This is a genomic window from Celeribacter indicus (assembly GCF_000819565.1).
GTDB lineage: Bacteria > Pseudomonadota > Alphaproteobacteria > Rhodobacterales > Rhodobacteraceae > Celeribacter > Celeribacter indicus.
Genome location: NZ_CP004393.1, coordinates 3,050,623 through 3,106,840, shown reverse-complemented (window position 1 = coordinate 3,106,840; position 56,218 = coordinate 3,050,623). Strand labels below are relative to the sequence as shown.

General features: G+C 67.3%; 53 protein-coding genes (2 of these 53 running past the window's edge). 32 read left to right on the top strand and 21 right to left on the bottom strand.

The annotated features are described in order from the left end of the window. The 3 genes in view from glgX to P73_RS15420 are tightly spaced (each overlapping or abutting the next) and all read left to right on the top strand, a layout consistent with a single transcriptional unit that may run on beyond the window. On the top strand, positions 1-1,693 hold the 3' portion of the coding sequence (gene glgX, locus P73_RS15430; RefSeq protein ID WP_043870262.1) for a glycogen debranching protein GlgX. 398 nt of this gene lie to the left of the window's left edge; the window shows 1,693 of its 2,091 coding nt (coding positions 399-2,091); the start codon falls outside the window, past its left edge; its stop codon occupies positions 1,691-1,693. Continuing rightward, positions 1,686-3,560, top strand: coding sequence for a 4-alpha-glucanotransferase (malQ, locus tag P73_RS15425; protein WP_043870261.1), 1,875 nt, complete (start codon positions 1,686-1,688; stop codon positions 3,558-3,560). Before glgX ends, malQ begins: the two co-directional genes overlap by 8 nt. After that, a complete protein-coding gene (locus P73_RS15420; RefSeq protein WP_043870260.1) occupies positions 3,557-5,188 on the top strand; it encodes an alpha-D-glucose phosphate-specific phosphoglucomutase in 1,632 nt (543 codons plus the stop codon). Before malQ ends, P73_RS15420 begins: the two co-directional genes overlap by 4 nt. A 122-nt stretch (positions 5,189-5,310) precedes the next feature. Here P73_RS15420 and P73_RS15415 read toward each other — a convergent pair whose 3' ends face one another. Then, on the bottom strand, positions 5,311-8,424 hold the full coding sequence (locus P73_RS15415) for an efflux RND transporter permease subunit (protein ID WP_043870259.1): 3,114 nt from the start codon (positions 8,422-8,424) through the stop codon (positions 5,311-5,313). Positions 8,425-8,454: 30 nt separating this feature from the next. After that, entirely contained in the window at positions 8,455-9,735 is a 1,281-nt protein-coding gene (locus tag P73_RS15410; protein ID WP_052453325.1) for an efflux RND transporter periplasmic adaptor subunit, read from the bottom strand. A gap of 226 nt (positions 9,736-9,961) precedes the next feature. On the opposite strand from P73_RS15410, the gene P73_RS15405 reads away from it, so the two are divergent. Both P73_RS15405 and P73_RS15400 read left to right on the top strand, forming a co-directional pair. After that, positions 9,962-10,639, top strand: coding sequence for a TetR/AcrR family transcriptional regulator (locus P73_RS15405; protein WP_139267052.1), 678 nt, complete (start codon positions 9,962-9,964; stop codon positions 10,637-10,639). 202 nt (positions 10,640-10,841) lie between these two features. After that, positions 10,842-11,105, top strand: coding sequence for a hypothetical protein (locus P73_RS15400; protein ID WP_043870258.1), 264 nt, complete (start codon positions 10,842-10,844; stop codon positions 11,103-11,105). 141 nt (positions 11,106-11,246) lie between these two features. On the opposite strand, the gene P73_RS15395 is transcribed toward P73_RS15400, so the two are convergent. The 9 genes from P73_RS15395 to P73_RS15355 form a co-directional block, all read right to left on the bottom strand. Next, complete coding sequence (locus P73_RS15395; protein WP_275451660.1) at positions 11,247-12,620, bottom strand: aminotransferase family protein; 1,374 nt, start codon at positions 12,618-12,620, stop codon at positions 11,247-11,249. Between the two features lie 161 nt (positions 12,621-12,781). Continuing rightward, positions 12,782-13,570 (bottom strand): creatininase family protein, encoded by a 789-nt coding sequence (locus P73_RS15390; protein WP_043870256.1) that lies wholly within the window; start codon positions 13,568-13,570, stop codon positions 12,782-12,784. Positions 13,571-13,582: 12 nt separating this feature from the next. Continuing rightward, positions 13,583-14,203, bottom strand: coding sequence for an NAD(P)H-dependent oxidoreductase (locus P73_RS15385; protein ID WP_043870255.1), 621 nt, complete (start codon positions 14,201-14,203; stop codon positions 13,583-13,585). After that, a complete protein-coding gene (locus P73_RS15380; RefSeq protein ID WP_043870254.1) occupies positions 14,203-14,799 on the bottom strand; it encodes an NAD(P)H-dependent oxidoreductase in 597 nt (198 codons plus the stop codon). The genes P73_RS15385 and P73_RS15380 overlap by 1 nt, the downstream gene beginning before the upstream one ends. After that, on the bottom strand, positions 14,796-16,214 hold the full coding sequence (locus tag P73_RS15375) for an FAD-binding oxidoreductase (protein ID WP_338032837.1): 1,419 nt from the start codon (positions 16,212-16,214) through the stop codon (positions 14,796-14,798). The genes P73_RS15380 and P73_RS15375 overlap by 4 nt, the downstream gene beginning before the upstream one ends. Then, the gene (locus P73_RS15370) at positions 16,211-17,488 is read right to left on the bottom strand and encodes a cytosine deaminase (RefSeq protein WP_043870253.1); all 1,278 of its coding nucleotides are present in this window, start codon (positions 17,486-17,488) and stop codon (positions 16,211-16,213) included. The genes P73_RS15375 and P73_RS15370 overlap by 4 nt, the downstream gene beginning before the upstream one ends. 9 nt (positions 17,489-17,497) lie before the next feature. Then, the gene (locus P73_RS15365) at positions 17,498-18,361 is read right to left on the bottom strand and encodes an ABC transporter permease (RefSeq protein ID WP_052453322.1); all 864 of its coding nucleotides are present in this window, start codon (positions 18,359-18,361) and stop codon (positions 17,498-17,500) included. Beyond that, the gene (locus P73_RS15360; protein ID WP_043870252.1) at positions 18,358-19,164 is read right to left on the bottom strand and encodes an ABC transporter ATP-binding protein; all 807 of its coding nucleotides are present in this window, start codon (positions 19,162-19,164) and stop codon (positions 18,358-18,360) included. Before P73_RS15360 ends, P73_RS15365 begins: the two co-directional genes overlap by 4 nt. Positions 19,165-19,241: 77 nt before the next feature. Further along, positions 19,242-20,252, bottom strand: coding sequence for an ABC transporter substrate-binding protein (locus tag P73_RS15355; protein WP_043870251.1), 1,011 nt, complete (start codon positions 20,250-20,252; stop codon positions 19,242-19,244). 253 nt (positions 20,253-20,505) lie between these two features. Here P73_RS15355 and P73_RS15350 point away from each other — a divergent pair, with 253 nt between their 5' ends. Then, complete coding sequence (locus tag P73_RS15350) at positions 20,506-20,898, top strand: RidA family protein (protein ID WP_043870250.1); 393 nt, start codon at positions 20,506-20,508, stop codon at positions 20,896-20,898. A 42-nt stretch (positions 20,899-20,940) separates the two neighbouring features. On the opposite strand, the gene P73_RS15345 is transcribed toward P73_RS15350, so the two are convergent. Together P73_RS15345 and P73_RS26195 are read right to left on the bottom strand one after the other, a co-directional pair. Further along, positions 20,941-21,564 carry a ParA family protein gene (locus tag P73_RS15345; RefSeq protein WP_043870249.1) on the bottom strand — a complete coding sequence of 208 codons (624 nt, stop codon included), beginning with the start codon at positions 21,562-21,564 and terminating at the stop codon, positions 20,941-20,943. Next, entirely contained in the window at positions 21,561-21,731 is a 171-nt protein-coding gene (locus P73_RS26195) for a hypothetical protein (RefSeq protein WP_169747683.1), read from the bottom strand. Before P73_RS26195 ends, P73_RS15345 begins: the two co-directional genes overlap by 4 nt. 299 nt (positions 21,732-22,030) lie before the next feature. On the opposite strand from P73_RS26195, the gene P73_RS15340 reads away from it, so the two are divergent. The 12 genes from P73_RS15340 to P73_RS15285 all read left to right on the top strand — a co-directional run bounded on the left by P73_RS15340 (position 22,031) and on the right by P73_RS15285 (position 32,955). Beyond that, positions 22,031-22,918: a 2-hydroxyacid dehydrogenase gene (locus P73_RS15340; RefSeq protein ID WP_420836139.1), complete on the top strand. Its 888-nt coding sequence runs from the start codon at positions 22,031-22,033 to the stop codon at positions 22,916-22,918. 272 nt (positions 22,919-23,190) lie between these two features. Next, complete coding sequence (locus tag P73_RS15335; protein ID WP_043870247.1) at positions 23,191-24,447, top strand: imelysin family protein; 1,257 nt, start codon at positions 23,191-23,193, stop codon at positions 24,445-24,447. A 77-nt stretch (positions 24,448-24,524) separates the two neighbouring features. Continuing rightward, positions 24,525-24,773, top strand: a complete 249-nt coding sequence (locus P73_RS15330; protein ID WP_043870246.1) for a (2Fe-2S)-binding protein — start codon at positions 24,525-24,527, stop codon at positions 24,771-24,773. Further along, the gene (bfr, locus tag P73_RS15325) at positions 24,770-25,255 is read left to right on the top strand and encodes a bacterioferritin (protein ID WP_043870245.1); all 486 of its coding nucleotides are present in this window, start codon (positions 24,770-24,772) and stop codon (positions 25,253-25,255) included. The genes P73_RS15330 and bfr overlap by 4 nt, the downstream gene beginning before the upstream one ends. Then, positions 25,215-26,807, top strand: coding sequence for a di-heme oxidoreductase family protein (locus P73_RS15320; protein WP_420836118.1), 1,593 nt, complete (start codon positions 25,215-25,217; stop codon positions 26,805-26,807). The genes bfr and P73_RS15320 overlap by 41 nt, the downstream gene beginning before the upstream one ends. A gap of 15 nt (positions 26,808-26,822) precedes the next feature. Continuing rightward, positions 26,823-27,836: an imelysin family protein gene (locus P73_RS15315; protein WP_043870244.1), complete on the top strand. Its 1,014-nt coding sequence runs from the start codon at positions 26,823-26,825 to the stop codon at positions 27,834-27,836. Between the two features lies 1 nt (position 27,837). Beyond that, positions 27,838-28,926, top strand: a complete 1,089-nt coding sequence (locus tag P73_RS15310) for a DUF1513 domain-containing protein (RefSeq protein WP_043870243.1) — start codon at positions 27,838-27,840, stop codon at positions 28,924-28,926. A 286-nt stretch (positions 28,927-29,212) separates the two neighbouring features. Then, positions 29,213-29,836 (top strand): ATP-dependent Clp protease proteolytic subunit, encoded by a 624-nt coding sequence (locus P73_RS15305; protein ID WP_043870242.1) that lies wholly within the window; start codon positions 29,213-29,215, stop codon positions 29,834-29,836. A gap of 262 nt (positions 29,837-30,098) precedes the next feature. Beyond that, positions 30,099-31,367, top strand: coding sequence for an ATP-dependent Clp protease ATP-binding subunit ClpX (gene clpX, locus P73_RS15300; RefSeq protein ID WP_043870241.1), 1,269 nt, complete (start codon positions 30,099-30,101; stop codon positions 31,365-31,367). A 192-nt stretch (positions 31,368-31,559) separates the two neighbouring features. Continuing rightward, positions 31,560-31,943 (top strand): NADH:ubiquinone oxidoreductase subunit NDUFA12, encoded by a 384-nt coding sequence (locus P73_RS15295; protein WP_043870240.1) that lies wholly within the window; start codon positions 31,560-31,562, stop codon positions 31,941-31,943. A gap of 11 nt (positions 31,944-31,954) precedes the next feature. Further along, the gene (gene mlaD, locus P73_RS15290; protein ID WP_043870239.1) at positions 31,955-32,422 is read left to right on the top strand and encodes an outer membrane lipid asymmetry maintenance protein MlaD; all 468 of its coding nucleotides are present in this window, start codon (positions 31,955-31,957) and stop codon (positions 32,420-32,422) included. Beyond that, on the top strand, positions 32,419-32,955 hold the full coding sequence (locus P73_RS15285; protein ID WP_245629181.1) for a DUF2155 domain-containing protein: 537 nt from the start codon (positions 32,419-32,421) through the stop codon (positions 32,953-32,955). The genes mlaD and P73_RS15285 overlap by 4 nt, the downstream gene beginning before the upstream one ends. On the opposite strand, the gene aat is transcribed toward P73_RS15285, so the two are convergent. The 3 genes from aat to accB form a co-directional block, all read right to left on the bottom strand. Further along, positions 32,919-33,563, bottom strand: coding sequence for a leucyl/phenylalanyl-tRNA--protein transferase (aat, locus tag P73_RS15280; protein WP_043870238.1), 645 nt, complete (start codon positions 33,561-33,563; stop codon positions 32,919-32,921). The two genes, P73_RS15285 and aat, sit on opposite strands and share 37 nt — an antisense overlap. Before the next feature lie 76 nt (positions 33,564-33,639). Further along, the gene (gene accC / locus P73_RS15275; protein WP_043870237.1) at positions 33,640-34,986 is read right to left on the bottom strand and encodes an acetyl-CoA carboxylase biotin carboxylase subunit; all 1,347 of its coding nucleotides are present in this window, start codon (positions 34,984-34,986) and stop codon (positions 33,640-33,642) included. Between the two features lie 11 nt (positions 34,987-34,997). Next, complete coding sequence (gene accB / locus P73_RS15270; protein ID WP_043870236.1) at positions 34,998-35,489, bottom strand: acetyl-CoA carboxylase biotin carboxyl carrier protein; 492 nt, start codon at positions 35,487-35,489, stop codon at positions 34,998-35,000. Between the two features lie 277 nt (positions 35,490-35,766). On the opposite strand from accB, the gene P73_RS15265 reads away from it, so the two are divergent. Together P73_RS15265 and preA are read left to right on the top strand one after the other, a co-directional pair. Further along, on the top strand, positions 35,767-37,104 hold the full coding sequence (locus P73_RS15265) for an NAD(P)-dependent oxidoreductase (protein ID WP_043870235.1): 1,338 nt from the start codon (positions 35,767-35,769) through the stop codon (positions 37,102-37,104). Between the two features lie 3 nt (positions 37,105-37,107). Continuing rightward, positions 37,108-38,409 carry an NAD-dependent dihydropyrimidine dehydrogenase subunit PreA gene (gene preA / locus P73_RS15260; RefSeq protein ID WP_043870234.1) on the top strand — a complete coding sequence of 434 codons (1,302 nt, stop codon included), beginning with the start codon at positions 37,108-37,110 and terminating at the stop codon, positions 38,407-38,409. Positions 38,410-38,522: 113 nt separating this feature from the next. Here preA and P73_RS15255 read toward each other — a convergent pair whose 3' ends face one another. Beyond that, on the bottom strand, positions 38,523-39,134 hold the full coding sequence (locus tag P73_RS15255) for a hypothetical protein (RefSeq protein ID WP_043870233.1): 612 nt from the start codon (positions 39,132-39,134) through the stop codon (positions 38,523-38,525). A gap of 114 nt (positions 39,135-39,248) precedes the next feature. Then, positions 39,249-39,881: a TetR family transcriptional regulator C-terminal domain-containing protein gene (locus P73_RS15250; protein ID WP_082033257.1), complete on the bottom strand. Its 633-nt coding sequence runs from the start codon at positions 39,879-39,881 to the stop codon at positions 39,249-39,251. Positions 39,882-40,128: 247 nt separating this feature from the next. Between P73_RS15250 and P73_RS15245 the strand changes: the two genes are divergently transcribed. The 7 genes from P73_RS15245 to P73_RS15215 all read left to right on the top strand — a co-directional run bounded on the left by P73_RS15245 (position 40,129) and on the right by P73_RS15215 (position 47,033). Next, positions 40,129-41,391, top strand: coding sequence for a Zn-dependent hydrolase (locus tag P73_RS15245; RefSeq protein WP_043870232.1), 1,263 nt, complete (start codon positions 40,129-40,131; stop codon positions 41,389-41,391). Between the two features lie 105 nt (positions 41,392-41,496). Further along, complete coding sequence (gene hydA / locus P73_RS15240; protein ID WP_043870231.1) at positions 41,497-42,948, top strand: dihydropyrimidinase; 1,452 nt, start codon at positions 41,497-41,499, stop codon at positions 42,946-42,948. Position 42,949: 1 nt separating this feature from the next. After that, positions 42,950-43,387, top strand: a complete 438-nt coding sequence (locus P73_RS15235) for a VOC family protein (RefSeq protein WP_043870230.1) — start codon at positions 42,950-42,952, stop codon at positions 43,385-43,387. After that, a complete protein-coding gene (locus P73_RS15230) occupies positions 43,384-44,163 on the top strand; it encodes an ABC transporter ATP-binding protein (protein WP_043870229.1) in 780 nt (259 codons plus the stop codon). Before P73_RS15235 ends, P73_RS15230 begins: the two co-directional genes overlap by 4 nt. Positions 44,164-44,281: 118 nt before the next feature. After that, entirely contained in the window at positions 44,282-45,145 is an 864-nt protein-coding gene (locus P73_RS15225; RefSeq protein WP_043870228.1) for an ABC transporter permease, read from the top strand. Further along, positions 45,142-45,978, top strand: a complete 837-nt coding sequence (locus tag P73_RS15220; RefSeq protein WP_043870227.1) for an ABC transporter permease — start codon at positions 45,142-45,144, stop codon at positions 45,976-45,978. The genes P73_RS15225 and P73_RS15220 overlap by 4 nt, the downstream gene beginning before the upstream one ends. Positions 45,979-46,046: 68 nt before the next feature. Next, positions 46,047-47,033 carry an ABC transporter substrate-binding protein gene (locus P73_RS15215; RefSeq protein ID WP_043870226.1) on the top strand — a complete coding sequence of 329 codons (987 nt, stop codon included), beginning with the start codon at positions 46,047-46,049 and terminating at the stop codon, positions 47,031-47,033. Positions 47,034-47,133: 100 nt separating this feature from the next. Here the strand turns inward: P73_RS15215 and P73_RS15210 are convergent, their stop codons facing one another. From P73_RS15210 to acs, 3 genes are all read right to left on the bottom strand, one after another. After that, positions 47,134-47,757 (bottom strand): PRC-barrel domain-containing protein, encoded by a 624-nt coding sequence (locus P73_RS15210; protein WP_043870225.1) that lies wholly within the window; start codon positions 47,755-47,757, stop codon positions 47,134-47,136. A gap of 165 nt (positions 47,758-47,922) precedes the next feature. After that, positions 47,923-48,807 carry a GNAT family N-acetyltransferase gene (locus tag P73_RS24500; protein ID WP_139267051.1) on the bottom strand — a complete coding sequence of 295 codons (885 nt, stop codon included), beginning with the start codon at positions 48,805-48,807 and terminating at the stop codon, positions 47,923-47,925. A gap of 330 nt (positions 48,808-49,137) precedes the next feature. Next, complete coding sequence (gene acs / locus P73_RS15200; protein ID WP_043870224.1) at positions 49,138-51,093, bottom strand: acetate--CoA ligase; 1,956 nt, start codon at positions 51,091-51,093, stop codon at positions 49,138-49,140. A gap of 761 nt (positions 51,094-51,854) precedes the next feature. Here acs and P73_RS15195 point away from each other — a divergent pair. The 5 genes from P73_RS15195 to P73_RS15175 form a co-directional block, all read left to right on the top strand. Continuing rightward, complete coding sequence (locus P73_RS15195) at positions 51,855-53,204, top strand: helix-turn-helix transcriptional regulator (protein WP_043870223.1); 1,350 nt, start codon at positions 51,855-51,857, stop codon at positions 53,202-53,204. 197 nt (positions 53,205-53,401) lie between these two features. Next, positions 53,402-54,793, top strand: coding sequence for an SAM-dependent methyltransferase (locus P73_RS15190; RefSeq protein WP_074743027.1), 1,392 nt, complete (start codon positions 53,402-53,404; stop codon positions 54,791-54,793). Between the two features lie 534 nt (positions 54,794-55,327). Next, complete coding sequence (locus P73_RS15185) at positions 55,328-55,702, top strand: response regulator transcription factor (protein ID WP_043870222.1); 375 nt, start codon at positions 55,328-55,330, stop codon at positions 55,700-55,702. Next, positions 55,695-56,009 (top strand): hypothetical protein, encoded by a 315-nt coding sequence (locus P73_RS15180; protein WP_043870221.1) that lies wholly within the window; start codon positions 55,695-55,697, stop codon positions 56,007-56,009. Before P73_RS15185 ends, P73_RS15180 begins: the two co-directional genes overlap by 8 nt. Then, positions 56,006-56,218: the beginning of an ATP-binding protein gene (locus P73_RS15175; protein ID WP_139267040.1), read on the top strand. It continues 2,514 nt past the right edge of the window; only the first 213 of its 2,727 coding nucleotides appear in the window; its start codon is at positions 56,006-56,008; its stop codon lies off the right edge, out of view. Before P73_RS15180 ends, P73_RS15175 begins: the two co-directional genes overlap by 4 nt.

Sequence of the window (56,218 nt, the reverse complement as noted above, 5' to 3'; positions counted from 1 at the left end):
TGCCCGCTACATGCCGCGCTGCGTGGTGGAGGACGTGCTCTTCGCCTGGGGCCGGGACACGCCGCCGCGTGTGCCGCATGAGGAAACGGTGATCTACGAGGCGCATGTGAAGGGGCTGACCCAGCTTCATCCCGACGTCATCCGCAAGGGCAGGTTCCTCGGCCTCGCCTCCGACGCGGTGCTCGACCATCTCGTGCGCCTCGGCATCACCGCGATCGAGCTGCTGCCCTCCCAGGCCTTCCTCAACGACCGTTTCCTGATCGAGAAGGGGCTCGTCAACTACTGGGGCTACCAGACCATCGGCTTCTTCGCGCCCGAGCCGCGCTATCTCGAGAACGGGCAGATCGCGGAGTTTCAGCACATGGTCGCCCGGCTGCATGCCGCCGGGATCGAGGTCATCATGGATGTGGTCTACAACCACACGGGCGAGGGCAACGAGCTCGGCCCGACCCTCTCCTTCCGCGGGCTCGACAACCGCAGCTATTACCGCCTCCAGGAAAATCCGCGCTACTACATCAACGACACCGGCACCGGCAACACGATCAATATGGATCACCCGATGGTGCTGCGGATGGTGCTCGACAGCCTGCGCTACTGGGTCGAGGTGATGCATGTGGACGGCTTCCGCTTCGACCTCGCCGCGACGCTCGGGCGCACGCCGACCGGGTTCGACCGCAACGCCGCCTTCTTCCAGGCGATCCGCCAGGACCCGGTGCTCACCCAAGTGAAGCTGATCGCGGAGCCCTGGGACATCGGGCCGGGGGGCTACCGGGTCGGGGGCTTCCCGCCGCCGTTCCTCGAGTGGAACGACAAGTTCCGCGACGGCATCCGGCGGTTCTGGCGCGGCGATCCGGGGCATGTGCCGGTGCTGGCCGACCGCATCACCGGCTCTGCGCTCCAGTTCGACCATTCCGGGCGGCCCGCCACCTCCTCGGTCAATTTCGTCACCGCCCACGACGGCTTCACGCTGATGGATGTGGTGAGCTATTCGGCCAAGCACAACGAGGCCAATGGCGAAGGCAATCGCGACGGGCATAACGACAACGGCTCCGACAACATGGGCGTGGAGGGGCAGACCGACGATCCGGCGATCGTCGCGGCGCGGGCGCAGCGGCGGCGCAACCTGCTCGCGACGCTGCTGTTCTCGCAGGGCACGCCGATGATCGTGGCGGGCGACGAACTCGGCAATTCCCAGAGGGGCAACAACAACGCCTATTGCCAGGACAACGAGATCGGCTGGATCGACTGGCCGGAGGCGGACTGGGCCTTCTTCGACTTCGTGCGCCGGCTCATCGCCTTCCGCCGGGACCACCCGATCCTGCGGCAGAAACGCTTCCTGCACGCGCATGAACGGCTCATCGACGGGATCGAGGACCTGTTCTGGTGGCGCCCGGACGGCGTGCCGATGCAGGATGCCGACTGGAACGCGCCGGACCTGCGGACGCTCTGCGTGGAGATGCGGATCGCCTCGGGCACGCCGGCCTATGCGCAGCGCGAGGAGGCGGTGTTTCTCGTCTTCAACCGGGGCGAGGCGGTGACCGTCCACCTGCCGCCCTGCCCGGAAAACCGGCGCTGGCGGCTGTGGATCGACACCGGCCATCCCGATATCGACGGCGAGGTGGTCGACGGGGGCTTTCTGAAGGCGGGGCGGGAAACCGTTCTCGCACTCGAACTGGAGACTGTTCATGGCTGACGCGCGTCTGGATCTTGCCGAGCGGCTTGGCTTCCACCGCCGCTACCACGACCAGACCGGCGTCGCCCACGATCTCGGGGTCGAGAGCGCGGTCGCGCTGCTCGCCGCGCTGGGACAGCCCGCCGCGACCGAGGCGGAGGCGCGCGAGCGTCTCGCGGAGGGCGACGACGATCTGCCCTGGGACGTGGTCTTCGCGGCGGGCACGCGGCCCTGGGTCGACATCGGGGAGGTGCCCTGGGAACTGACCCGCGAGGACGGAGAACGGATCGAGGGGCGCGGCGCGGCGAGCCTTCCCGAACTGCCGCTCGGCATTCACCGGCTGGTGGCCGGGGGGCGCCGCGTCACGCTTCTGGCCGCCCCGCCGCGGCTTGCCCTGCCGGAGCGGGCATGGGGGCTGATCGCGCCGCTCTATGCGCTCTCGGAAAAGGGGATCGGCAGTTACGGCGATCTGGCACGGCTGGCGCGCGCGCTCGGCCCCAAGGACGCGGCCTTTCTCGGCATCAATCCGGTCCATGCCGGATTTCCCACGGTTCCCGAGCATTTCAGCCCCTATTCGCCCTCCCACCGCCGCCGGCTCAACGTGATCCACATCCCGACGCCGACCGGCCAGCCCGGCGCGCTCGTCGAATACCCGCGGGAGACGCCGGAGCGCCTGCACGCCTTGCGCCGGGCCTTCGAGGCGGATCGCGCGCCCCCGGCCTTCGAGGCGTTTCTCGAGGCCGAGGGCCCCGCGCTCCGCACCTTCGCCCTGCATCAGGCGCTGTCGCAGATCCACGGCGCCTTCTGGTGCGGCTGGCCCGAAGCCCTCAGATCGCCCGGCGGCACGGAGGCGGCGCGCGCGCGGGAGGAGCTCGGGGAGGAGATCCGGTTCCACGCCTGGATGCAGTGGCGCGCCCATGAGGCGCTGAGCGAGGCGCAGGCGGCGGCGAAGGCCGCGGGCATGGCGCACGGGCTCTACCTCGACCTCGCGGTCGGCACCCATCCGCACGGGGCGGAGACCTGGGAGGACCCGGAGCATTTCGCGCTCGACGTCTCGCTCGGCGCGCCGCCCGACGCCTTTGCCGCCGACGGGCAAACCTGGGGCCTTGCCCCCTTCAACCCGCGGGCGCTGCGGGAGAATTCCTATGCCGCCCTGGCGGAGACGCTCGCGCGGCAGTTCCGCTACGCCGGCATCCTGCGCATCGACCACATCCTCGGGTTCGAGCGCACCTTCTGGGTGCCGGACGGCGCCCCCGGCACCTATCTCACCATGCCGCGCGATCCGATGCTCGCCGTGGCGCGGATCGAGGCGGCGCGGGCCGGCGGCCTGGTGATCGGCGAGGATCTCGGCAATATTCCCGACGGGCTGCGCGAGGCGCTTGCGGCCTCCGGCATCCTCGGCTGCCGGGTGGCGATGTTCGAACGCTCCGACTGGCACGCCCCCGTCTTCAAGCCCGCCGCCGCCTATGACGAGGCGGCCATCGCCTCCTTTTCCACCCACGACCTGCCGACCTGGCGCGGCTGGCGCAAGGGCGCGGACATTACGGCGCGGATGACGGCGGACAACCTCGACGCCGCACAGGGCGAGGCCGCGCTGGCCAGCCGCACGCGCGAGGTAGCGGCCTTCGATGCCCTTTTGCCGGAAACGGATGAGGACGCGCTCCACGGATTTCTCGCCGCGACGCCGACCCGCCTCGTGGGGGTTCAGGCGGAGATCGTTCTGGAGATGGAAGACCAGCAGAACCTGCCGGGGACGACCACGGAATATCCCAACTGGCGGATCCGCTTGCCGCAGGGTGTCGAAACCATGTCAGATATGGGTAATATGGAGCGTGTGGCACAGATCATGCGCCGGAATGACAGAGTAGGAAGAGGACAGCAAGTATGACCCCCGAAGTGGTTGCAACCCACGCGATCGAAGGCCAGAAGCCGGGCACCTCCGGCCTGCGCAAGAAGACCCCGGTTTTCATGCAGCCACATTACCTGGAGAATTTCGTCCAGTCGATCTTCGACGGCACCGGCGGCGCGGCGGGCAGGACCTATGTGCTGGGCGGCGACGGGCGCTATTTCAACGATCGCGCGGCGCAGGTGATCCTGCGCATGGCCGCCGCCAACGGCGCGCGCAAGGTGATCGTCGGGCAGGATGCCCTCCTGTCGACGCCCGCCGCCTCCAACCTCATCCGCAAGCGCGGAACGGATGGCGGCATCATCATGTCCGCCTCGCACAATCCCGGCGGGCCCGAGGAGGATTTCGGCGTGAAGTTCAACACGCCGAACGGCGGCCCGGCGGCGGAGGGCGTCACCGCGAAGATCTTCGAGGCGACGCAGGCGATCACGGAATACAGGATCCTCGCGGCGCAGGACGTGGACCTGTCCACCCCCGGCACGGCGACGCTCGGCGAGATGGAGATCGAGGTGGTCGATCCGGTCGCGGATTACGCCGAGCTGATGGAGGAGCTCTTCGACTTCGACGCGATCCGCGGGCTCTTCGCGGGCGGGTTCCGCATCCGCTTCGATGCGATGCACGCGGTCACGGGGCCCTATGCCCGCGCGATCCTCGAGGACAGGCTGGGCGCGCCGGAGGGGAGCGTGGTGAATGCCGTGCCCTCGCCCGATTTCGGCGGCGGGCATCCGGACCCGAACCCGATCTGGGCCAAGGATCTCATGGACATCATGATGTCCATGAGGGCGCCCGATTTCGGTGCCGCCTCCGACGGCGATGGCGACCGCAACATGATCGTGGGCCGGAACGCCTATGTCACGCCCTCCGACAGCCTCGCCGTCCTCGCCGCCAACGCGACGCTGGTCAAGGGCTACAAGGACGGCCTGAAAGGCGTGGCGCGGTCCATGCCGACCTCCCGCGCGCTCGACCGGGTGGCCGCGAAGCTCGGGATCGACTGCTACGAGACGCCGACGGGCTGGAAGTTCTTCGGCAACCTGCTCGATGCCGGTCGCGCCACGCTCTGCGGAGAGGAAAGCGCCGGGACCGGCTCGGACCATGTGCGCGAGAAGGACGGGCTCTGGGCGGTGCTGTTCTGGCTCAACGTGCTGGCGGAGCGGCGGATGCCCGTGGCCGACATCCTGGCGGATCACTGGGCGAAATACGGCCGCAACTATTATTCACGCCATGATTACGAAGAGGTGGACGCGGATGCGGCGAACGCGCTGATGGAGGCGCTGCGGCGGCAGTTGCCGAACCTGAAAGGCCGGCTGATCGAGGGGATGCGGATCGAGAATGCCGACGAATTCGCCTATGACGATCCGGTGGACGGGTCGCGTTCGGAGGGGCAGGGCATAAGGATCCTCTTTGCCGATGGCAGCCGGATCGTTCTGCGCCTCTCGGGCACCGGCACGCAGGGTGCGACGCTGCGCGTTTATCTGGAAAAGCTGGAGACGAAGGCGGCCGCGCTTCAGGACAATCCGCAGAGCGCGCTGTCGGACATGGTGGCGGCGGCCGAGAGCCTGGCCCAGATCCGCGCCCGCACCGGCCGCAGCGCCCCGGATGTTGTCACCTGACAATTGTCACCTGACAATTTCCGCGAAGGGCAATGAAAAACCGGGCGCCGCGAGGCGCCCGGTCTGTTTCTGTCTGGTCTGTTTCTGTCCGGCTTTTTCCGACCTTGGGGAAGGCCGGGGGATCAGGCCGGTTTCGCCGCCATCCTGCGCCCGAAGACCTTCATCACCAGGACGAAGAAGAGCGGCACGAAGAGCACACCCAGCACGGTGCCCGTGATGGTCCCGCCGAGCACCGCCGCGCCGACCGCCTGCCGGCCGCCGGCCCCCGCACCCGTGGAGAGCACGAGCGGCACGACGCCGAGCGAGAAGGCCATGGAGGTCATCACGATCGGCCGGAACCGCTGGCGCGCGGCGATCAGCACCGCCTCCACCACGTCCTTGCCCGCATCGACCTGTTCGCGCGCGAACTCGACGATCAGGATCGCGTTCTTGCCCGTGAGGCCGATCACGGTCAGAAGCCCGACCTGAAAGAACACGCCGTTCTGGAAGCCGAAGAGATAGGCCGTCGCGAGCGTTCCCAGGACCCCCATCGGCATGGCGAGCATGACCGAGAAGGGGATCGCCCAGCTTTCGTAGAGCGCCGCGAGGCAGAAGAAGATCGCCGCGAGCGAGAGCGCGTAGAGCATCGGCGCCTGCGATCCGCTTTCGCGTTCCTCGAGCGACAGGCCGGTCCAGGCCACGGAATAGCCCGGCGGGAGTTCCCCGACGATCCGCTCGATCTCCGCCATCGCCTCGCCGGTGCTCACCCCGGCCGCGGGCGACCCCTGGATCTGCATCGAGGGTGTGCCGTTGTAGCGGTTGAGGCCCTGCGGACCGTAGACCCAGCGTTCGGTGGTGAAGTTCGAGAAGGGCACGAGCTCGCCCGAGGAGTTGCGCACCCGCCATCTCTGGAGATCTTCCGGGGTGGAGCGGGCATCCGCCTCGCCCTGGACATAGACACGCTTGGTGCGGCCCTGGTCGTTGAAGTCGTTGACATAGGTGCCGGCCATGGCGATGGCGAGCGTGTCGCCGACATCGGCCGGAGAGACCCCCATCGCGCCGGCGGCCCGCCAGTCGATGTCGAGCTTGAACTGGGTCGCATCCTCGAGACCGGAGGGGCGGACCGAGGTGAGCAGCGGGCTCTGGGCGGCCATGCCAAGCACCTGGTTGCGGGCCTCGAGCAGTTGCTCGTGGGTCTGTCCGCCCTGCGCCTGGAGGTAGAAGTCGAAGCCGGAGACGTTGCCGAGCTCGATCACCGCGGGCGGCACGACGGGGAAGGCATTGGCCTCCTGGATCGCCATCATCGCCGGGAAGGCGCGCGCCGCGACGGCCTGGACGGATTGCGACGCATCGGGGCGTTCCTCCCAGTCCTTCAGCCGGACGAAGGCGAGGCCGTTGTCCTGGCCCGCGCCGGAGAAGGAGAAGCCGACGACGGAGAAGACCGAGTCGACATTCTCGCTTTCGGCGCTGAGGAAGTAGTCGCGAAGCTGGTCGTTCGCGGCCTGGGTGTTCGAGGCGGTCGATCCCGACGGCCCCTGGACCAGCGCCATCATGATCCCCTGGTCCTCGTCCGGCAGGAAGCCCGTGGGCGTCTGCATGAAGAGCCAGGCGATCCCGCCGCCGATCAGCGCGTAGACGACGAGCATGCGCAGCGGGCGGCGCACGATATGGCCCACGGTCGAGCCGTAGCCGCCGGAGACACGGTCGAACCCGCGGTTGAACCAGCCGAACGGCCCGCGCTTGGTGTGATGGACGTCCTTGCCGCGCAGCAGCGTGGCGCAGAGCGCCGGCGTGAGCGTCAGGGCGACCACGACAGACAGCAGCATGGCGGAGACGATGGTGATCGAGAACTGGCGATAGATCACCCCGGTCGAGCCGCCGAAGAAGGCCATCGGCACGAACACCGCCGACAGCACGAGCGCGATGCCGACGAGCGCGCCCGTGATCTGTCCCATGGACTTGCGCGTCGCCTCGCGCGGCGGCAGTCCCTCTTCCTCCATGATCCGCTCGACGTTCTCCACCACGACGATGGCGTCGTCGACGAGCAGGCCGATGGCGAGCACCATCGCGAGCATGGTCAGCACGTTGATGGTGAAGCCGAAGAGGCCGAGGACCGCGAAGGTGCCGAGGATGACGACCGGGACGGCGAGCGTCGGGATGAGCGTCGCGCGGAGGTTCTGGAGGAAGAGCAGCATCACGAAGAAGACGAGCACGATCGCCTCGATCAGCGTTTTCTGCACCTCGTGGATCGAGATCTCGATGAAGGGCGTGGTGTCGTAGGGAATGACGTAGCTCATGTTGTCGGGGAAGTATTGGGCATATTCCTCGATCGCCTCGCGCACCCGTTCCGAGGTGTCGAGCGCGTTGGCGCCGGGCGCGAGCTGGATCGCCATGCCCGAGGACGGCTTGCCGTTGTATTCCGCGATGGTCATGTAGTTTTCCGCGCCGATCTCGACCCGCGCGACATCCTCGAGCAGGACGATGCCGCCGTTTTCCTCGGACCGCAGGATGATGTTGCGGAAATCCTCCGGCGTCTCGAGAAGCGATTGCGCCGTGATCGTCGCGGTGAAGGCCTGGCCTTCCGGCGCGGGCATGGACCCGAAGGACCCGGCCGAGATCTGCGCGTTATGCGTCGCCACCGCGTTGACCACGTCGGCGGGCGACATGTCGAAGGCCGCCAGCTTCGACGGGTCGAGCCAGATCCGCATCGCGTATTCCGCGCCGAAGACCTGGGTGCCGCCGACGCCCTCGATCCGGCTGAAGGCGTCCACGAGGTTGGAGTTGAGATAGTCGGAGAGGTCGGCCTGATCCATGCTGCCGTCGTCGGAGATCACGCCGAGCACCATGAGGAAGCCGGCGGAGGATTTCTCCACCGTCACGCCCTGGCGCTGCACCGCTTCGGGCAGCAGCGCCGTGGCCTGCGACAGCTTGTTCTGGACCTGCACCTGCGCGATGTCGGGGTCGGTCCCGGTCTCGAAGGTGAGGGTGAGCGTGGCGGAGCCGGCCGAGGTCGAGGAGGACGACATGTAGCGCATGCCGTCGAGCCCCGTCATCTGCTGCTCGATGATCTGGGTGACCGTGTTGGCGACGGTTTCCGCCGAGGCGCCCGGATAGGTCGCGCGGATCGACACCGAGGGCGGTGCGATCTGCGGATATTGTGCGACGGGCAGGGTGGTGATCGACAGGAGGCCGACCCCCATGATGAGGATCGAGATCACCCAGGCGAAAACGGGTCGGTCGATGAAAAAGCGGGCCATGAGGGCTCCTTATGCGCTGGACGTCTCGGGTCAGTTGGCGTCTTCGGCGGGGGCTTCGTCCGCCGGGGCGTCTTGGGCCGGGGCGTCCTCTGCGGGCGCCGCCTCGGCCGGCGCATCCTGCGCGTCTGCGGGGGCATCGCCGCCGGTCGCGGCCTCCTCGGCCTCTGCCGGGGTGCGCTCCTGCGGCGTGACGGTGGCACCCGGCGCGGTCTTCTGGAGACCGGCGACGATCACCCGCTCGCCCGGTGCGACGCCGTCGGTCACGATCCAGTTCGTGCCCTGGTCGCGCTCCACGGTGAGGGTGCGGCTTTCGACCACGTTCTCGTCATTGACGACGAAGACGGTGGGCACCCCGCGCCGGTCGCGGGACACGGCCTCCTGCGGGACGAGGATCGCGTCCTCGATCACGCCCTGCGGCATTTCCACCTGGACATACATCCCCGGCAGGAGGAACCCCTCCGGGTTGGGGAAGGACAGGCGCAGCAGCACGGTGCCGGTGTCCTCGCGCACATGCGGTTCGGCGGCGGAGAGCTTGCCGGTCTCCTCGTAGACCGAGCCGTCGGCGAGGGTCAGGCTGACATCGTACTCCTCGCCCTGGTCGAGCGTCGCCTCCGCGATGCTCAGCCGGCGCCAGCGCAGGATGTCGGCGGCGGACTGGGTGACGTCGACATAGACCGGGTCGAGCGCGCGGATCGTGGTCAGCGCGGTCTGCTGCCCGGAGGTGACGAGCGCACCCTGGGTGACGTCCGACAGGCCGGTGATCCCCGCGATCGGGGCGCGGATCGTGGTGCGGTCGAGGTCGATCTCCGCGGCCTGGAGGTTGGCCTCCGCGACCTTCACGCCGGCGGCGGCGGTGTCGCGTTCGGCGATGGCGGCGTCGAGGTTCTGCTGGGCGATGACGTTGCGCGTCCGCAGCTCCTCCTGGCGGTTATAGGCGATCTGGGCCGAGTTCAGCGTGGCGCGCGCCTGGGCGAGGCTCGCCTCGGCGGCGGCGCGTGCCGCCTCGTAGCTTGCCGCGTCGATCTGGTAGAGCGGGGCGTTCTCCTCCACATGGCTGCCCTCGTCGAACAGCCTTTCGCGGATGATGCCGTTGACCTGCGGCCGGACCTCGGCAACGGCGGAGGCCGCGACACGGCCCGGCAGCGGCGCCGTCAGCGTCACCGACTGGCTTTGCAGCGTCACGACCGTGACGGGCATCGGCGGCTGTTCCTCCTGGGCCTGCGCGCCGAGCGCCGCGGCAAGGACGACGGCGGCGGCGGCGGCGAACCGGCGGGGAAGGACGCTCAGAGGCGCGGGAAAGGCTGTTTGCATGATATGCTCCGGGAAAGGCGTCGGGCAGTCAGGTGTGCCCTTCAGGGAAATTGCAGTCTCTCAGTCTCGTTCTATTTGTCCGGCTCGGCAAGAGCATGCCGCGCCCTTGATGAACAGATGAGGGCGGCTCTTGATCCGCGATAATGAAACGCGGTAGTTTTGTAAAGCGTTCGGATCGGTCGTGTCTGTGCGCGCGTGCAGGGGAGGCTGTGAGGAGAAGCAAGTGGTGAAGAAACAGGCAGAGGCGGTGTGCAGCCTCGCGCCGCGGCGTCGCGGGCGGCCGGTGCAGATGAACGCGGCCGAGCGGGAGGCGGAAATCCTGCGCGTGACGGCCGATCTGCTGCTCACCCGGCCGCTGGATTCCCTTTCGACGGGGGAGATCGCGCGGGCGGTGGGGATGTCGAAGCGGACGCTCTACGAGCTGTTCGGCAGCCGCGAGGCGCTGATCGGGGCGACGATCGCACAGGTGAGCCGCACGATCTTCCGGCCGCTGGCGGCGCAGGAGCGCGCCCTGCCGCTCGCCGCGCGCCTTGCGATTCTCCTGACCCCGAACGATCCGCCGGCAAGCGACACCCACAAGTTCGAGCTTTTGCGGTCGATCATCGCCAAGGCAAAGACCTATCCCTCGCTCGCGCAGGACATGTGTTCGAGCGGGCGCGGCACGCTGGCGGGCTATCTGCGCGCGGAGCTGGCGGCGGCGGTGGCGGAGGGCGAGATCGCGCTCGCCCCCGAGGTGCAGGCGGAGGCGGCGGAGATGCTGATCGACATGGCCTTCCACGCGCCGATCCCGCGCCTGCTCGACCCGACGCTCCCGGTTCCGACCCCCGAGGCAACTCGCCTCAGGCGGGAGCTGGCGATTTCGCTTTTTCTCGGCGGCTGTCGCCGGGCTCTGCCCTCCGCCTGATCCTGCATGTGCCGAAACTTCAGGCAAAAGCGGGGGAATGCCCCCGGTTCGTCCGGCGAAAACCGGCTCATCGGCGCGATTTCCAGCGGGAGCGGCGTTTTGGCCTGCACGGGGACGCCGTTTTGCGCTATACCTAAAGGCGAGTTAGACACCCGTTCGGCTCCCTCGCAAGGGGGTCTTTGCCTTTGGAAAGGACCGACACATGCGTATTCTTGCCCTCTCCGCCGCGCTGGCCTTCGGCGTGACCGCGGGCGCCGTCCAGGCCCAGGACACCGCCGCGCCGGAACAGCCTGTCTCCCCGACCGGGGAAACGTTGAACCTGCCTCCTGCGGGAGATGCGACCAACCTCTTCGTCGCCGCAGCGCCCGCCGTGGCGGGCATTGGCGCCATCGCGGCGATGGCGGGCGGCGGCGGCGGGTCGTCCACGACCACCACGACCACGACGACGACCACCGGCACCAACTGATCCGTTGGGGGCGACGGAATGAAGGCGCGTCTTCGCGGGAAGATGCGCCTTTTTGCCGGAGGCCGGATCTGTCGTATCGCTGTTCCGCGAAGCGCGGGAACTTTCAAAAAGTTATGCGCATCAATTGGTTGAATGGCAGAGTTAAACCTCTGCCGCAACCTTTTCAAGGGCCGTGTCCACCGCGTCGAGGATCCGGTCGATGTCGCCTTCGTCAGCGATCAGCGCGGGCGAGAAACACAGCGTGTTGTTGAAGCCCGGCACGGAGCGGTTGGTCGCGCCGATGATCACGCCCTGCCGGTCGCAGTCCGCGACCACCGCGCCGACCAGCTTTTCGGAGAGCGGTTCCCTGGTCGCGCGGTCCGCCACCAGCTCCGCCCCGGCATAGAGCCCGAGCCCGCGCACGTCGCCGATCAGCGGGTGCTTGTCCATCAGCGCCTCCAGCCCGGATTTCAGCCGCGCGCCCATGGCCTTCGAATTGGCGAGCAGGCCCTCCTCCTCGATGATCGCGACATTCTCGATCGCCGCCGCCGGGCCGGCGGTGCAGCCGCCGAAGGTGGAGATGTCGCGGAAATAGCCGAGCGGATCCTCCGGCGCGTCGCGGAACATCGAAAACACCTCTTCGGTGGTGAGCATCACCGCGATGGCGGCATAGCCCGAGGCGACGCCCTTTGCCGTGGTCACGAAATCCGGCTCGATCCCGAAGTTCTGGTAGCCGAACCATTCGCCCGTCCGCCCCATGCCGCAGACCACCTCGTCGATATGCAGGAGTATGTCGTATGTGCGGCAGATCTCCTGCACCTTCTCCCAGTAGCCGGAGGGCGGCGTGATGACGCCGCCGCCCGCCGTGACCGGCTCGAGACAGAGCGCGCCGACCGTGTCCGGCCCTTCGCGCAGGATCACCTCCTCGATCGCTTCGGCGGCGCGCAGGCCGTAATTCTCCACATCCCATTGCTTGCGATATTCGAGGCAATGCGGCACCTCGACGAAATCGGGGGCGAAGGGACCGTAGTGTTCCGCGCGCTGCTTCTGGCCGCAGGCGGAGAGCGTGCCGATGGTCGTGCCGTGGTAGTCGCGTTCGCGGAACAGGATCTTCGTCTTCCGTCCGCCATAGCGCTGGTGAGCGATCTGTCGGATCATTTTGAAAGCCTTTTCGTTGGCTTCCGATCCGGAGTTGCAGTAATACATGCGCGTGAGGCCGGGCGTTTTCGACGTCAGGATCTCGGCAAAGCGCGCGCCGGGAACGGTGCCGGCGGAGCCTGCGAAATAGTTCATCTTCAGGATCTGGTCGCGCACCGCATTGGCGATGCGCTCGCGCCCGTAGCCGACATTGACCGTCCAGACCCCGCCGGAGACGGCGTCGAGAAACTCGCGCCCGTTCTGGTCCCAGACCAGCATGCCCTTGCCCTCCACGATGATGCGCGGATCGCGGGTGTCGAGGGCGGCGTGCTGGAACATGTGGTGCCAGACATGGGCGCGGTCGGCTTCGACGATGGCGGAAAGATCGTTGTCGTGCATGGGAAACTCCATAGGATGACATCCGCGCAGGGGCTTCTTCCGTGCCGGATTGTCCTCGATGTTAGCGGGCTTTTCGGCGATGAACAGGGGAAGTCGCGCGATTGCCGCTCCGGTCGCCGAAGATTGTCATGTCCTGTGCGGCCGGGCGGGCCGTCGCTGCCTCAGTCCGGGTTGGTGCGCGCATAGCCTTTCGTGGGCAGGTCGCGCAACGCCCGCATCATCTCGATGAATCCCGCCACCTGATGCGCGCAGGTCGCCGCGCCCTTTTCCGCGGTGGCGAGATGCGCCTCGCCCACCGTGCCCTTCGGATTGAGATCGGCCGACACCCAGGCGAGGTTGACGGGCCCCGTGGGCGGGATCGGCGCGTCCTCTGCCGCGGAGCGGAAATCCTCTGCCGCCGCCATGTCCACCAGATGCGGCTTGAAATGCAGCATGAGCGAGGTCTCCACATCGCCGCCGTGGATGCCGTAGGTGGTTTCCTGTGCGCTATACATGCCGTCCGGGCGCCCGAAATTGCCCCATTGGCATTTCACCACCATCATCCCCGCCTCGACGCGCAATTCGCGCCCGAGGATGGAGATGAGGTCGAGATTGCCGCCGTGGCTGTTGACGATCACCATCTTCCTCAGCCCCGCGCGCGCCACCGACAGCCCGATCTCGGTCCAGGCCGAGAGCGCCGTCTGCGCGGTGAGGGTGAGCGTGCCGTCGGCGTGGAGATGTTCGTTCGACTTGCCGACCGCCTGCACCGGGAGGATGAGGATGTCGAGGTCGTCGGGGCAGGTCTCGCGCAGCCGGGCGAGCATGCCCTCGTTGATATGGGTGTCGACCCCCACCGGAAGATGCGGCCCGTGCTGTTCGATGGCGGCGGTGGGCAGGATCGCGATGGTCTTCTCCGGGTCGAAGCCGGAAAACTCCGTGGTGCGATACTCGGCCCAGTCGAAACGTCTCATGCCATGTCCTTTCTAGCCCGCGAGCGGCGCGGGGGTCTCGATGAGTTTGCGCAGCCGCCGCCGGACCGTTCCGAGGTGCTTGCGGCGGCTGTCGGGGGTGGAACTGTCCATCAGGTAATGGGCGGCGAAGCTCGTCTTGCACTTGCGCGCGAGGATGAGGCGCAGCCCCCGCATCAGCGTCCGCCGGCCCGGCGCCCCGATGAAGCGGGTGAGCCACCAGGAGGCGCCGCAGGTGGTGTAGACGCCGAGCTTGGTGATATGGGTGAGGCCGGGCAGGATGTTCTCGCCGTCGGTGCGCGGCATGATGAAGGCCACGTCGGGCAGGAGGGTGCGGTCGAGCCAGCCCTTGAGCAGCGCCGGCAGGCCGTACCACCAGGTCGGATAGACGAAGATCAGGCTGTCGCACCACAGGATGTCGTCGCAGTCGCGCTGCACCGGCGCGCGGTTTTCGGGGATCTGGTAATATTGCGCGAGCTCGCGCGCGGACATCACGGGATCGAACCCGTCGGCATAGAGATCGCGGAGGCGATAGGCGATCCCCGCGCGGGACAGTTCCGCGACGACGAGGTCGCGGATGGCCGCGTTGAAAGACCCCTCCTGGGGGTGACAATAGACGACGAGCGCGCGCTCCATCAGAAGGCCTCCATCTCCCGCCGCACCCGCTCGAGATGGGCCTTGAGCTGCGGCTCCCGGTTGTTGTTCATGTCGTAGAGCGCAATGTATCGCTTTGCCGGCATCCCGCAAGCGTACCAGACGGCGCGGGTGACGCATTTGCGGGGCGGATCGCCGTTGAGCCAGGCCCGCATCCGCGTGCCGCCGTAGGTGGTGCAGGCATAGAGCTTGCGGATGTTCGTCAGGCCCGGCCGCACCCCGCCGCCCTCGAGCTTGAAGGAGACGTCGGGCAGGAAGACGCGGTCGAGGAAGCCCTTGAGGATCGCGGGATAGCCGAAATTCCACACCGGGAAGACCATGACGAGCGCATCCGCGGCGCGCAGCCGCTCGACATAGGGCTTCACCGGGTCGATGTTGTCGGGCACCTCGTGATAGGTCCGCCGCTCCTCCATCGTCAGCACGGGCTGGAAGCCCTCGGCATTGAGGTCGCAGTCGTCCACCTCCCAGCCCTTTGCGCCCAGCGTCTCCACCACCGTGCGGTGCACGGCGGCGTTGAAGCTTTCGGGCACGGGATGGGCGTAGAGGACGAGGACGCGGCCCTTCGCGGCGGCGCTCATTCGGCGGTCTCCGGTGCCGGGCGCATGCCCTTGTAGGCGTAGATCGCGGAATAGTCGAAATCGGGCTCGTCCCATGTGATCATCTTGCCGGGGTTCAGAAGCCCCTTGGGATCGGCCTCGCGCTTGAACTCGAGCTGTCGGCGGTCGGTCGACTGCCGCCCGCCTTCCTCGAGCGTGTAGCGATGCGGGTTGAAGATCATGCAGCCCATCTGCTCGTGCAGGCGCACGATCTCCTCGAGCCGTTCGTCCGTGGTGTACCTGACGATGGGCAGGCCGGCGAACATGACCTTGCCGCCCTCCTTCATCACCTCGAGATGCTGGAGCACCTCGGCGCCGAATTCCGCGCGCACCTTTTCGACGAGCTCGATATGGCGCGGATAGGAATAGCGCACCTGGAGATAGGTGAGGGACTTGTCGAACTTGAGCGCGCGCAGCGTGGTGTGGTTCCAGCCGTGTTCGAAGACGGGGCCGGGGTGGCGGTCCCATGTCACGTTGTCGGAGCGGTAGATGATCCTCGCGCCGGGCCAGCGGGCGGTGAAGGTCTCGAACCCGTCCATCGAATGCGGCGCGACCATGAGGCCGACGAGGCTGTCGTCCGCCTCCACATGGGGTTTGACGCGCTGGAAGTATTCCTTTGCAAGCGGGGCCTCGTAGAGGGAAACGAGCTTGAGAAGGATCCCCGCCTCGTTGGCGAGCGCCTCCGAATATTCCATGCTCTCGCGGAAGTCCTTGAACGACACGAACATGTCCACCCAGTCATAGGCCGGGGCGAGCGGCATCTCGAGTTCGGTGATGATGCCGTTGGTGCCGTAGGCGTGGGAGACGCGGTGCAGCTCCTCGCCGCGGAATTCGAGCACGCGCGGCTCCTCCTCCATCGTCACGACGCGCAGGCGGATGATGTTGCCGAGATCGCGCAGCGCGCCCCAGTGCACCGAGCCGATGCCGCCGGAGCCGCCCGCGACGAAGCCGCCGATCGTGGCCTGATGGGCGGTGGAGGGCATCATGCGCAATTCCTGGCCGCTGTCGGCCTTGCAGAAGGCGTCGAGGTCGCGGATCACGCAGCCGGGCTCGGCGATGACGCGGCCGGGGTGCACCTCCTTCACCTTGTTGAACCGCGCCATGTGGATGAGGCAGCCGCCCGCGAGCGGCATGGCCTGGCCGTAGTTGCCGGTTCCCGCGCCGCGCACGGTGACGGGGACATCGTGTGCGTAGCAGGTCCTCAGGATCTCGATCACCTCCGCCTCGGAGGCGGGGTTGACGACGAAATCGGCCTCGAGATGGTCGAGGCGCGCCTTCAGGATCGGCGAATACCAGAAGAAGTCACGCGACTTGGCGCGGATGGTGGCCGGTTTTTCATCCATCTGGATGTGGGAGAGGGCGGCCTTGGCGGCGGCGATATTCGGGGTCATGGTCATTGGCTCAGCAGTTCATCGAGGTCACTATAGGCGGGCAGGGTGCGGTCGATCGGATCGCCGTCCCGGAGCACGATCCGGTCGGACTGGGGGCGGGCGAAGAGCTCGGTCCAGTCGCGGGCGCCGGCGATCACCAGATCGGCGGGTGCGCCGGCGGTCAGGCGGGGGGTGTCGAACCCGCAGGCGCGGGCGGGATTGCCGAAGAAGGCATCGACCCAGGCGCCCTCGCAATGGTCGAGATGGCAGATCCGGGTCGCCTCGCGCATCACCTCCATCATGTCGAGGTCGCCATAGGCATAGAACGGGTCGCGGGTGTTGTCGGAGGCGAAGGAGACGTTCACGCCCGCCGCCTTCAGCTCATGCGCCATGGTGACGCCGCGCCAGCGCGGGGTGCGGCCCCTGTAGCGGTCCTGGAGATACTGGTTGCACATCGGCAGGGAGACGACGTTGAGCCCCGCCTGCGCCACGAGCGCGATGATCCCGTCCGCCGTCTCCTCGGGCATGACCGAGATCGAACAGCAATGGCCGACCGTGACGGGATTGGTGAAGCCGAGTTCGAGCACCGTCTCGGCAATCGTGCGCAGGGTGTCGGAGGTCGGATCGTCGGTCTCGTCCACATGGAAATCCACCTCGAGGTCGTGGAGCATCGCGAGGTGGAAGAAATCGAGGAGCCGCTCCTTCAGGTCGGGCACGGGATAGGTGACGGCGCCGAGGGTGTGGCCGCCCTCGGCCACGATCCTGGCGACGGCGGGAAAATCGCCGCGGTCGCGGAAGATCTTGTCGATCGCCACGAGGCAGGAGGCCTGGAGCGCGATCTTCCCGGCCCATTTCTCCTGCATCCTGGCGACGACGCCGAAGGAGGAGGCGGCGAGGCCGTCGAGGCTGTCGATATGGGTGCGGATCGCCTTCGTGCCATGGGCATAGGCCGCGCGCAGGGAAAACTCCATGCGCGCCTCCACGTCACCGGCCGACCAGCGCGCGTGATCCGCGCGCACCGTTTCGAGCGCGCCCATGAAGGTGCCGTCGGGATTGGCGGCGCGCGGCCAGATATGCCCCTTGTCGAGATGGGTGTGCATGTCGACGAAACAGGGGAAGGCCATCGCGCCCTTCATGTCGATCGCAGTTTCGGCTGAGGCGCCAGCGTCCGTTGATGCGATCTTTCCGTCTTCGATCGTGAGATCGGTTCTCGTGAGATCCCCCGGACGCCCGAGAAGGCTGGAGGGAACGGTGACATTTCTCAGTGTCTTCGCGCCGCTGGGCAGAACGCAAAAGCTCATGCAGGTCTCTCAGGACTCCCGTTTGATCGCACTTTCGTGCCATTTGTGCAGCAGCGCATGGCTCAGAAGCGAGGCTGCGGTGAAGATCACGACGCCGGTGGCCGCGATCAGCAGAAGCGCCGCGAACATGCGCGGGATGTTGAGACGATAGCCCGCCTCGAGGATGCGGAAAGCCAGTCCCGACCCGATGCCGCCCGTGCCCGCCACGTATTCGGCCACGACGGCGCCGATCAGCGACAGCCCGCCCGCGATGCGCAGCCCGCCGAGGAAATAGGGCAGGGCCGTGGGCAGTTGAAGGTAGCGCAGCCGCTGCCAGCGCGTCGCGCCGTAGATCTTGTAGAGATCGCGCAGGTTGTGATCGGTGGAGTTGAGCCCGAGCGTGGTGTTCGACAGGATCGGGAAGAAGGCCACGATCCAGGCGCAGAGCAGAAGCCCCGCAAGCCGGCTGTCCACATAGATGAAGATCAGGGGCGCGATGGCGACGACCGGCGTCACCTGGAGGATGACCGCGAAGGGATAGAAGGACATCTCGAAATAGCGCGACTGGGTGAAGAGGATGGCGAGGCCGACCCCGCCGATCACCGCGACCCCGAGGGCCATGAGCGTGATCTTCACCGTGACCCAGAGCGCGGAGGAGAGCATCGCCCAGTCCGCGATCAGCGTCTCGACCACGAGGCCGGGGCCGGGCAGGATGTAATGCGGGATCCCGTTCCAGACGACGACCCGGTCCCACAGGAAGATCGCGAGCGCGACCACGGCGACGGGAAGCAGCCATTTCGCGATCCTGTCGCGGCGCAGCGCGCGGGCATAGGCCTGTTCCTCCTCGTCGACGAGGGCGGCGGGGGGTGTGGTGTTCAGATCGGACACGCTCATGCGGAGATCCTTTCGCCATGCTGGTTCATCGCGCCGTGGAGCGCCTCGGAGGCCCTGCGGCACAGGTCCGCATAATGCGCGGAGGTGCGGAACGCCTCGGTCCGCGGATAGGGCGCCTCGACCGTGACTTCGGAGGAGACGCGCCCCGGACGGGCGGCCATGACCACGATGCGGTCGGAGAGGAAGACGCTCTCGAACACGGAATGGGTGACGAAGATCACCGTGCACTTGAGCTTGTCGCGCAGTTCGAGAAGGTCGTTGTTGAGCTTGTGCCGGGTGATCTCGTCGAGCGCGGCGAAGGGTTCGTCCATCAGGATCAGCCGCGGCTCGGTCACGAGCGCGCGGGCGATGGAGACCCGCATCTTCATCCCGCCCGACAGCTCGCGCGGATAGCTGCGCTGGAACTTCTCGAGCCCGACCATCTTCAGCGCCCAGGTGATCTCGTCGCGCACGTCCGACAGCGACTTGCCGCGCAGCCGGTGCGGCAGCCAGACATTCTGTTCGACGGTCGCCCAGGGCATGAGCGTCGGTTCCTGGAAGACGACGCCGAGATCGCCCTTCCGCATTCCGCCCTCCCAGAGGATCTGGCCGGAGGTGGGGCGCATGAGGCCGGAGATGAGGCGCAGCGCGGTGGATTTGCCGCAGCCCGACGGGCCGAGCAGGGAAATGAAGTCGCCCTGGTTGACGGTCAGCGTCATGTCCTTCAGCGCGACGACATCGCCGTTGAACACCTTGTCCACATGGGACATGTCCAGCAGCCTGTCGCGCTGGCCGAGCGGGGGGATGGTGAGGGGCGGGGTCATGTCGGTCTTTCGTGCGTGGTGGCGCGCGGGCGGCCGCTGTTCCGGTCGCCCGCGGTCCCGTGAGCCGTTGTGCCGGCTTATGGCTTGAGGTCCATGCCGACCTGCTGGTTCACGAACTCGGTCGTATAGGCGGCGGAATAGTCGAGATCCGCCTCGATCACGCCGGCTTCCACCATCTTGTCGTAAAAGTCCTTGATCTTCTCGTCGGTCATCGCGCCGATCCCCATCTCGAGCGCATCGCCACTGTCCACGATGCCCTCGGATTTCATCTTTTCGATGGCAAAGTCGATCTTGTCCTGCGTCATGTCGGGGTTCGCCTCGATGATCATCGCATCGGCGGCGGAATGATCGCCGTAGAGGTAGTTGTACCAGCCCTTCGCGGAGCCATCGACGAAGCATTTCACCTGTTCGGGCTTCTCCGCGATCGTGTCCGCCATCGTCTCGATCGTCGTGGCATAGGTCGAATAACCCGCATCCGCGATCAGGAAGACGTCCGGGGTGAAGCCGCCTTCGGTCTCGATCACATAGGGTTCGGAGGACAGGAAGCCCTGCATCGCCTTGTTCTCGTCCGCGAGGAAGGGGGCGGGGTTGAACGTGTAGGGTTCGCGCTGTTCGGCGGTGAAGCCATAGGCGGCGATCATCCACTGGTAATAGGAGGCGAAGCCGTTGTCGCCGATCAGCAGTGTCAGGTCCTTCAGATCCTCGAACGTCTCGGCCTTGCCGGGATGGGCGATGATGACCTGCGGGTGTTTCTGGAACGTGGCGGCGACGGCGACGACGGGGATGCCTTCCTTCGCGGCGTTGAACGCCTGCAACAGATCGCCCCCCATGTGATAGTCGATCCTGCCGGCGAGCATCAGCGCGCGGTTGTTCACCTGCGGCCCGCCCGGCACGATGGTCACGTCGAGACCGCATTCGGCATAGGTGCCGTCGGCCACCGACTGATAATATCCGCCGTGTTCGGCCTGCGCGAGCCAGTTCGTGCCGAAGGAGACGGGCGTGAGATCCTGCGCGGCGGCGCCGGTGAGCGCGGCGGTGGAGCCGGTCGCGGCAAGGCTCAGCCCCGCGAGAACGCGTTTCAAGGTCATGTAAAACTCTCCGTGGGTGAAGTTCCGCAGTCCACGTTAGCGAGCCGGTCCCGGTGGAAGGGTAGGGCCAGCACGCGCTCCGGCGGGGGCTGCGGCGAGAATGATGAAATCCGCGGCAGTTTTCTGGCCATATGGTCAAAAACATGGCGACAGGCGGGAGCGAGGGGCGTCCATGCGCCCGCAATCCGGGCGTTCGCGGCGCGCAGATGCCATGACATGATCGCAAAACGAATCTGAGGAGGTTCCCGGACCTATGAAGGCACTCGCCCCCGACAGCATCGCCGCGCCCTTCGGCGCCTATAACCACGGTATCGACAGCGGCCCGGCCGGGCGGGTGATCGTGACCTCCGGCCAGCTCGGCCTCGCGCCCGACGGCACCTGTCCCGAGGGGGTGACGGCGCAGGCGGAGCGGTGTTTCGCCAATCTGGACGCGATCCTCGCGGAGGCGGGCATCGGGCGCGGCGAGGTCGTCCGCATCTCGGCCTTCGTCACGCGGCGGGAGGATTTCGCGCCCTATATGGCGGTGCGCGACGCCTGGCTGCGCGACGTGGCGGTGAAGCCCGCCTCGACGCTCCTCATCGTCACCGGCTTCACCCGGCCCGAATTCCTCGTCGAGGTGGAGGTGACGGCGGTCGTGCCGCTCTAGCCTGGGGGCGGTCCGCGGCGGGCCGCCGCGCCGGCGCCCGGATCAGACGCCGAGCCGGTCGAGCACCGGCCGCCACTGGTCCTGGAGCCGGCGATAGGGCGCCTGCGTCCGGTCGAAGATCGAGAGCCCTTCGCGCGCGAGATCGACATAGGCGGCGCGGTCGGACACCAGCGTCACGAGCGCATGGCCGTTCGCCGCGAGAAACTCGCCCAGCAGCCGCGCATCCTTGCGCCGCAGGTCGATGCGCGAGCCGATGGGCAGGATCTCCACCTTTTCCTTGCGGATGCGCTTGAGCTCCTGGAGGTCGGACAGGAAGCCCTTGAGCGCCAGTTCGTCGAACATCGAGGCCATGATCGGCATGACGAGGACATCCGCCTCCCGGACGAAGGGTTTCGCACGCGCCGCGCCCAGTCCCGCGCCGCTGTCGATCACCAGCCAGTCGGTCTTTTTCGGCACGCTCGGGCGGGACTCCCCGGACCAGTCGAGCGTCTTGATATGCGGCGCATAGGCCGAGCGCCGCTTGCCCCAGGCGCGGGCGGACTGCTGCGGATCGGCATCGGCGAGCACAACGCTCGCGCCGGTGGCCTTCAGCGCGCAGGCCAGGGTGATCGCCGTCATCGTCTTGCCCGATCCGCCCTTGGAATTGGCCACGAGGAGGGTTTTCACGACGGCGGTCCTTTCTTTTTGTTTTTCTTCAGGAATTTGCGAATATGATTGCGCAGCTCGCGCGAGGCGGACGTGTCGAGTTCTTCGCAGAGCGCGACGAAGGCGTCCCTGTCCGTCTTCGGCAGGCGAATGATGAGACTGCTGTCTTTCTTGCTCGATGGCGACATGGCGCGCTCCGACCTCTCCGGTCTGAATTGTATATACGCGGCTGTATATACGCTGAAACATCCCGGTCAACCCGAACCCTCAGAGCTTACGAAAGAAAAGCGGATTCTTGAAGGGCGAAGAGCCACCGCGCCGCCGCGTGGTTTGCCGGACGCCCGCCGGGGCGCTTTCCTTCGCGCGCGGATTGATCTACGAGTGGGGCGAGCCCTTGCAAGTCCCGCAGACGAAAGGAAATCCGATGTCCGATCCCGTCATTCTGCTGTCCTCCGACGCGTTCACCGATGACGAGAGGGCGCGGGTCATGGCGCAGGGGCCGACCGTGGCCGCGGTGACGCCGGAGGCGCGGCAGGCCCTGCCGGAGGCGGTGCGGCAGGGCATCCGTGCGGTTGCGAACAAGGCGCATATGCCCTTCGACGGCCCGCAGATGGACCTGTTCCCCAATCTCGAGCTGATCGCGCATTTCGGGGTCGGCTATGACGCGATCGACGTGGCGGCGGCGAGCGCGCGCGGCATCCGCGTGACCAATACGCCCGACGTGCTCAACGAGGATGTGGCCGATCTCGCGGTCGCGATGATGCTGGCCTTCAGCCGCGACATCATCCGCGGCGACGCCTGGGTGCGCGAGGGGACGTGGGCCTCTGGCCGCGAGCTGCCGCTCAATCGCAAGATGTCGGGCGCCCGCGCCGGCATCGCGGGGATGGGCCGCATCGGCCGCGCCATCGCGGACCGTCTCGCGGCCTTCGGGATGGAGATCCATTATACCTCCCGCTCGGAAAAGCAGACGCCGGGCTGGCACTGGCACGGCAACGATGTCGTCTCCCTCGCCGGGGCCGTGGACTGGCTCGTGGTCGCGGTGGTCGGGGGCGAGGAGACGCGCGGCTATGTCTCGAAGGAGGCGCTGGCGGCGCTCGGCTCCGACGGTGTCGTCGTGAACATCGCCCGCGGCAGCTGCATCGACGAGGAGGCGCTCATCGCCGCGCTCGAGGCGCGGGAGATCGCGGGGGCGGCGCTCGACGTGTTCTACAACGAGCCGCATGTCGATGCCCGGCTCGTCGCGCTCGACACCGTGCTGCTCCAGCCGCACCAGGCCTCCGCCACGGTCGAGACCCGCCGCGACATGAGCGTGTTGCAATGCGACAATCTCGCGGCGCATCTGGCCGGGCGCGCGCTGCTGACGCCGGTCAACTGACCCGCCTCCGGTGCGGGCGGGGTGATCCCGGATCCCGTCCGGTCCTCTTCCGACGACCCGTTTCCGACGCCTCGGCGCCCCCGTGGATCGTGCGCTCCGCATGAGGATCGCGCGCCGGATCCGTGTATCCTATAGAATTTATCGGGATTGACATGTCCGACTAAAGAAGTCAGTTAATAGGGCGCAGTCCGAGGACCCGTGCCGAGGACCACGCCCGAGCGGAACCGGGTGTCGCAGGGGGTCCGGCCATGCCAGGGGAAGGGATATATTCGATGAACCGTATGATGACCGCCGCGATCGTCGCCATGCTGCCCGCAGCGCCGCTCCTTGCCGGGGAGGCGGAGGTGGTGCAGACCTATGCCGACATCGGTCACGCGACCTATGAGGACGCGCTGGTCAAGGCGCAGGATCTGAAAACCGCGATCGACGCATTTCTCGCGGAGCCCTCCGACGCCACGCTCGCGGCGGCGAAGACGGCCTGGATCGCGGCGCGCGTGCCCTATCAGCAATCCGAGGTCTTCCGCTTCGGCAATCCGATCGTGGACGACTGGGAGGGCAAGGTGAACGCCTGGCCGCTTGACGAGGGGCTGATCGACTATGTCGACGCTTCCTATGGCGGTGCGACCGACGAGAACGCCTATGCCGCGCTCAACGTGATCGCCAACCCGGCCTTCGAACTCTCGGGCGAGCAGATCGACGCCGCGGAGATCACGCCCGAGCTGATCGGCGAGACCCTGCACGAGGCCGACGAGGTCGAGGCGAACGTCGCCTCCGGCTATCATGCCATCGAATTCCTGCTCTGGGGCCAGGACCTGAACGGCACGGATCACGGGGCGGGCAACCGGCCCTATACCGATTACGTCACCGGAGAGGGCTGCACCAACGGCAATTGCGACCGCCGCGCGCAATATCTGACGGCGGCGACCGATCTGCTGATCTCGGATCTCGAATACATGGTCGGGCAATGGGCCGAGGGCGGCGAGGCGCGCGAGGCCGTCGTCTCCGATCCGGCGCAGGGCATCGTCGCGATGCTGACCGGCATGGGATCGCTGTCCTATGGCGAGCAGGCGGGCGAGCGGATGAAGCTCGGCCTCATGCTCAACGATCCCGAGGAGGAGCATGACTGTTTCTCCGACAACACCCACAACTCGCATTTCTACGACGGGCTCGGCATCGAGAACGTCTACAAGGGCGAATATGTCCGCGTGGACGGCACCGTGGTCACGGGCGAGAGCCTTCAGGATCTCCTTGCTGACGCCGATCCCGAGCTCGAGACCGAACTCACCGGCGCCATCGACCACACGCTCGCGGAACTCGCGCGGATCAAGGCGGCGGCCGAGGCCGGCTTTTCCTACGACCAGATGCTCGCGCGCGGCAACGAGGCGGGCGAGGCGCTGATCATGGCGGCGGTGGACGGGCTCGTCGCCCAGACCCGCTCCATCGAACGGGCGGTCACCGTCCTGACCGCCGGCGACATCGAGGTCGAGGGCTCCGACAGCCTCGACGACCCCGAGGCCGTCTTCCAGTAAGCAACCCGATCCGCGGGCCGCGCCGCTCCTGCGCGCGGCCCGTTTCTGCCCTCACAGAGGACCCGGAAAGACCTGTCATGATCGTCTGCTCCTGCAACGCCATCAGCGACACAGATATCCACGCCGCCATCGACTGGATGCGCGCCGCGGATCCCCGGACGATCATCACGCCGGGGAAAGTTTACCACGCGCTCGGGAAACGTCCCGACTGCGGGGGATGCATGCCGCTTTTCCTTTCCACCATGCGCAAAAATGATAACCTCGAGGTGCCTGCGGAACTGCGCGGGCTTCGCGAAACACTCAGGAAGAGGAAAAGCCACACATGAAAGGCGACGTAAAGGTCATCGAGTACCTCAACGCAGCTCTCCGTTCGGAACTCACAGCCATCTCTCAATACTGGGTCCATTACCGGATGCAGGACGACTGGGGCCTCAAGAAGATGGCGAAGAAATCGCGCGAGGAAAGCATCGAGGAGATGAACCACGCCGACAAGCTGATCGAACGGATCCTCTTTCTCGAAGGGCACCCGAATCTCCAGAAGCTCGACCCGTTGCGCATCGGGCAGACGCCGAAGGAAACGCTCGAAGCCGATCTCGCCGCCGAACATGACGCGCTGACGCTGTATCGCGAGGCGCGCGACCATTGCGACAGCGTGCGCGATTACGTGTCGAAGAACCTGTTCGAAGAGCTGATCGCGGACGAAGAAGGCCATGTCGATTTCCTCGAAACGCAGCTCGATCTCTACGAACGCCTCGGCGAGCAGAGCTTTGCGCTGCTCAACGCCGCGGCGATGGACGAGGCCGAGTAGTCCGGCGCTGGCGCTCGCGCTGTCCCTCGTTGCGGGGCAGGCGGGCGCCGTCGGGGGCCTGACGCCGGGCGAGCCGTCCGGCGCCATCGTTCCGCGCAGCGCCGCCGAACAGGCGCGGGTGGCGGCGGTGATCCGCCCGCCCGAGACATTCGCCGCGCCCGAGCCGTTCGAGGCCAGGCCCGGCGGCGCCGGCACGGTGGCGGACAGCGGCGATGCGCGCGCCTTCACCCTTCCTTCCGCCAATCTGGCCTTCGAGGAGACGCTCGATTTCGAGCTCGGGAACGCGCTTTTCGCAAAGCTCTGGGTCTCCGCGCCCTCCTCGACGAAAGCCTCGGACGGGCTCGGTCCGCTCTACAACGCGCGGTCCTGCCAGCGTTGTCACCTGAACGACGGGCGCGGCCATCCGCCGGAGGGGGAAAGCGACAGCCGCGTGTCGATGTTCCTGCGCCTGTCGGTGCCCGCGCCTGCGGATGCGGTGGCCACGGAGCTCGAGACCTATCTCGCCGCGCTCGACGGGGAGGGCGCGACGCCGCGCACCCGGCCGGAGCCGGTCTATGGCTGGCAGCTCCAGGATCATGCGGTGGCGGGTCATGCCCCCGAAGGCTGGCTCGACATCGCCTATGAGGAGGAGGAGATCGCGCTGTCGGACGGGGAACGGGTACGCCTGCGCCGCCCCGTCTATGCGATTGCGAAACCCGCCTACGGGGATCCGTCCCCCGCGCTCCAGATCTCCCCGCGCGTCGCCAACCCGATGATCGGCCTCGGCCTGCTCGAGGCGATCCCGGCGGAGGACATTCTTGCCCATGCCGATCCCGAGGATGCCGACGGCGACGGCATTTCGGGCCGCCCGAATGTCGTCTGGTCGCGCCGCGCGCAGGCGCCGGCGCTGGGCCGGTTCGGCTGGAAGGCGGGGGAGGCGTCGGTGGAGGAGCAGGCCGCGACCGCCTTCGCCTTCGACATGGGCATCTCCTCGCCGCTCGTCCCGCGGCCTGCGGGGGATTGCACCGGGATGCAGGGGCGGTGCCTGGATGCGCCCTCCGGTGCCGGGGACGTGCGCGGCGACGAGATCGACCAGGCGGGGCTGGACCTCGTGACCTTCTACGCGCGCAACCTCGCCGTGCCGGCGCGGCGCGACATCGGCGACCCGGAGGTGCTGCGCGGCAAGGCGGTGTTCCACGACACCGGCTGCGCCGCCTGCCATGTGCCGAAATACGTGACCCACCGGCTCACGGACCCGTCGCGCGCCGCGCAGTCGTTCCAGTTGATCTGGCCCTACAGCGACCTTCTGCTGCATGACATGGGGGAGGGGCTGGCCGACCACCGGCCGGAGCACCGCGCCACCGGGCGCGAATGGCGCACGCCGCCGCTCTGGGGGATCGGTTTGACGGCGCGGGTCTCCGGGCATAACACCTATCTCCATGACGGACGCGCGCGGTCGCTGCTCGAGGCGGTGCTCTGGCACGGCGGCGAGGCCGAGGCGGCCCGCGAGGCCGTGGCGACCCTGCCGAAGGCCGACCGCGCCGCGCTCGTCCGTTTTCTCGAAAGCCTCTGAAAGGAGCCGACCGCCATGCGCCGTTTCACCGCCCTTTGCGTCTCGCTTTCCCTCGCCGGACCGCTCGCGGCCGATCCCGTCGGAGAGGCGGTCACGCGCGCGGTCGACCGGCACGCGACCCCCGCGATCGAAACCTTTGCCGCCGCCGCCGAAGGGCTCGCCGAAGTCGCCGCGCAGGATTGCCGCGCCGAGGCGGTCAAGCCGGCCTATCATTCGGCCTTCGACGCCTGGATTCCGGTGCAGCAGCTCCATCTCGGCCCGATCGAGAAGGACGGGCGGATCCTCGCGATGTCCTTCTGGCCCGACAAGAAGGGCCTGACCCAGCGCACGCTTGCGGCCATCGTCGCGGACGAGGATCCCGTGGTGGACGATCCGGCGGAATTCGCCCATGCCTCGATCGCGGTGCGCGGATTCTTCGCGCTCGAGATGATGCTGTACGACGATCGGTTCGCGGGCTACGGGGCGGAGGAGTATGCCTGCCGTCTGGTGCGGGCGATCACCGGGGACATGGCGCGCATGGCGGGCGAGATCGACGCGGAATGGACCGGCGAGGACGGGTTCGCCGACACGCTGAAACAGGCCGGGGAGGCGGCGCAGGTGCTTTATCTGACGCCGACGGAGAGCCTTCAGGCGCTCTACACCCAGCTCACCGCGGCGCTGGAATTCGACCGCGACCAGCGCATCGCGCGCCCGCTCGGCTCCTTCGAGCGTCCGCGCCCCGAACGGGCGGAGGCGCGCCGTTCCGCGCGCTCCCGCCGCAACCTCGTGCTCTCGCTCGAGGCCGCCCGCGATCTGGCCCGCAGCCTCGCGCCCGCGGAGATCCCGGCGATCGAGGCGGGGTTCGAGGATGCGATCGGGCTGGCGCGGGATCTCGAGACCCAGGATTTCTCTGATGTCGAGGATCCGACGCAGCGGCTCGAACTGGAGATCGTCGGACAGCGGATCCAGACGATCCAGGGCGCCATCGCCAACGAGATCGGCGCGCCTCTGGGTATTTCCGCGGGTTTCAACGCAGGGGATGGAGACTGACATGACCGACCGACGCACCTTTCTCAAGGCGGCCTTTGCCACCGCCTTCGTGCCGCGCCTGAGCTGGGCGGATGCCGGATCTCCCGCCTATCTCGGCGCGGCGCGCGATGCCTCGGGCGATTACGCGCTCTACGGGCTCGACGCGGCGGCGCAGATCGTGTTCCGCGTGCCTCTGCCCGCCCGCGGCCATGCCGCCGCCGCCCATCCCGCGAAACCCGAGGCCGTGGCCTTCGCGCGCCGTCCCGGCACCTTCGCGCTGGTGGTGAACTGTGCGACGGGCGACGTCACCCACCGGCTCGACGCGCCGGAGGGACGGCATTTCATGGGGCATGGGCTGTTCGTGAATGGCGGCGATCTCCTGCTCACGCCGGAGAACCACTATGCCGCAAAGCGCGGCATCCTCGGCCTGTGGGACCGCACGAAGGGATACGCGCGCATCGGCGAGGTGCCGACCCATGGCATCGGCCCGCATGACGTCAAGCAGCTCTCCGACGGCACGCTCGTGGTGGCCAATGGCGGGATCTTCACCCATCCCGAGATCGGCGCGGGGCGCGAGAAGCTCAACCTCGACGGAATGAAACCGTCGCTGGCCTATCTGACGTCCGGTTACACGCTGGTCGAAAAGGTCGCGCTGGCCCCCGAGCTGCACCGGAACTCGATCCGGCACCTATCGGTCGGGCCCGGCGACCAGATCGCCTTCGCGATGCAATGGGAGGGCGACGAGACGGAGGTGGTGCCGCTCCTCGGCCTGCACCGGCGCGGCGAGGCGCCGGTTCTGGCGCAGGCGGAGCTGGGGGAACAGTTCGCGATGCGCGGCTATGCCGGCTCCGTGGCGCATTCGGGCGATGGCACGGAGGTCGCGATCACCTCGCCGCGCGGCGGGCGGCTGCACCGTTTCGCCCCCGACGGCCGCTTCCTCGGCGCCGTGCAGCGCGGCGACATCTGCGGGCTTGCGCCCTGTGCCGCGGGCTATCTCGGCTCAGACGGGTTCGGCGCGCTGGTCGAGCTGCGCGAGACGATGCGGCCGCTCAACGCCGTGCCGGGCCTTGCGTGGGACAACCACCTCGTCGCGCTGCCGCAGCTTCTGTGACCGCGAATGTCCGGAAAATCTGTGCGAAATTGGAGGCACCGCGGCCGCATCGGTGCGGAGAGCGGATCGCCGGCGTCTCCGTCGCGGGCGGGATGTGGCGGGAATCCGGCCGAAAATCGTGCAAAATCGCGTGAGAGCGGCGTGAGCCGTCCGCCGTTTTCGCCGCTTCCCCGCCGGTGCGGGGACGGACAGGGGCCGGGCGCTCTTGCAGCCCCCGACCTCCGCCACTAAGACTCATGTAACACTTACGCGCTACGACAGCGAAAGCAGCAACAGGCAGGGACCGATGAAAGACCCGATTGATACCTACATGAACACGCTCGTTCCGATGGTGGTCGAACAGACCAGCCGCGGCGAACGGGCCTACGACATCTTCTCGCGCCTGCTGAAAGAGCGGATCATCTTCCTGAACGGTCCGGTCCACGACGGCATGTCCTCGCTGATCTGCGCGCAGCTTCTCTTCCTCGAGGCGGAAAACCCGAAGAAGGAGATCGCGATGTATATCAACAGCCCCGGCGGTGTCGTGACCTCCGGCCTGTCGATCTACGACACGATGCAGTATATCCGTCCGAAGGTCTCGACCCTCGTGATGGGGCAGGCGGCCTCGATGGGCTCGCTCCTGCTGACGGCGGGGGAGCAGGGCATGCGCTTCTCGCTGCCGAATTCGCGCATCATGGTGCACCAGCCCTCCGGCGGCTATCAGGGCCAGGCGACGGATATCATGATCCACGCCCAGGAGACCCAGAAGCTGAAGGACCGGCTGAACAGCATCTACGTGAAGCACACCGGCAAGAAGATGAAGGAGATCGTCGACGCGCTCGAACGCGACAACTTCATGTCGCCCGAGGAGGCCAAGGATTTCGGCCTGATCGACGAGATCGTCGAAAGCCGCGTGGTGCCCGAGGCGTAAAGGCGTTGTCCCGCGGGACTTCGCCGGCACCGCGACAGCATATCCGGCGGCGGCGCGGGAAGGCGGGATTTTGGCATTGTGCCTGAAATTCGGCTGACCTAAACTCCTCGGGAAGGGCAAGCGGCCATCCCCGGTCACCGGGGGCGGCCAGACTGATGAAATCCGGCGGGTGCCGCGGATCGTGCGGCCGGGGCCGACGGGGCGTCGGTCCCTTGACCGGATTTCAGGCGAACAACGGCCCGGATGGGCCCAGGGGAATGTGATGAGCAATTCGTCCGGTGGAGACAGCAAGAATACGCTTTACTGCTCGTTCTGCGGGAAAAGCCAGCATGAGGTGCGCAAACTGATCGCGGGGCCGACCGTGTTCATCTGCGACGAATGCGTCGAGCTTTGCATGGACATCATTCGCGAGGAGACGAAATCCTCGGGGCTGAAATCCTCCGAAGGCGTGCCGTCGCCGAAGGACATCTGTGCCGTGCTCGACGACTACGTGATCGGCCAGGCGACGGCGAAGCGCGTGCTTTCCGTGGCCGTGCACAACCATTACAAGCGTCTGAACCATGCCGCGAAGGGCGCGGGCGACATCGAACTCGCCAAGTCGAACATCCTGCTGATCGGCCCCACCGGCTGCGGCAAGACGCTTCTGGCGCAGACGCTGGCGCGGATCCTCGACGTGCCCTTCACCATGGCCGACGCCACCACGCTGACCGAGGCGGGCTATGTGGGCGAGGATGTGGAGAACATCATCCTCAAACTCTTGCAGGCGTCCGAATACAACGTGGAACGCGCGCAGCGCGGCATCGTCTATATCGACGAGGTCGACAAGATCACGCGCAAGTCCGACAATCCTTCGATCACCCGCGACGTGTCGGGCGAGGGGGTGCAGCAGGCGCTCCTGAAGATCATGGAAGGCACCGTGGCCTCCGTGCCGCCGCAGGGCGGGCGCAAGCATCCGCAGCAGGAATTCCTGCAAGTGGACACCACGAACATCCTGTTCATCTGCGGCGGCGCCTTTGCCGGGCTCGACCGGATCATCGCGCAGCGCAACAAGGGCACGGCGATGGGCTTTGGCGCGGATGTCAAGAATGACGACGACCGCGGCGTGGGCGAGCTGTTCAAGGAGCTCGAGCCCGAGGACCTGCTGAAATTCGGCCTGATCCCGGAATTCGTCGGCCGGCTTCCGGTGCTCGCGACGCTCGAGGATCTCGACGAGGAGGCGCTGGTCACCATCCTGACCGAGCCGAAGAACGCGCTGGTGAAACAGTACCAGCGCCTGTTCGAGCTCGAGGATGTGAAGCTCTCCTTCACGGAGGAGGCGCTGGCCGCCATCGCCAAGCGCGCGATCGAGCGCAAGACCGGCGCGCGGGGCCTGCGTTCCATCCTCGAGGACATTCTGCTCGACACGATGTTCGAGCTTCCGGGCATGGACGACGTGACCGAAGTGGTGGTGAACGAGGAGGCGGTGGTCTCCCCCGCCAAGCCGCTGATGATCTATTCCGACGGCGAGGCGAAGGAGGCGAACGCCTCCTGACCCGGCCCGTCCGGCGGACGGACAGACAGACAGATAGACAGACAGGGGCCCCGCGGGAGAGATCCGGCGGGGCCTTGCCATGGTGGGGCCACGCTCCGCGAAAAGCCGCACCGCGCGGCGCGCTCCCCTCTGGACCTTGCTGCGTCGATGGTCCATAGATTGCCCAAGCGAACTTCGAAAGGTGACGGATCCATGGGTATCGTGAACACTCTCTTGCGCGCGCTCGTCTGGTGGAAGGACGGAACCATCGGGACACAGCTTTTCACCTGGCGCCACGGGATCAAGGTGGGCGAGGACGCCCAGGGCAACCGCTTCTACCGCAACGAGGCCGACACCCGCCGCTGGGTCGTCTATAACGGCGATATCGAGGCGTCGCGGGTCTCCCCGGAATGGCACGGCTGGCTGCATCACACCTTCGCGAACCATCCCGGCCACGAGGCGCTGGCGCATAAGGAATGGGAAATGCCGCATGTGGAGAACCTGACCGGCACCCCCGCCGCCTATGCTCCCGCCGGTTCCATCCGTCGTCCCAAACCGATCGTGCGTCAGGATTACGAAGCCTGGCAGCCCGAATAAGGCCGTTCGTCATGTCCGAGAATCCCACAGAAATCGCGGTGGGCGCCGGCGTCGTCGCGCTTGCCATCGGCTTCCTGGTCTATGCCGGGCAGCTCACCGGCTTTGCCACCGGTCCGCAGGACAGCTATCGGCTGACCGCCTCCTTCCGCTCCGCCGAGGGGATCTCCACCGGCACCGACGTGCGGCTTGCGGGGGTGAAGGTCGGCACCGTCACCGGGCTCGGTCTCGACCGGGAGACCTTTCGCGCCGAGGCGCAGCTCACGCTCGACGGCAATGTCCTCCTGCCCGACGACACGGCTGCGCTGATCTCCTCCGAGGGGCTGCTCGGCGGCAATTTCGTCGAGCTTCTTCCCGGCGGTTCGATGTTCAATTTCGAGGACGGACAGGTGATCGCCGACACGCAGGGATCGGTGAGCCTGATCAACCTGCTGCTCAAGTTCGTCACCGGGAGTTCCGAAGACGGGAGCGAGCTGGAATGAGCCGTCTCGGCATCGTCCTGATGGCCGCATTCATCGCCTGCGGCGGCGCGCAGGCGCAGGAGCCGGGGTTCAGCGACGATCTCGACACCGGCATCGACGATATCGAGATCACCCCGCTCGAAGAGGACGAGGAGGGCGGGTTCGGCGAGGGGCTGTCGCTCGAGGAGCTACAGCGCCTGCCCGACGAGGGGTTCCAGGACGAGCTCAACGACATCACCACCGAATTCCGCGACACCGTCGCCTCCTCCTCGGGCGCGACGCTGCGCGCGCTCGACAAGCTGACGGGGCGGGTCGAGGATCTGGGCGCGGGTGTCGGGGACATGGTGCGCTTCGGCCGGATCGAGATCTTTCTCGGCGATTGCCGCTATCCCGAAGGCAACCCCTCGGGCGACGCCTATGCCTATCTGACCGTGCGGGTCGACGGGACGGAGGATCCGGTCTTCTCCGGCTGGATGATCGCGTCGAGCCCGGCGCTGAACGCGATGGATCACCAGCGCTACGACCTCTGGCCGCTGTCCTGTAGCACGTCCTGAGGCGTCAGCTCTCCGGTCGGCGCGCAGAAATCCGCCCGCCTTTCCATGGCCTTTCGCAACAATGCCCGATAGTCGGCGCGGGGGATCTCGATGCCGCCGAGAGAGGCGAGGTGGGGCGTGAGAAACTGTGTGTCGAAGAGGGTGAAGCCCGTGCGCCGCAGCCGCGCGACGGTATAGGCGAGTGCGACCTTGGACGCGTCGGTTTCCCGCGAGAACATGCTTTCCCCGAAAAACGCCGTGCCGAGCGCGAGGCCATAGATCCCGCCGACGAGCCGCCCGTCGCGCCAGACCTCGCAGGAATGGCCGAACCCCATCTCGAACAGCCGGGTGTAGAGCGCGAGGATCGTGGCGTTGATCCAGGTTTCCTCGCGATCCGCGCAGCCGGTCATGACGCCGGCGAAATCGCGGTCGAAGGTGACGGAGAAGCGCCCCGAACGGATCACGCGGGCCAGCGAGCGGGAGATGTGGAACCCGTCGAGCGGGATGATCCCCCGCATCCGCGGGTCGACCCAGAACAGCGCGGGATCCTCCCGGCTTTCGGCCATGGGAAAGACGCCGTTCGCATAGGCCTGAAGGATCAGTTCCGGGGTCAGCTCGACATGGTTCATGATCCGACTCTGGCGGCTCTTTCATCAAAAGAAAAGGCCGCCTCGCGGACGGCCTTTCCACAATCATGCAAGGGGCTTAGCCCAGGTTGGTCTCGAGCCATTTCTCGAGCCAGTGGATGTTGTAGTTGCCGGCCTGGATATCGGGCTCTTCGAGGAGTGCGTGGAACAGCGGAATCGTCGTGTCCACGCCGTCCACGATCAGCTCGCCGAGCGCGCGACGCAGCCGTGCGAGCGCTTCGGGCCGGTCGCGGCCGTGCACGATCAGCTTGCCGATGAGGCTGTCGTAATAGGGCGGGATCGAATAGCCGGTGTAGAGCGCGCTGTCCATGCGCACGCCGAGGCCGCCGGGCGCGTGATATTGCGTGACCTTGCCGGGGCAGGGCGCGAAATTGGGCAGGCGTTCGGCATTGATCCGCACTTCGATCGCATGGCCGTCGATCCTGAGATCGTCCTGGGTGAAGGACAGCCTGTTTCCCGCCGCCACGCGGATCTGCTCGCGCACGAGATCCTGGCCGAAGATCGCCTCCGTCACCGGATGCTCCACCTGAAGGCGGGTGTTCATCTCGATGAAATAGAAATTGCCGTCCTCGTAGAGGAATTCGATCGTGCCGGCGCCCCTGTAGCCCATTTCCGCGATGGCCCTGGCGCAGATGCCGCCGATCTCGGCGCGCTCCGCGGCGCTGATCGAGGGGCCGGGGGCTTCCTCAAAGACCTTCTGGTGGCGGCGCTGGAGCGAACAGTCGCGTTCGCCCAGGTGGATGCCGCCGCCCTGGCCGTCGCCGAAGACCTGCACTTCGATGTGACGCGGCTTCTGGAGGTATTTCTCCATGTAGACCTCGTCATTGCCGAAGGCGGCCTTGGCCTCCGAACGCGCGGTGCGGAAGGCGACCTCGAGCTCGGCCTCCGATTTCGCGACCTTCATCCCGCGCCCGCCGCCGCCGGCGGTGGCCTTGATGATGACGGGATAGCCCATCTCCGCCGCCGTCTTCTTCGCGGCGTCCACATCCGGGACACCGCCCTTCGAGCCGGGAACGACCGGGATCCCCAGCCGTTCGGCGGTTTCCTTTGCCGTGATCTTGTCGCCCATCTGGCGGATATGTTCCGCCGAGGGGCCGATGAAGGTCAGGTCGTGGTCCTCGACGATCTGCACGAAGGCGGCGTTTTCCGACAGGAAGCCATAGCCCGGATGGATCGCCTGCGCCCCGGTGATCTCGCAGGCGGCGATGATCGCGGGGAAGGAGAGATAGGACTGGGCCGAGGAATTCGGCCCGATGCACACGGCCTCGTCGGCCATACGCACATGCATCGCATCGGCATCCGCCGTGGAATGGACCGCCACGGAAGCGATGCCCATCTCGCGGCAGGCGCGGATCACCCGGAGGGCGATTTCGCCACGGTTGGCGATGAGGATCTTATCGAACATCGGGGACGCCCTTATTCGATGATCATCAGCGGCGCGCCGAATTCGACCGGAGTGCCGTCCTCGACGAGCACGCGCCTGACCGTGCCGGATTTCGGAGCGGGGATGTGATTCATCGTCTTCATCGCCTCGACGATCAGCAGCGTCTGGCCCTCGGAGACCTGGTCACCGACCTTGACGAAGGGGGCGGCGCCCGGTTCCGCGGCGAGATAGGCGGTCCCGACCATCGGGGAGGAGACGGCGTTCGGATCGTTCGCGGGGTCACCCGCCTCGGCGGGGGCGGCAGGCGCTGCCGCCGCGGGTGCGGCGCCGGGCGCGGGAAGGGCCGCCGGGGCCGGCGCGGCGGCGACTGTCTGGACGACCTCTTTCACCTTGGACACCCGCACGTTCAGGCGATCGTTCTCGCCATATTCGCGTTTCACCTCGAGCTCGGTCAGGTCGTTGGCATTGAGCAGTGCGGCCAGAGCCTCGATGAAGGCCACGTCGGCGTCGTTCTGTTTTGTCATAGGGTCACTCGGTTTCTGCCGCCCGTCTTCGTGGCGGGCTTTTCATGGGTCTGGTCCCGTATATAAGCCTTGTAACGTTGCGTGAAAACCCGATATCCGGCCTGCGCCCCCGCCGCCGCGCCGAAACTCTGCGCAAGTTTTGGGCGCGCACGCATCAATCTTTGGCGAAAGCGGGGCTCCGTGGAGGATTTGTGCGCGGCCAATATTTTACCGCTTGATAAAATTCCTGCCCCTGCCACGCTGGTCACGACGAAGCAAGCCACAGGGAGCAAGCCCGATGTCCATTTCTCCGATGACGCCCGGCCTCGCCGCCGGGCGCCTGCCGAAGGACAGCTACGCCGCGCATTTTTCCGACCTGCACCCGCCGCTCGATGCCCATGAGGCGCAGGTCGCGGCGGACCGCTGCTATTTCTGCCACGACGCGCCCTGCATGACTGCCTGTCCGACCTCGATCGACGTGCCGCTCTTCATCCGGCAGATCCTGACCGGAACGCCGGAGGCGGCGGCAAAGACGATCTTCGATCAGAACATCCTCGGCGGCATGTGCGCCCGCGTCTGCCCGACGGAAACGCTGTGCGAACAGGCCTGCGTGCGCGAGACCGCCGAGGGCCGGCCGGTCGAGATCGGGCGGCTGCAACGCTATGCGACCGACAGCCTGATGGCGAAGAATTCCCATCCCTTCTCGCGCGCGGCGCCGACCGGCAAGCGGGTGGCGGTGGTCGGCGCGGGGCCTGCGGGGCTTTCGGCGGCGCACCGTCTCGCGATGCGCGGCCACGATGTCACCGTCTTCGACGCGCGTCCGAAACCCGGCGGGCTCAATGAATACGGGATCGCCTCCTACAAGGCGCCGGAGGGCTTCGCGCAGAAGGAGGTCGACTGGCTCATGCAGATCGGCGGGATCGCCGTCGAAACCGGCAGGGCCCTGGGCGCCGGGCTGACGCTCGAGGGGCTGAAGGCGGAGTTCGACGCGGTGTTCCTTGCCATCGGTCTCGCGGGGGTGAATGCGCTCCGGGCCGAGGGCGAGGAAAAGGAGAACGTGCGCGACGCGGTGGAGTTCATCGCGGATCTGCGCCAGTCGAACGACCTTTCGACCTTGCCGGTGGGGCGCGACGTGGTGGTGATCGGCGGCGGCATGACCGCGGTAGACGCCGCCGTGCAGGCGAAGCTCCTGGGCGCGCGGACCGTCACCATGCTCTACCGGCGGGGCCGGGAGCGGATGGGGGCTTCCGAATACGAACAGGATCTCGCCGCCTCGAGGGGCGTCCGCATCGTCTACAATGCCCGGCCGGTGCGGGTGATCGGCAACGGGGCCTGCGCCGAGGTCGAATGCGAATACACGGTCGAGGAGAACGGCGCGCTCGTGAGCACCGGCGAGACCTTTCGCCTGCCGGCCGACCAGCTGTTCAAGGCCATCGGCCAGACGCTCGCCGGCGCGCCGGACGGCCTGAGGATCGAGGGCGGCAAGATCGCGGTGAGCGCGACGGGCCGCACGTCCGTGGCACGCGTCTGGGCCGGGGGCGATTGCGCGAGCGGGGGCGAAGACCTCACCGTGACGGCGGTCGCCGAGGGGCGCGATGCCGCCGACGATATCCACGCCAAGCTGATGGAGGGCTGAGCCATGGCCGATCTGACGAGCGATTTTTGCGGGATCAAGAGCCCGAACCCCTTCTGGCTCGCCTCCGCGCCGCCGACCGACAAGGAATATAACGTCCGCCGCGCCTTCGAGGCCGGATGGGGCGGCGTCGTGTGGAAGACGCTGGGGGAGGCGGGGCCGCCGGTGGTGAATGTCAACGGCCCGCGCTATGGCGCCGTTCACGGCGCCGACCGGCGGCTCCTGGCGCTCAACAATATCGAGCTGATCACCGACCGTCCGCTCGAGGTCAATCTCGAGGAGATGACGCGGGTCAAGCGGGACTATCCCGACCGCGCGCTGATCGCGTCGGTCATGGTGCCCTGCACGGAAGAGGCGTGGACGGAGATCCTGCCGCGCATCGCGGAAACCGGCTGCGACGGGTTCGAGCTCAATTTCGGCTGCCCGCATGGCATGGCCGAGCGCGGGATGGGATCGGCGGTCGGGCAGGTGCCCGAATATATCGAGATGGTCGCGCGCTGGTGCAAGGCGGCAACCGGCCTGCCGGTGATCGTCAAGCTGACGCCCAATGTCACGAATATCCTCGGCCCGGCGGAGGCGGCGCTGCGTGGCGGCGCGGATGCGGTGTCGCTGATCAACACGGTGAATTCGATCACCTCGGTCGATCTCGACAGTTTCGCGCCGCAGCCGACGATCGACGGGAAGGGCACGCATGGCGGCCTCTGTGGCCCGGCGGTCAAGCCCATTGCGCTCAACATGGTGGCGGAGATCGCGCGCAACCCGGCGACGGCGGGCCTGCCGATCTCGGGGATCGGCGGGGTGACAACCTGGCGTGACGCGGCGGAATTCCTCGCCCTCGGCGCCTCCAACGTGCAGGTGTGCACGGCGGCGATGACCTATGGCTTCAAGGTCGTGCAGGAGATGATTTCGGGTCTCGGCCAGTATATGGACGAGAAGGGATTCGCCTCGGTCTCCGACCTGTCGCGCAAGGCGGTGCCGAACGTCACCGACTGGCAGTATCTCAACCTCAACCATGTGACGAAGGCGGTGATCAGTCAGGACGACTGCATCAAATGCGGCCGCTGCTACATCGCCTGCGAGGACACGTCGCATCAGGCCATTGCCATGTCGCCGGACCGCAGCTTCACCGTGAAGGACGAGGATTGCGTCGCCTGCAACCTCTGCGTCAATGTCTGCCCGGTGGAGGGCTGTATCACGATGAAGACTCTGCCGCACGGCGCGGTGGACGCGCGCACCGGGCGCGAGGTCGGAGATTACGCCAACTGGACGACCCACCCGAACAACGTGATGGCCTGTTCGGCGGAATGAGCCGGACGTGCGCCGGGGGGCGGCCTGTCGGCCGGCTCCGGCGCCGATCCCGCCGCGCGGGCGCCGCGCGACGCGGGAGAGGGGGCATCCGCGCCGTTCCTACGCCAACGCCGTCAGTCCGCGGCGCGTTCGTCCGGGGGGTCTGCCAGCGCGGCATGGTTGTCCGGCGTGGTCTCCTGGATGTCTCGCGGGCGCGCCTGGGGCAGGGCCTCCCGGTCCGTCTGTGCCCGGTCCGTCCCTGCTGTGTCATCGGGAGGGGGCGCCGCGGGGACGTGCTCCGGCGCCCCATGCGGCTGCGGTCGCGGCACCGGGGCGATCGCGGCCTCGTCGGCCTCCCTCGCGCGCTTTGCTTCGAGCCTGGCGATGGCCATGCGCAGATCGCGCTCGACCTCGAGCACGGAGGCCTGAAAGGCCGGCGTCGGCCCGGCGATCACATCATCGGGCAAGGGGTCGCGAGCGGGCGCCATGCTGCCCGTCCTTGCGTCCCGCTTTCCGGCCTGCGGATCACCAGAGGGGTCGCCGGAGCCGCCATGCCCGCCGGCGCCGTGGTGCCGCGTGAATGCGGCGCCCGTCTGTCCGGCAAACCCGTTTCCGTTCGTGAATGTCGCCGCCCCGTCGGTCGCTGTTTCCGCGATCGGAGGGACGGCGGGCCTTGGCGGATCCGGCGATGGCCTGAAGGCGAAGCCGCCGCCTCCGAAGGCCGGCACGCCCGTGATAGTCGTCATGCCCTGGCTCCTTGTGCAAAAGGAGCCCCCACCTGTTTCCCATATCCGAGGATAGGCGAGTCGCGGGGGTGAGCGCAGCCGAAATCGGTGCAGATGGTTAACGCGCCCCGCTGTCTAGGGTGTCAGCATCCGCCGGTAGAGCGTTTCGAGAAACACCCGCGCGTCCTCGAAATGCGAGTCGCCGTCGGGATGGAGGATGCCGCGGATCTGCGCGTCGAAATCGGCGTAATGCTGGGTTGTCGCCCAGATCGAGAAGATCAGGTGATAGGGGTTGGTCGGCGCGATCCTGCCCTGGGCGATCCAGTCCTCGATCACCGCGGCCTTGGTCTCGACGAGGCTGCGCAGCTCGCCCTCGATCTTGTCGAGGATGTTCGGCGCACCCTGCACGATCTCGTTGGCAAAGAGGCGGCTTTCGCGCGGGTATTCGCGCGCCATCTCGAGCTTGCGCAAAACATAGGCGAGGATCTCCTCGACCGGCTCGCCATCTGCCCGCATTTCGCGCAGCGGATCGAGCCATGTCTGCATCAGCCCGTCGATCAGGGCGCGGTGGATGGCGACTTTCGAAGGAAAATAATAGAGCAGGTTCGGCTTCGACAGCCCCGCCGCCCGCGCGATCTGGTCCAGCGTCGCGCCGCGAAACCCGTGCTGGGAAAAGACCTCCAGAGCGGCTTCGAGGATCGTTTCCGTGTTCTTTCTCTGTATCCTGGTGCGTGGTTGCCGGCCGGGCATATGCATCTCGATTCCCATATTTTGCGCGGTTCCTCCCGTTACCGCATCATCCTTGCCAAAAAAAGCGTCATGTCGAAGCGGGAATCGCCTTAAAACCGGACTCGGACCGCCTTTGCCCGGTTTTTCGGCAAGTGGCATCTTCGGGGCCGGCGGGCGTTGCTGTTAGTGTGCCCTTGACCAAATGGTCAAACCGAACCGGAAACGACCGGAACACGAGGCGGGCTGCGCCGCGACCCGCGCCCCGCCGGAGAGGAAAGGACAGTGCATGACCGCCGCGACATCTGCCCCGGCTGAAAACCTCAGGATCAACTCCGGGCGCCTCTGGGACAGCCTGATGGAGATGGCGAAGATCGGACCGGGGGTGGCGGGGGGCAACAACCGCCAGACGCTGACCGACGCGGATGCCGAGGGGCGCGCGGTGTTTCAGACCTGGTGCGAGGCGGCGGGGATGACCACGGGCGTCGATGCCATGGGCACGATGTTCATGACGCGCGCGGGGACGGATCCCGAGGCGCTGCCGGTCTATGTCGGGTCGCATCTCGACACCCAGCCCACGGGCGGGAAATACGACGGCGTCCTCGGTGTGCTCGGCGCGCTCGAACTGGTGCGCACGCTGAACGATCTCGACATTCGGACGAAACATCCGATCGTCGTCACCAACTGGGCCAACGAGGAGGGCGCGCGCTTCGCGCCCGCCATGCTGGCCTCCGGCGTCTTCGCGGGCAAGCACACGCTCGACTATGCCTATGGCCGCACCGACCTCGAGGGCAAGACCTACGGCGGGGAGCTCGCGCGGATCGGCTGGAAGGGCGAGGAGGAGGTCGGCGCGCGCCGGATGCACGCCTATTACGAGCTTCATATCGAACAGGGTCCGATCCTCGAGGCCGAGGGCCGGGAGATCGGCGTCGTGACCCATTGCCAGGGCCTGTGGTGGCTCGAATTCACCCTCACCGGCAAGGAGGCGCATACCGGCTCGACGCCGATGGCGATGCGGACCAATGCGGGGCTCGCCATGGCGCGCATCCTCGAGATGGTGCAGGAGGTCGCGATGGCGCACCAGCCGAACGCGGTGGGCGGCGTCGGGCAGATGCAGTTCACCCCGAATTCGCGCAACGTGCTGCCCGGAAAGGTGGTGTTCACCGTGGATATCCGCAGCCCCGATCTCGACAAGCTCACCTCGATGCGCAGCCGGATCGAGGCGCGTGCGGCGGAGATCTGCGCCGGGCTCGGCGTGGAATGCGCGGTGGAGCCGGTCGGACATTTCGATCCCGTGACCTTCGCCCCGGACCTGGTCGCGAATGTGCGCGCCGCGGCGGAGCGCCTGGGCTACAGCCATATGGATCTCGTTTCGGGCGCGGGGCACGATGCCTGCTGGGCTGCGGCGGTGGCGCCCGCGACGATGGTGATGTGTCCCTGCGTGGGCGGGCTGTCGCATAACGAGGCCGAGGAGATCACCCCCGAATGGGCGGCGGCGGGCACGGATGTGCTGCTGCATGCGGTGCTGGAGACGGCCGGGATCGCGGAGTGAGGCGGCGGGGCGAGGGGCCAGCCCCTCGCGCTCCCCGGAATATTTGAGAGCAGATGAAGGGCAGGGACGCGGCGGACGTCCCGCGTGCCCGAGAAGGAGAGGGAAATGAGCAAAGTCATCAAGGGCGGCACCATCGTCACCGCGGACCTGACCTATGAGGCGGATGTGAAGATCGAGGACGGCCGGATCGTGGAGATCGGGCCGGATCTTTCCGGTGACGAGGTGCTGGATGCGTCGGGCTGTTTCGTGATGCCGGGCGGGATCGACCCGCATACCCATCTCGAGATGCCGTTCATGGGCACCTATTCCAGCGACGATTTCGCCTCCGGCACCCGCGCGGCGCTTGCGGGCGGGACGACGATGGTGGTCGACTTCTGTCTGCCCGCGCCGGGCGAGAGCCTTCTCGACGCGATCAAGGTCTGGGACAACAAATCGGTGCAGGCCTGTTGCGACTATTCCTTCCACATGGCGATCACCTGGTGGGGAGAGCAGGTCTTCGACGAGATGAAGGCGGTGACCGAGAAGGGGATCAACACCTTCAAGCATTTCATGGCCTACAAGGGCTCGCTCATGGTGAACGACGACGAGATGTTCGCCTCCTTCCGGCGCTGCGCGGAACTGGGCGCGACGCCGCTCGTGCATGCCGAGAACGGCGACGTGGTGGCGGAACTCACCGCGCGGCTGCTGGCCGAGGGCAACACCGGCCCGGAGGCCCATGCCTATTCGCGCCCCGCCCAGGTCGAGGGCGAGGCCACGAACCGCGCGATCATGATCGCCGACATGGCGGGCGCGCCGCTCTATGTGGTGCATACCTCCTGCGAGGAGGCGCATGAGGCGATCCGGCGCGCGAAGATGCAGGGCAAGCGCGTCTGGGGCGAGCCGCTGATCCAGCATCTCGTGCTCGACGAGAGCGAATATTTCAACGAGGACTGGGACCATGCCGCGCGCCGGGTGATGAGCCCGCCCTTCCGAAACAAGCAGCATCAGGACAGCCTCTGGGCCGGTCTCGCCTCGGGCACGCTTTCCTGCGTCGCCACGGACCATTGCGCCTTCACGACCGAGCAGAAGCGGTTCGGCGCCGGCGATTTCTCGAAGATCCCGAACGGGACCGGCGGGCTCGAGGACCGTCTTCCGGTGCTCTGGACCTGCGGGGTCGAGACGGGGCGGATCACGATGAATGAATTCGTGGCCGTAACCTCCACGAATATCGCCAAAATCCTGAACTGCTATCCGAAGAAGGGCGCGATCCTCGTCGGCGCGGATGCGGATATCGTGGTGATGGATCCCTCGATGAAAAAGACGATCTCCGCGGCCACGCAGGCCTCCGCCATCGACTACAACGTGTTCGAGGGGATCGAGGTGACGGCGCTGCCGCGCTACGTGCTCACCCGTGGCCATGTGGCGGTGGACAGGGGGGCGCTGAAGGCGCAGGAAGGCCATGGCGAATTCGTTGCCCGCGATCCGAATGCGACGGTGAACAAGGCCCTGTCGAAATGGAAGGACCTGACCGCGCCGCGGCCCGTGGCGCGGGCGGGGATCCCGGCGACGGGCGTGTGACGTGGCGCGTGCTCCCGAAGTTTGCGGTGTCCTCGAAGCGGCGGTCTATGTGACGGATCTCGACGCGGCGCAGGCGTTCTACGAGGGCCTTCTCGGGCTCGAGGTGATCGTGCGCGTGGAGGGGCGGCATGCGTTCTTTCGCGCCGGGCCGGACAGCGAGAGCGTGGTCCTGTGTTTCATCGCGGAGGCGACGCGGGTTCCGCCGCCGCCCGGCGCGCGCCTGCCCGTGCCTCCGCACGGGGCGGAGGGACAGGGCCATGTCGCGCTGGCGGTCGCGTCCGAACACCTGGCCGGATGGGCCGACTATCTGAAGGAAAACAATGTGGAGATAGAGGCGGATTTCCTCTGGCCGACCGGCAGGAGGTCGATCTACCTGCGCGACCCGGCGGGCAACAGCGTGGAACTGGCGGACCGGGGCCTGTGGAGGGGGGAGGCATGACGGCGCGGCCGGTCATCGACGCGCAGCATGTCGATCTCACCTTCCGGACGGGTGACGGGCCGGTGCAGGCGCTCAGGGATGTCTCCCTGCGGATCGACAAGGGCGATTTCGTCTCCTTCATCGGGCCGTCGGGCTGTGGCAAGACGACCTTCCTGCGCTGCATCGCCGGGCTCGAGACGCCGACGGGCGGCACGCTCGAGGTCAACGGGCTGAGCCCGGAGGAGGCCCGCAAATCAAGGGCTTATGGCTATGTCTTCCAAGCCGCCGGGCTGTATCCCTGGCGCACGATCGCGGGCAATATCAAGCTGCCGCTGGAGATCATGGGCTTTCCGAAGGCCGATCAGGACGCGCGTGTGGAGAAGGTGCTCGATCTCGTGGACCTGACGGGCTTTGGCCGGAAATTCCCCTGGCAGCTCTCCGGCGGGATGCAGCAGCGCGCCTCCATCGCGCGTGCGCTGGCCTTCGATGCCGGGATCCTGCTCATGGACGAACCCTTTGGTGCGCTTGACGAAATCGTGCGCGACCGGCTCAACGAGGAGCTTCTGCGCCTCTGGGCGGCGACGGAGAAGACCATCGGCTTCGTGACCCATTCGATCCCGGAGGCGGTCTATCTCTCGACCAGGATCGTCGTGATGAGCCCGCGGCCGGGGCGGATCACGGATGTGATCGAAAGCCCGCTGCCGAGGGAGCGGCCGCTCGAGATCCGCGACACGCCGGAGTTCATCGCGATCGCGCACCGGGTGCGCGAGGGGCTGCGGGCGGGGCACGAGGCATGATCGGATTTGCGTCGGACTTGCGTCGGACTTTTGTCGGGCCTCGCCGGGACGCGCGGCGGGCTGCTTCATCTGCTCATAAATATCCGGTCCGGCGCCGGTTGCGGGCGGGAGGCCGGGCATGAGGAACCTCCTTCCCGTCCTCACGGTGCTCGCCGTCCTGCTCCTCGTCTGGTACGGGGCGGCGATCCGGATGAACAGCCAGTGGACCCATGACCAGGCCGCGCGGGCGGGGGAGGAGGTGTCCTTCGGCGCGCTCGTCGCGGACACGCTGTCGCAGGAGCGCCCGAAACTTCCCGCGCCGCATCAGGTCGCGGCGGAGATCTGGAAGACGACGGCGGAGCTGCGCCCGACCTCGCGGCGCTCGCTCGTCTATCACGGCTGGGTCACGCTGTCGGCGACGCTCGTCGGCTTCGGGATCGGGACGCTCGCGGGCATCGCGCTCGCCGTCGGGATCGTGCACAACCGGGCGATGGACCTCGGCGTGATGCCCTGGGCCATCGCCTCGCAGACCATCCCGATCCTCGCCATCGCGCCGATGATCATCGTGGTGCTGAATTCGATGGGGATCTCCGGGCTGATCCCGAAGTCGATCATCGCCGCCTACCTCTCCTTCTTTCCGGTGGCCGTGGGCATGGTGAAGGGGCTGCGCGCGCCCGACCAGATGCAGCTCGACCTGATGAAGACCTATAACGCGGGCGGGGCGGAGACCTTTCGCAAGCTGAGGCTGCCCTCGTCGATGCCCTATCTCTTCGCCTCGCTGAAAGTGGCCATCGCGGCGGCGCTCGTCGGTACGATCGTGGCCGAACTGCCCTCGGGGGCGACGCGCGGCCTCGGCGCGCGGCTCCTGTCGGGGAGCTATTACGGCCAGACGGTGCAGATCTGGTCGGCGCTCTTTGCCGCGGCGGCCCTTGCGGCGGCGCTCGTGGGGATCGTCGGCGCGCTCGAGAGGGGCGTTCTGAAACGGATGGGGATGGCGCGATGACCCTTGTCCATGTCGCGCTCGTCCTCGCCGTCTGGCTCGGCCTCTGGTGGCTCAACACCCGGCTTGCCGCGCAGGCGCGGACGCGCTGGCTCGTGCCGGTCCTGTTCGGGGTGACGCTCCTGCTGATCTGGGAACTCGCCGTCCGGCTGTTCGGGGTCTCGCCGGTGATCCTGCCCGCCCCCACGGCGATCTGGGCACGGATCACCTCCTCGGCGCCGATCCTCTGGACGGATTTCGTGCAGACCATCGTCAAGGGGGCGCTCACCGGCTATCTGCTCGGCTGCGGCGCGGCCGGTCTCACCGCCATCGCCATCGACCGCTCGCCCTTTCTGCAACGCGGGCTCCTGCCGGTGGGGAATTTCGTCGCCGCCCTGCCGATCGTGGGCATCGCGCCGATCCTCGTGATGTGGTTCGGCTTCGACTGGCAGTCGAAAGCCGCGGTGGTGGTGGTGATGGTGTTCTTTCCCGTGCTCGTGAACACGGTTGCGGGGCTCCAGGCGGCGGATGCGATGCAGCGCGACCTGATGCGCACCTATGGCGCCTCCTACCGGCAGACGCTGTTGAAGCTGCGGCTGCCGGCGGCGATGCCCTTTGTTTTCAACGGGCTCAAAATTGCGACGACGCTGGCGCTTATCGGGGCGATCGTCGCGGAATTCTTCGGCTCCCCGATCAAAGGCATGGGGTTCCGGATTTCCACCGAAGTCGGCCGTCTCGGGCTTGATATGGTCTGGGCGGAGATCGCGGTGGCGGCGGTCACGGGGTCGGCCTTCTACGGGCTGGTCTCGCTGATCGAGAAGGGGGTGACCTTCTGGCACCCGTCCCAACGCGGGTGATCCCGCATCCAACGGCACGGGGAGGCGAACATCCCCGGCATTTTCGGCAACTTGGAGGTTGTGACACGATGAGAAAGCTACTGGTGAGCGCATCCGCGCTGGCAGCGATGACGACGGGGGCCTTCGCCGCCGACGAGGTGACGCTTCAGCTCAAATGGGTGACGCAGGCGCAATTCGCGGGCTATTACGTCGCGCTGGAGAACGGCTATTACGAGGAGGCCGATCTCGACGTGACGATCAGGCCGGGCGGACCCGACATCGCCCCGGTGCAGGTGCTCCTCGGCGGGGGCGCGGATGTGATGGTGGACTGGATGCCCTCGGCGCTTGCCGCGCGGGAAAACGGCGCGCCGGTCGTCAACATCGCCCAGCCCTTCAAGAGTTCGGGCATGATGCTGACCTGCCTGAAGGAAAGCGGCGTGGAGAGCCCGGAGGACTTTCCGGGCAAGACGCTCGGCGTCTGGTTCTTCGGCAATGAATATCCGTTCCTGTCGTGGATGAGCAAGCTCGGCATCCCGACCGAGGGCGGCGAGGAGGGCGTCGAGGTGCTCAAGCAGGGGTTCAACGTCGACCCGCTGTTGCAGAAGCAGGCGGCCTGTATCTCCACCATGACCTATAACGAATACTGGCAGGTGATCGACGCGGGGATTTCCGAGGAGGATCTCGTCACCTTCAAATACGAGGACGAGGGCGTGGCGACGCTCGAGGACGGGCTCTACGTGCTCGAGGAAAATCTCGGGGACGAGGCCTTCCGCGACAAGATGGTGCGGTTCGTCAAAGCTTCGATGGAAGGCTGGAAATGGGCGGAGGAGAACCCGGACGAGGCGGCGATGATCGTGCTCGATTACGACGAGACCGGCGCGCAGACCGAGGAACACCAGAAGCGGATGATGGCGGAAGTGGCGAAGCTCACCGCGGGATCCGCGGGCGCGCTCGACCCGGCGGATTACGAGCGCACGGTCGAGAGCCTGCTGTTGGGCGGCTCCGATCCGGTGATCACGCAGGAACCGGAGGGCGCCTATACGCTCGAGATCACCGACGCGGCGCTCGGCGGCTGAGCGCCCGCGATGCGCCCGCCCCGGCACGGAGCCGGGACGGGCGTCACGCCTCCGCGCGGCAGGACGGGACGCGCGGAGAGCGAGGCCCGGAGGGACAGGCTCAGGAGTTGACGGCCTGGCCGAGGGTCATTTCCCCGTCGATCTCGGTATAGCTGTCGACATCGACGTCGGGCATCGCCTCCAGCTCGGCCTCGGACTGGCCCTCCACCATCACCGTGGAATCGTCCACGGCCTGAAGCGCGGAGATGTCGATCAGCACGTCATGCTCCCCGATGCCGAGGAAACCGCCCATGCCCACGACCGCCTTGGCCGTGCCATTGTCTTCGACGATGGCGTCGATCTCACCGATATCGCTGCCATCCTCGGACAGCACGTTCATGCCGATGATATCGGCGATGGTGACATCCGCGAAACTTTCCGTCGCCGGCCCCATCGGGGTGGGCGGTGCATCCTGTGCGAGGGCCGGCTCGCCATCCGCCGGGGCGAGCGGATCGGACGCGCCGTCGCTGTCCTGCGAGAGGTCGGGATCGGGCGCCGGCTCGTTCATCTCGTCCTCGCCCACGGCGTCCGGTTCGACCTGCGCCTGGGTGCCGCTGTCGACCTGGCCGCCATTGTCGTCGAGCAGGATGCCCGGCTCCGAGTCGGTGGACTGGGCGAAGGCGGGGCCTGCGGCGAGGGCGAGAACCGCCGCGGTCGTCATCAGCGTGTGTTTCAGGATGGTCATCTCTTTCTCCTGTTTGCGTCCATGAGCGGGCGGCCCCGGCAGGAACCGGCGGGGCCGCCCGCGTGATGTGTGAGATCAATGAGATGGGAGAGGGGCGGGTTCCTCCCGCGCGCCGAGGCGAGGCGGAACCCCGCCGAGGACTGCGGAGCGTCGGCGGAGAAATTCTCACAGCAGGCCGGCCGGCCCGAGGCGCCGGGCCTGCGCGCCGCTGCGCAGCTTGAACCGGGCGAGCGTCGGCGCCCGGTCGCGGTCGATCGTGCCGAGGTCGAGGCGCAGGACGCCTTCGGCCCTGAGGGCCTCGATGGCGTTCCAGAGAAGGAGATTATGCGCGTTCAGCCTGCGCCCCTCCGGTCCGCTATGTCCGATATGATAGGTGGCGGAGGTGCCGTGCCGGATGAAGAGCATCTGCGCATCCGGGCCGCTGAACAGTCTCAGGGAGTCAGGGGCAACCTTCTGAATCGCGAGGGTGAATTCCGGTGGGAGTGCGCGATAGCGCCCGGCGGCCTGCCGCCTCTTTTCGGCGTGAAGAAGGGGCATCAGGGTCTGGGCGGAGGGCCGTGTCTGCACCGGTTCGCGCCGCGTGTTTTCCGCTTTTTTCAGGGCATTGCGCCATTTGCCGTCGAGCCCTGCCCGCAGGGCGGAGACGGGGGGTGTCAAATCCAGCTCCGCCACTTCGGGAGGGGCGGAGAGGCGGAGCCTGCCGAGGCGGTCCTCGGGGGACATGAGTTTCACCCCGGCCGGCAGAGCACGGCGCAGGGCCGTCACCGCCGCTTGGCGGTCGCAGGGGCGGAGAAACAGCGGCCCGCGCGAGGTCAGGCTGATGCGCCAGGCGAGCAGCGGGCGCATCACGACCTGCGCGAGGGCGACAGGGTGCGCGCGGTCGGAAATGCACAGCCTGCGCACCTCCCGGCCCACGCGCCTGGCCGCCTCGCCATAAAGCCAGCGCTGGGGCAGAGGGGCCAGGACACGGTCCGCCAGCGCCTCCCATTCCGTTTCGCAATTGATCACATGCACATCCATGACCCAGATGTGGCACAGGCGGATTAACAAACTCTTTCCGCGCCGGCGTTTTTTGAAAAAATCCTTCGGGCAGCATGATCGGCGCCTGCGCCCGGCAGGATCGTTAAAATTCGAACGGGATGTCCCCGGCCTTCGGATGCGGTATTAACCGATCGTTCAGACGTCCGGTGCACGCTTGTCTCATCCGAGTGAAAGAGGACACCATGCGACATTTCCGAATATGGCGACATTTCCCAATATGGCTGAGCTGGGCCGTGTGGCTGCAAGTCGGGCTGGCCGGGCGCCGGTCTCGCACCCTTCCGTGCCGGGAAACGCCGCCCCGGCTGTTCGCAGGGCGGCGTTTCTGTCCTGGCGGCGTTGTCAGCCCTTGTTATACATCGAATTTGCAACGAGTTCGTCGACGACGGCCGGGTCTGCGAGGGTGGATGTGTCTCCGAGAGATGTGGTGTCGTTTTCTGCGATCTTGCGCAGGATGCGGCGCATGATCTTTCCGGAGCGGGTCTTGGGCAGGCCGGGGGCCCATTGGATGAAGTCGGGTTTGGCGATGGGGCCGATCTCGGTGCGGACCCATTTCTCGAGCTCGGCGCGCAGGGCGTCGGAGGGTTCGACATCGTTCATCAGCGTGACATAGGCGTAGATGCCCTGGCCCTTGATGTCGTGGGGCATGCCGACGACCGCGGCCTCGGCGACCTTGGCATGGGCGACGAGGGCGCTCTCGACTTCGGCGGTGCCCATGCGGTGGCCGGAGACGTTGATCACGTCGTCGACCCGGCCGGTGATCCAGTAATAGCCGTCGGCATCGCGGCGGCAGCCGTCGCCGGAGAAGTAATAGCCCTTGTATTGCTGGAAATAGGTCTCCTGGAAGCGTTCGTGGTCGCCCCAGACGGTGCGCATCTGGCCGGGCCAGCTGTCGCGGATCGCGAGCACGCCCTCGGTCTCCGTCTCGGTCAGTTCCTCGCCGGTGGCGGGGTCGAGGATCACGGGCTGCACGCCGAAGAAGGGCAGGGTGGCGGAGCCCGGCTTGGTCGGGATCGCGCCGGGCAGGGGGGTCAGGAGATGGCCGCCGGTCTCGGTCTGCCACCAGGTGTCGACGATGGGGCAATTGCCCTTGCCGACGACCTCGTTGTACCAGTTCCAGGCCTCGGGGTTGATCGGCTCGCCGACGGTGCCGAGCAGCTTGAGCGAGGAGAGGTCGTAGGTCTCGACCCAGTCGTTGCCCTGGCCCATGAGCGAGCGCAGGGCGGTGGGGGCGGTGTAGAACTGGTTGACCCTGTGCTTCTCGACCACGGCCCAGAAGCGGCCGGCGTCGGGGTAGGTGGGCACGCCCTCGAACATCACGGTGGTGGCGCCGTTGGCGAGCGGGCCGTAGACGATATAGCTGTGGCCGGTGACCCAGCCGACATCGGCGGTGCACCAGAAGATGTCGCCGTCGTGGTAGTCGAAGACGTATTTATGGGTGAGCGCGGCATAGGCGAGGTAGCCGCCGGAGGAATGCACGACGCCCTTCGGCCGGCCGGTGGAGCCGGAGGTATAGAGGATGAAGAGCGGGTCCTCGGCGTTCATCGGCCGCGGCGGGCAGTCGGGGGAGGCGTGTTCCATCAGGTATTTGACATCGACATCGCGGCCCTGCACCCAGGAGATCTGGTCGCCGGTGTGCTTGACGACGAGGCAGCGGACCTTGTCGGAACAGTGCAGCAGGGCGGCATCGGTATTGGCCTTGAGCGGCGTGCGCTTGCCGCCGCGGGGCGCGGTGTCGGCGGTGATGACGAGCTTGGCGCCGCAATCGTTGATGCGGTTGGCGAGCGCATCGGGGGAGAAGCCGGCGAAGACGATGGAATGGATCGCGCCGATGCGGGCGCAGGCGAGCATGGCATAGGCGGCCTCGGGGATCATCGGCAGGTAGATCACCACCCGGTCGCCGCGCATGATGCCCTGGGACAGGAGCACGTTGGCGAAGCGGTTCACCTTGTCGGAGAGCTCCTTGTAGGTGATGTGCTGCGCCGGGGCGTCGGGATCGTCGGGTTCGAAGATGATCGCGGTTTGCAGCGAGCGCCGGGCGAGATGGCGGTCGATGCAGTTGGCGGCGACGTTGAGCACGCCGTCGGCATACCATTTGATATCGACCCGGCCGAAGTCGAAACAGGTCTTCTTCACCTGCGTATAGGGCTCGATCCAGTCCAGCACCTTGCCCTGCTCCGCCCAGAACCCCACAGGATCCTCCACAGACCGCGCATACAGCTCCTCATACCGCGTCCGGTCGATATGGGCGTTTTGCGCGAAGGATTCGCTTGGCGGATAGGTTTTCGCGTCGGTCATCGTTCCTCCTCCCGAACAGGCCGCACCCGCACAGCCCGGCGGCGCGGGCGCCCTCCGGCCGGCGCGGGCGCACGGGCGGAGGGCTGGCGTCAGATGGCAGGATATTCGTCCCTGCGCGCAGCGTTCTCAAGCCCTTCTTTCGCATGGCCGCCGGGACGCCCCTCTTGTGGCGGCGCGTTTCGCTTTCGTATGGCTGCCGGGATCCCTCCTGCGGCGGCGCGTTTCGCTTTCGTATGGCTGTCGGGATCCCTCTTGTGGCGGAGCGTTTTGCTTCCGCATGGCCGCCGGGACGCCCCTCCTGCGGCGGCGCGTTTTGCTTCCGCATGGCCGCCGGGACGCCCCTCCTGCGGCGGCGCGTTTCGCTTTGTATGGCCGCCGGAATCCCTCCTGCGGCGGAGCGTTTCGCTTTCGCATGCCGCGGAGATCCTCCTGCGGCGGTCGGTTCCGGGCGCCGGTGGTGCGGGGCGCAGGGCGGTCGGTGCGGACAGGGCTTTCCCCTCCGGCCTGCGCGCGTGTAAAAGAGGTGCAGGTCCGGCGGATGGATGAAGAAAACGACAGGGCAAATCCTGCCTGTGCAAGGATTTTCCGGTCAAGGGCTGTGCCATCCGGCGTTCCGGGGTGTAAAAACGGAGGCCGCCGCGTGACATGGGCCCGTCGCAGGGCGGATCTTTCCGGGGCGGAGAGGTCGCGGCGGAGAGACCATGGCGGCGAGGTCGCGGCGGAGAGGCCGCGGCGGCAGGGCGGCGGCAGGGGGAGAGAAAATGACACGATCCGCGCTCACCGGCACGCGCATCCGCGAGAGGCGCACGCTGCGGGGGATCCGGCAGGCCGATCTCGCGAAGCGGGTCGGGATCTCGCCGGCCTATCTCAACCTCATCGAGCACAACCGGCGCAGGATCGGCGGCAAGCTGCTCGTGGATCTGGCGCGGGAGCTGGAGGTCGAGCCCTCGGCGCTGAGCGAGGGGGCGGATGCGCCGCTGCTCGAGGGGTTGCAGGAGGCGGCCTCCAACCCGCCTTTCGCCATGGCGGCCGGACGGCGGGAGGGCAAGGCCGCACCGCCGCCGGAGGCCGCGCGGGCGGAGGAATTCGCGGGCCGTTTCCCCGGCTGGGCCGCGCTCGTGGTCGGACAGCGCGACCGGATCACCGCGCTCGAACGGCGGGTGGAGGCGCTCAACGACCGGCTGGCCCATGATCCGTTCCTGTCGGACGCGCTGCATGAGGTGCTGTCCACAGTGACGGCGATCCGTTCCACGGCGGGAATCCTGAACGGGATGGGGGAGATCGACCCGGACTGGCAGGCGCGGTTCCACCGCAATCTCTACGAGGACAGCCAGCGGCTCGCGGAGGGGGCGCAGGCGCTGGTGAGCTATCTCGACAACGTGGGCAAGAGCGACGAGACGCTGTCCTCGCCGCTCGACGAGCTCGAGGCCTGGCTGGCGGCGCGGGATTTCGCGCTTCCCGAACTCGAACGCGGCCAGATCCCGGATTTGCGGGAGGAGGAGGGGTTGCGCTCCCCCGCGGCGCTGGCGCTGGCGCAGTCCTGGCTGCTGCGGGCGCGGGCGGAGGCGGAGCGGATGCCGCTGCCGATGGTGGAGGAGGTGCTGGCGGCGCAGGGGCCCGATCCGGCGGCGCTGGCGCAGGCGACGGGGGCGGACCTGCCGGCGGCGATGCGGCGGCTGGCGAGCCTGCCGCCGGGGGAGGGCCGTGTGCCGACGGGGCTCGCGATCTGCGACGGCTCCGGCGCGCTCACCTTCCGCAAGCCGCTCGACGGCTTCGCGCCGCCGCGCTTCGGGGCTGCCTGTCCGCTCTGGCCGCTCTATCAGGCGCTGCTGCGGCCGATGGTGCCGATCCGGCGGGTGGTCGAGCAGCCGGGCGAGCCGGCGCGGCGCTATCTCGCCTATGCGATCTGCCAGCCGCAGCGGCCGGCGCGGTTCGACGGGCCGGAAGTGGTCGAGGCGACGATGCTTTTCCTGCCCGCGGAGCGGCTCGCGCTTTCGGTGCGCGACGACGAGGTCCAGGGGGTGGGGACGAGTTGCCGGGTCTGCGCCCGCGCGGCCTGTCCGGCGCGGCGCGAGCCCTCGATGGTGACGGATCTGCCGGGCGAAAGCTGACCCCGATGGGGGGCTGATCGTGCGTAAATGATCATCAAACGGAAAAATCTGAGCGTTTTTTAGGGTCGATTTCGGGACTTTTTTTTGCGCCGGAATAGGTTTTCACTGAAATCCGGTCGAGGGGCCGGGTTTCCTTTCGACGCGACAGGGTGCGGACGGAGGGTTCGTGCCCGGCGGATAAGACCAGTGAGGGCACTATGAATACATTTCTGCGATCCTTTCTCGAAAAGATCATAAGGACGGGACAGCTGACGGTGATCGGCAGTGCGGGCGACAGGGTCGAACTCGGCGACGGGACCGGGCAGCCGCTCGTCGTGCGCTTCAATTCCCCGGCGGCGGAGCGGGCCACCGTGACCGATCCGGCGCTCAAGCTCGGGGAATGCTACATGGAGGGCGAGATCGACATGGTCGAGGGGTCGATCTACGACGTGATCATGCTCGTCTACACCAACACCGGGCGCAATCCGATGCCCGCCGTCTGGATGAAGCTCTTCGAGAAGATGCGCATTTCCGCGCGCCGGCTGCATCAGCTCAACACGCCGCTGAAGTCGCGCGGCAACGTGCAGCGCCATTACGATCTGTCGGCGGATCTCTACCGCATGTTCCTCGATCCCGACATGCAATATTCCTGCGCCTATTTCCCGACGCCGGAGACGCCGCTCGCGGAGGCGCAATTGCTGAAGAAGCGTCACATCGCGGCGAAGCTGCGGCTCGGGGAGGGGATGGACGTGCTCGACATCGGCTGCGGCTGGGGCGGCATGGGGCTCTATCTCGCGAAGGTGGCGGGCGCGCGCGTGGAGGGGGTGACGCTGTCGGACGAACAGCTCGCGGTGGCCGCGCGGCGCGTCGAGCGCGAGGGGCTGTCCGACCGGGTGGATTTCCGCATCGAGGATTATCGCGCGATCACCCGAAGCTATGACCGGATCGTTTCCGTCGGGATGTTCGAGCATGTGGGCATCAACCATTACGACCGCTTCTTCCGGAAGAGCGCGGAGATGCTGCGCCCGGAGGGCACGATGCTGCTGCACACGATCGGGCGGACGGAGCCGCCGGGGGCGACCAACCCCTTCGTGCGCAAGTATATCTTCCCCGGCGGCTATATCCCGGCGCTGTCGGAGCTCATGGCCTCGGTGGAGAAATCGGGGCTCATCGTGACCGATGTGGAGATCCTGCGCCTGCATTACGCGGAGACGCTGAAGGCCTGGCGCGAGAGCTTCATGGAGCGGCGCGAGGAGGCGAAGGCGCTCTATGACGAGGCCTTCTGCCGGATGTGGGAATTCTACCTCGCGGGCAGCGAGGCGTCGTTCCGGGAGGGCATGATGGTGGTGTTCCAGCTCCAGATCGCGCACCGCAACGACGCGGTGCCGGTGACGCGCGACTATATCGCGGAGGCCGAGGCGCAGCTCGCCCGCGCGGAGACGGAGCGCGGCATTCCGGGGCCGGCCTGGCCGGAGGACTGGACCGGGGAGGGCGGCCGCCGACAGCCGCCGGTGGCGGTGCAGTCGGGGACGGAGGCAGGGGCGGAGACGCCGGCCGCCGGACGGATCCCGGCCGCGCCGGAACCGGTGGAGCTCGAGCGGCACGGCTAGCTCCGGTTCCCGCCGGGCCGTCAGGCGAAGGGGACGGGGCTATCGGGCCCTGCTCATACGTCCTGTCCACGGCCGGGGTCGGGTCATCTGTCCTGCCGAGAGCCGGAGAGCCGAGGCGCGGGAGGTGCAAAATGCCCGCGCCGGCCTCCGCATGCGACGCATGGGGCCACGGATCCGCCCGCCTGCACCGCTCATCCGGCGATGCCGCGCGGCCGGGGCGATGTCGCCCCTCACGAAGGCCCTTTCGACGCGCGCACGGGGCGGCGGCTCAGGGTCTGGCGTCCCTGCCGCATTCCGAAGACAGGCGGCGGCGCCGGGGTCTGTCGGCCCTTCTGCGATCCGCCGCGCCGGGGAGATCCGTGCCATCCGCATCGCGGGCGGCGGCAAACCGGCCTGCCGTGGAAAACACTCGTGCGCGCACCCCGAACGGGGGCGCGCGCGCGGGCCGGGGCCGGCGTTTCCCCGTCAATTTTTTTGACAGAATGTCAACAAATCGTCATAAGCGAGGGATCAGGGGAGAAGGGGATCACAGGCATGGGCAAGCGCGTGCTGCTGATCGAGGACGAGCCGAACATCATCGAAGCGATCCGCTTCATCCTGTCGCGCGACGGCTGGGTGGTGGAGACGCATTCGGACGGCGCCTCGGCGGTGGAGGCGGTCGGACGCAAGAAACCCGATGTGATCATCCTCGACGTGATGCTGCCCAACAGGTCCGGCTTCGACATCCTGCGCGAATTGCGTGCGATGGAGGAACATGCCGGGCTGCCGGTGATGATGCTGACCGCGCGCGGCCAGAAGAAGGACCGGGAGATGGCCGAGGCGGCGGGCGTGTCGGCCTTCATGACCAAGCCCTTCTCCAATGCCGAGATGCTCGAGGCGGTGCGCGGCCTCGCGGGCGGCGATGGCTGAGCGGCGCTCGCCGCTCTATCTCGCCCGTGCCTCCTATCGGCGGCGGCGGCTGATCGACGCGCACCGGCTCCTGCCCTTCGTCATGTTCGGCCTGTGGCTGCTGCCGCTTTTGTGGGGCGGGGAGGGCACGGACCAGCCGCTCGGCGCCGGGGTGCGCAGCGTGTTGCACGTCTTCGCGGTCTGGGCGCTCGGCATCGTCGCGGCGGCGCTGATCGCGGCGCGGCTCACCCGCGGCGAGGGCCATGCCGAGGAGCCGTCGCCCGGCCCCGAGGACGGGGCGCGCGGGCCGTCGGAGCGGCGGGGATGATCGGTTTCAACCTGCTCGTCCTGTCCTGCCTCGGCTATGCGACCCTGCTCTTCGTCGTCGCCTTCTGGGCGGAGAAGCGGGCAGAGGCGGGGCGGCTCGGCTGGCTGCGCTCGCCGCTGGTCTACACGCTGTCGCTGTCGATCTACTGCACGGCCTGGACCTTCTACGGCGCGGTCGGCTATGCGGTGCGCTCCGGGCTCGAATTCGCG

Bases quoted from the DNA above. Each gene is read 5' to 3' on its own strand.
- P73_RS15400 (WP_043870258.1), top strand. From the start codon at position 10,842: ATGCGTATTCTTGCCCTCTCCGCCGCGCTGGCCTTCGGCGTGACCGCG.
- P73_RS15230 (WP_043870229.1), top strand. From the start codon at position 43,384: ATGACGGCGCGGCCGGTCATCGACGCGCAGCATGTCGATCTCACCTTC.
- accC (WP_043870237.1), bottom strand. From the start codon at position 34,986: ATGTTCGATAAGATCCTCATCGCCAACCGTGGCGAAATCGCCCTCCGG.
- P73_RS15420 (WP_043870260.1), top strand. From the start codon at position 3,557: ATGACCCCCGAAGTGGTTGCAACCCACGCGATCGAAGGCCAGAAGCCG.
- malQ (WP_043870261.1), top strand. From the start codon at position 1,686: ATGGCTGACGCGCGTCTGGATCTTGCCGAGCGGCTTGGCTTCCACCGC.
- P73_RS15245 (WP_043870232.1), top strand. From the start codon at position 40,129: ATGACCGCCGCGACATCTGCCCCGGCTGAAAACCTCAGGATCAACTCC.
- P73_RS15215 (WP_043870226.1), top strand. From the start codon at position 46,047: ATGAGAAAGCTACTGGTGAGCGCATCCGCGCTGGCAGCGATGACGACG.
- P73_RS15250 (WP_082033257.1), bottom strand. From the start codon at position 39,881: ATGGGAATCGAGATGCATATGCCCGGCCGGCAACCACGCACCAGGATA.
- P73_RS15390 (WP_043870256.1), bottom strand. From the start codon at position 13,570: ATGAGACGTTTCGACTGGGCCGAGTATCGCACCACGGAGTTTTCCGGC.
- preA (WP_043870234.1), top strand. From the start codon at position 37,108: ATGGCCGATCTGACGAGCGATTTTTGCGGGATCAAGAGCCCGAACCCC.
- P73_RS15340 (WP_420836139.1), top strand. From the start codon at position 22,031: ATGGCGCAGGGGCCGACCGTGGCCGCGGTGACGCCGGAGGCGCGGCAG.
- P73_RS15265 (WP_043870235.1), top strand. From the start codon at position 35,767: ATGTCCATTTCTCCGATGACGCCCGGCCTCGCCGCCGGGCGCCTGCCG.
- P73_RS15315 (WP_043870244.1), top strand. From the start codon at position 26,823: ATGCGCCGTTTCACCGCCCTTTGCGTCTCGCTTTCCCTCGCCGGACCG.
- P73_RS15220 (WP_043870227.1), top strand. From the start codon at position 45,142: ATGACCCTTGTCCATGTCGCGCTCGTCCTCGCCGTCTGGCTCGGCCTC.
- P73_RS15305 (WP_043870242.1), top strand. From the start codon at position 29,213: ATGAAAGACCCGATTGATACCTACATGAACACGCTCGTTCCGATGGTG.
- bfr (WP_043870245.1), top strand. From the start codon at position 24,770: ATGAAAGGCGACGTAAAGGTCATCGAGTACCTCAACGCAGCTCTCCGT.
- P73_RS26195 (WP_169747683.1), bottom strand. From the start codon at position 21,731: ATGTCGCCATCGAGCAAGAAAGACAGCAGTCTCATCATTCGCCTGCCG.
- P73_RS15350 (WP_043870250.1), top strand. From the start codon at position 20,506: ATGAAGGCACTCGCCCCCGACAGCATCGCCGCGCCCTTCGGCGCCTAT.
- P73_RS15330 (WP_043870246.1), top strand. From the start codon at position 24,525: ATGATCGTCTGCTCCTGCAACGCCATCAGCGACACAGATATCCACGCC.
- P73_RS15385 (WP_043870255.1), bottom strand. From the start codon at position 14,203: ATGGAGCGCGCGCTCGTCGTCTATTGTCACCCCCAGGAGGGGTCTTTC.
- hydA (WP_043870231.1), top strand. From the start codon at position 41,497: ATGAGCAAAGTCATCAAGGGCGGCACCATCGTCACCGCGGACCTGACC.
- P73_RS15255 (WP_043870233.1), bottom strand. From the start codon at position 39,134: ATGACGACTATCACGGGCGTGCCGGCCTTCGGAGGCGGCGGCTTCGCC.
- P73_RS15190 (WP_074743027.1), top strand. From the start codon at position 53,402: ATGAATACATTTCTGCGATCCTTTCTCGAAAAGATCATAAGGACGGGA.
- P73_RS15415 (WP_043870259.1), bottom strand. From the start codon at position 8,424: ATGGCCCGCTTTTTCATCGACCGACCCGTTTTCGCCTGGGTGATCTCG.
- P73_RS15225 (WP_043870228.1), top strand. From the start codon at position 44,282: ATGAGGAACCTCCTTCCCGTCCTCACGGTGCTCGCCGTCCTGCTCCTC.
- P73_RS15185 (WP_043870222.1), top strand. From the start codon at position 55,328: ATGGGCAAGCGCGTGCTGCTGATCGAGGACGAGCCGAACATCATCGAA.
- P73_RS15370 (WP_043870253.1), bottom strand. From the start codon at position 17,488: ATGAGCTTTTGCGTTCTGCCCAGCGGCGCGAAGACACTGAGAAATGTC.
- P73_RS15210 (WP_043870225.1), bottom strand. From the start codon at position 47,757: ATGACCATCCTGAAACACACGCTGATGACGACCGCGGCGGTTCTCGCC.
- P73_RS15355 (WP_043870251.1), bottom strand. From the start codon at position 20,252: ATGACCTTGAAACGCGTTCTCGCGGGGCTGAGCCTTGCCGCGACCGGC.
- P73_RS15395 (WP_275451660.1), bottom strand. From the start codon at position 12,620: ATGCACGACAACGATCTTTCCGCCATCGTCGAAGCCGACCGCGCCCAT.
- P73_RS15310 (WP_043870243.1), top strand. From the start codon at position 27,838: ATGACCGACCGACGCACCTTTCTCAAGGCGGCCTTTGCCACCGCCTTC.
- P73_RS15410 (WP_052453325.1), bottom strand. From the start codon at position 9,735: ATGCAAACAGCCTTTCCCGCGCCTCTGAGCGTCCTTCCCCGCCGGTTC.
- P73_RS15195 (WP_043870223.1), top strand. From the start codon at position 51,855: ATGACACGATCCGCGCTCACCGGCACGCGCATCCGCGAGAGGCGCACG.
- mlaD (WP_043870239.1), top strand. From the start codon at position 31,955: ATGTCCGAGAATCCCACAGAAATCGCGGTGGGCGCCGGCGTCGTCGCG.
- P73_RS15375 (WP_338032837.1), bottom strand. From the start codon at position 16,214: ATGACCATGACCCCGAATATCGCCGCCGCCAAGGCCGCCCTCTCCCAC.
- P73_RS15360 (WP_043870252.1), bottom strand. From the start codon at position 19,164: ATGACCCCGCCCCTCACCATCCCCCCGCTCGGCCAGCGCGACAGGCTG.
- clpX (WP_043870241.1), top strand. From the start codon at position 30,099: ATGAGCAATTCGTCCGGTGGAGACAGCAAGAATACGCTTTACTGCTCG.
- aat (WP_043870238.1), bottom strand. From the start codon at position 33,563: ATGAACCATGTCGAGCTGACCCCGGAACTGATCCTTCAGGCCTATGCG.
- P73_RS15180 (WP_043870221.1), top strand. From the start codon at position 55,695: ATGGCTGAGCGGCGCTCGCCGCTCTATCTCGCCCGTGCCTCCTATCGG.
- P73_RS15380 (WP_043870254.1), bottom strand. From the start codon at position 14,799: ATGAGCGCCGCCGCGAAGGGCCGCGTCCTCGTCCTCTACGCCCATCCC.
- P73_RS15295 (WP_043870240.1), top strand. From the start codon at position 31,560: ATGGGTATCGTGAACACTCTCTTGCGCGCGCTCGTCTGGTGGAAGGAC.
- P73_RS15285 (WP_245629181.1), top strand. From the start codon at position 32,419: ATGAGCCGTCTCGGCATCGTCCTGATGGCCGCATTCATCGCCTGCGGC.
- acs (WP_043870224.1), bottom strand. From the start codon at position 51,093: ATGACCGACGCGAAAACCTATCCGCCAAGCGAATCCTTCGCGCAAAAC.
- P73_RS15365 (WP_052453322.1), bottom strand. From the start codon at position 18,361: ATGAGCGTGTCCGATCTGAACACCACACCCCCCGCCGCCCTCGTCGAC.
- accB (WP_043870236.1), bottom strand. From the start codon at position 35,489: ATGACAAAACAGAACGACGCCGACGTGGCCTTCATCGAGGCTCTGGCC.
- P73_RS15335 (WP_043870247.1), top strand. From the start codon at position 23,191: ATGAACCGTATGATGACCGCCGCGATCGTCGCCATGCTGCCCGCAGCG.